This window comes from Stenotrophomonas sp. Iso1, from assembly GCF_027497995.1.
In the GTDB taxonomy this organism is placed as follows: domain Bacteria; phylum Pseudomonadota; class Gammaproteobacteria; order Xanthomonadales; family Xanthomonadaceae; genus Stenotrophomonas.
The window spans coordinates 229,592-287,262 of record NZ_JAODBT010000003.1 but is presented as its reverse complement, the minus strand read 5'-3'; the positions used below and the strand labels follow the sequence as shown (position 1 = coordinate 287,262).

The window sequence follows — 57,671 nt, the reverse complement described above, 5'->3', positions numbered from 1 at the left end:
TGGTCTGGGACAGAGGCCGATTCTACGCTGCGTGGCATCATGGGGCATGACTGTCACGCAAACTCTGCATCGCATTCCCGTCCGTCCGTGGCGTTGGGTGCCTTGGTTGATTGCCTCACAACTGCTGGTGGTACTGGCTTGGTGGCAGTTTGGCTGGGCCTGGGGGCTGGTTTTGCTGCTGGCCAGCCACGCGTTGTTCGTAGTGCCGGTATTTCTGCCCAACAGCCGCTTTTATGCGCCGGTACTCAGCCGTGTGCCCGGCCCGGCGGTGTGGCTGACCATCGATGACGGTCCGTCCGATGAAACCCCGGCGGTGCTGGATTTGCTCGACAAATATGGCGCCAAGGCCACCTTTTTCATGGTCGGCGAGCGTGCGGCCGCACGCCCCGAGCGGGTGCGAGAGGTGCTGCAACGTGGGCACGGGGTGGCCAATCACAGCCAATCGCACCCGCAGGCCCGTTTCTGGTCGCTGGGGCCGGGCGAAATGGCGCGTGAGATCGCCGCCTGCCAGCAGGTACTGGCTGATATCGCAGGAAAACCACCGAGCTGGTATCGCTCGGTGGTGGGCATGACCAATCCTTTTGTTGCCGCCGCACTCAAGCGCCATGGGCTGACCCGGGTGGGCTGGAGCGCGCGCGGCTTTGACGGTGTTGGCTGCGAGCCACAGGAGGTGGTGCAGCGTATTGCGCGGGATTTGGCGCCCGGCGCGATCGTGCTGCTGCATGAAGGTGCGGCCCACGGCCACAACCTGGCCATCATCGAGGCTGTCCTGCAGCAGCTGCAGGCCAAGGGGCTGCAGGCGCGCCTGCCACAGGGAACGGCGTAGACTCGCGTCCCGTTCCCGCTGTCCCCCGGATCTCCGCCCCATGCCTTTTTCTCGACTCGGTCTGTCCCCCCTTGTGCTGCCTGCGCTGCAGGAAGCGCTGCAGCAGGCCGGGTATGCGCAGCCGACGCCGATCCAGCAGCAGGCCATTCCGCTGATCGTGCAGGGCCGCGACCTGGTGGCTTTGGCGCCGACCGGCTCGGGCAAGACTGCCGCCTATGTGCTGCCGGCGTTGCAGCGTTTCGTGCTCACGCCACCGCGCAAGCCGCGAGTGTTGGCGCAGTTGGTGCTGGTGCCTACGCGCGAGCTGGCCCAGCAGGTGACGGATGTCTTCACCACGTTGGGCCGGCACCTGGAGCGTCAACCGCGCGTGGTGTGCGCCGTGGGCGGGGTGTCGATCAATCCGCAGATGATGTCGCTACGTGGCGGCGCTGATGTGGTGGTGGCCACACCGGGGCGTTTGCTGGACCTGCTGGCGCACAACGCGTTGTCATTGAATCAGGTGCAGCTGCTGGTGCTGGATGAAGCCGACCGTCTGCTGGACATGGGTTTTGGCGATGAACTGCGGCAAGTGTTGGCCGAATTGCCGGTGCGCCGGCAGACGCTGTTGTTCTCGGCAACCTTCCCGCCGGATATCGAAGCGCTGGCCGATGCAGGCCTGCAGCAACCGCACCGGGTGGAAGTCAGCGAGCAGGCACAGCCGGAAATCGAGCAACGGGCATTTCGCGTTGATGGCGATTGCCGCACCGAGTTGTTGCTGTCGCTGCTGGAAGATCCGAACTGGACGCAGGTGCTGGTGTTTGTTGGCAGCCGTCGTGACAGTGATCGCTTGGCCAGCCATCTGCGCACCGCTGACGTAAACGCGCAGGCGCTGCACGGTGATCTGGCCCAAGGGCGGCGCATGCGCATGCTGCAGGCATTCAAGGACGGCGAACTGCAGGTACTGGTGGCGACGGATCTGGCTGCGCGCGGTATCGACATTGCGCGTTTGCCGGTAGTACTCAACTACGAGCTGCCGCGTTCGTCAGACGACTACCTGCACCGTATCGGGCGCACCGGCCGTGCCGGCGAGAAAGGCCTGGCGGTGAGCTTTGTCGATGCGGCATCGTTTGCCCATTGGCGTTTGATCTGCAAACGCAATGCGCTGGATGTGACGGTCGAGCAAGTGGCTGGATTTGAGCCAAAACAGAACGCGCCGACTACGCCGCGAGTGGCTGAAGACAACGGCGGCATCAAGGGCCGCAGGCCGAGCAAGAAGGATCGTTTGCGCGCAGCCGCAGCGGCAAACCCAACCGACTGAGTGAGCTCATTTGCGGGCGGAGCGGAGCCATGCAGGTGCCATTTGCCAAGCGTGGCGCGGCGCCAACGTGGGTGTTCTGCGCCACTGAAGCCGAGGTAAGAACGGCGGGTAGTGGAAATTTTCAAGCAACAAAAAGCCCGCGATCTGCGGGCTTTTTAGTTTGGGCGGCGACAGGCACATGGCCGGTATTTCATCCCGGCGTCCCGTGTTGCCGCTCCAGATCAATCTTCGAAGTCGTTTTCCGATGCGGTCGCAGCTTCTGGTGCGTTGACCGGACGCGGGGTGCGCTTGCCGGGCTTGCGCAGCACTTCGACGAAGAACTGCTTGTTGCCGGCAGCGACCAGCGCATCCACGGCGCGGGTCAACTCGGCGAATACCACCGGCTGCGCGGTGGCTTCGTCCACGCCGACCTTGCTGTCGAAATCCCAGAAGTCCGCGCCAGCCGGCAGTGCCTTGCCGCGCTCGCGTTTGATGTACTTGCGGATGTCGTGCTTGCTGGCTTCCAGCAGGCGGTCGGGGTGTTTGCCTTCGAGGTCGAGGCGGTAGGTTTTTCTCACGGGAATCTCGTTGATGTGCCGACCGGGAGGTCGGCGGAAAGGGAATGGCGCAATTATCAGTGCAAACGGCTGAGTCGGGGCTCAATCGCGCTGCGCGACCAGCAGCCAGTTGTTGAATGGGGTGCTGCCGTACAGCGGGCTGACGCTGACTGAAAGCCCGGCCTGCTGCAGTTGCGTCCGCACCGTGGTCACATCCAGGTAGTCGCGGGGGCGTGAACGCATCCAGCCGATCAGATTGGCGGCGCGGTCGGTCACCCGGGAAATCACACCGCGCCGGCTGTGATCAGGCTCGGCCATGCGGATGACCAGCCGTCCATGGGCGCCCAGCATACCGGCCACGCGCTGCAGCAGAGCTGTCTGGGCGGCGGCCGGCAGGTACTGCAATACGTCGAGGAGGGCCACGCTGCCGTGGTGCTCCGGTACCGTGGCGAGCAGGTCGATGCGCTCGAAGCCGGTATCGGCCAACGCTGTGCGCTCGGCGGCGATCCGCCCGCACTGGATTTTGGAGCCATCGTTGTCCACGCCCCGATAAGGCATCAACTGGCCATCACGACGCAACGCATGCGCCAGCAGGCCCAGCCCGCAGCCCATATCGAGCAGGGGCGCGTTGCTGCCGCGCAGGGCCGTCAGCACGCCCGGGTAGAGCGGATCGCTGCGTAGTTTGAACAGGGCGTAGTAGTAATTGCCCCGGTGCCCCCAGGGCCGCTGGGGGGCAAAGGCACGGGCGATGGCACGCGCATCATCGGCCGCCATGGCCGGATGCCGAGGTTGGCCGTTCACCCGTCTGCAGGTGTCTGCAGCAGTTGCACTGCCACCGGCAGCGCCTGCTCCATCCAGCGCCGGTACATCAGCGCCGAGGGATGCAGGCCATCTTCGACCAGCATCTCCGGGTTGGCGCCATCCTCACGGCTGGTCGGGGTGATATCGACAAAGGCCACGTTGTAGTCGCCACAGCAGGCGCTGGCGGCGGCGTTGAAGTCGTCAATCTCACGGGCCACCTGCGCGGCATCGCGGTCATGCGCCTGGGCATAGGGTGTGAAGCCCCAATCCGGCGTGGACAGCACCAGCACATGGCCCGGGTGCTCGCCGGCCAGTGCGATCGCGCGCTGCAGCAGCTGCTCGAACTGTTGCCGGTATTCGGCCAGCGGGCGGCCACGGTATTGGTTGTTGACGCCGATCAGCAGGCTGACCAGGGCGAAGGGGCCCTGCGGTGCGGCTTCGTCGATGGCGGTGGCCAATTCGTCCGTGGTCCAGCCGGTGGTGGCGATGACCTGTGGATCGTCCAGATTGATGCCTTGCGCGCGCAGGGCAGCGGCCAGCTGGTAGGGCCAGGTGCCGGGCGCAGGTACGCCCTCACCGATGGTGTAGGAGTCACCCAGCGCCAGGTAGCGCGAGGAAGTGGCGATATCGCTCGGATCCATCGCGGGCTCAGGCACGACGTGACTTCAGCGGGACCACTTTGGTCACCGCCTCGGCTCGGCGGTCCAGCAGCTTGTCGATGCGGCTGAATACATCGCGCATCACGCTGGCTTCCGGCAGCAGGGTCACGCGGAAGTGGTTGCGGTAGGGCACGTTGAAGCTGGAGCCCGGCACCACCAATACGCCTTCTTCTTCCATCAACTGCAATGCGAAATCGTGGTCGTCAAATCCCTGCGCGGCTGGGCCGACCACGGCGGGGAAGGCGTACAGCGCGCCGGACGGCGCCACCAGCGACAGGTGCTCGCTGGCTTCGCAGGCTTCGATGACGGCGCGGCGGGTTTCATACAGACGGCCACCGGGCGAGCACAGCGGACTGATGGTGTCCGGGCCGCTGACGGCCGCTTCGATGGCGTACTGACCGGGCACGTTGGCACACAGGCGCAGGGCGCTGAGCAGGTCCAGCGCAGCACGGAAATCGCCAAGGCGCTCACTGGCGCCGGACAGCAGCATCCAGCCGACGCGCCAGCCGCAGGCGCGATGCACCTTGCTCAGGCCGCTGAAGGTCAGGCACGGGTGATCGCCGGCCAGCGGTGCGACCGGCTGGAACTGCGCGCCGTCGTAGAGGATCTGGTCGTAGATTTCGTCCACCAGCAGCAACAGGTTGTGCCTGCGGGCGACGGCGACGATTTTTTCCAGCAGTTCGCGCGGGTAGCTGGCGCCGGCCGGGTTGTTGGGGTTGATCAGCACGATGGCGCGTGTGCGCGAGGACACCAGCGTTTCCATTTCCACCGGGTCAGGCAGAAAGCCGTTTTCTGGACGGCAGCGGTAATAGACCGGGCGGCCGTCGTTGAGGATGGTGGCCGCCGACCACAACGGATAGTCGGGCGAGGGGACCAGCACTTCGTCACCGGGGTTGAGCAGCGCCCGCAGCGACAGGTCGATCAACTCGGACACGCCGTTGCCCAGGAACACACGGTCGGCAACGGCATCGGGCACATCACGGCGGGCATAGGCGGCGGCGATGGCTTCGCGCGCAACCGGCAGGCCTTGCTGATGGGTGTAGGGATCAGTGCGGCCCATGTCATCGGCAATGGCGCGCTGCAGATGTTCCGGTGCACGAAAACCAAAGGCGCCCGGATTGCCGATGTTGAGTTTGATCAGTTTGCGGCCCTGGGCCTCCAACTCACGCGCTCGTCGGGCAAGTTCACCACGGATTTCGTAGCGGACTTCGGACAGACGTTCACGGGTGACGAGCGGTTTGGAGGGGGTTGACATTTCGACAGGGCCGTCAAGGGCATGGAAGCCGCATGTTAGCTGAATTGTTGCGCTGCGGGGCGACGGTTCCAATGCCAACCAATGGTCTGGGTACCGGAGGGGAGAACAGCCCCGAACGCTCTGCTGTGTTGCGCGCGAGGGAGCGGCCTTTGCCGTTGCTCAGCCCAATCTCCAGGCCCATTCCGCCATCCCGGCGTTTCCACAAGCCCACCCCGGTAGAATTGCCGGATGACAGACCCCATCGATTTCGACGCGCTCCGCTACATCGGCTGGCCCTGGCCCGGTGCTCCCGAGGACCCTGCCTGGCAGGCGATGTTTGCCGCCCATCCGCAGACGCGGCCGGCACGGGTGATCGAACAGCATCGCTCCGGCTATGTGGTGGCCGATGCGCCCGAGGCCAGCATGAAGACCGAGTCGCCGCCGGAATGGCAGCGTCCGCGGTTTCCCAGCCATGAGCGGGCGGCCGTTGGCGATTGGGTGCTGCTCGATGGCATCCGCATCGTTGCGCTGCTGCCGCGGCGCACGTCGATCAAGCGCGGTGCGGCCGGTGAGCATTACCACCAGCAGGTGATCGCGGCGAACATCGACACGGTGTTCATCGTTTGCGGGCTGGACGCCGACTTCAATCCACGCCGCATCGAACGTTATTTGCTGCTGGTCGGTGGCGGTGGTGCCGCGCCGGTAGTGGTGCTGACCAAGGCCGACCAGACCGAGTACAGCGAAGACGCACTCGCGGTGCTGGAAGAGCTGGCGGCGCAGCAGATTCCGCTGCTGGCGATCAACGGCAAGGACCCGGCCAGCGTCGCTGCGCTGATGCCATGGCTGCAACCCGGGCACACCATCGTGCTGGTGGGGTCATCTGGCGCGGGCAAATCCACGCTCACCAATACGTTGCTGGGCCATGAGCGCATGAAGACCAACACGGTGCGCGAGAACGATTCGCGCGGCCGGCATACCACCACATATCGCGCGCTGATGTCGCTGCCGACCGGCGCCTGCCTGATCGACACGCCCGGCATGCGCGAGTTGAAGCCGACCGGCGAGGAAACCCTGGCCGAAGGCGGCTTTGCCGACATCGACGCGCTGACGCTGCAGTGCCGCTTCCGCAATTGTGCGCACCAGCAAGAGCCGGGCTGCGCCGTGCAGGAAGCCATCGAGCGCGGCGATATCGATGAAAGCCGCCTGCAGAACTACCTCAAGCTGCGCGAGGAGGTGGCAAACGCCGCCGCCAAACTCGCCCAGCGGCAGGCCGAGCAGGCCACCGAGCGCAAGAGCAGCGGGCGCGGTGCGCAATGGCGGCCGGTGGGGAAGGGCAAGCGCCGATGAGGCTTGCCTGAGTCACCAGGGCTTCTGCAGTGGTAGTGGCGCTCGACATGCAGCTCCTTTCCCTTCTCCCACACACGGGAGAAGGTGCCCGAAGGGACGGATGAGGGCAGCGCTTCGTTGTTGTCATTGAGGGTTGTTTGCTTCAGACCAGGTTGAACCGTCGGCCGCAATGCGGCGCCAGTTCGGCCCTCACAGCCCCTCTGCAGTGAGCACGCGAGGGCAAAGCGGAGACGGCATGGACCACCAAGATCCCGAGATTTCCCATCACGCCGCCCTCGATGCGCGCTTGGTGGCAGCGGTGCGTGGCATCCGTCTGCTCACGTTGACCAGCTGGCCGGCATTGCATCAGGCACCGTTCCTGCAGAGCGTGGCGCGCGGTAATCCGTTGTTGCCACAGGTGTCTTACCCGAAACAGGATTTCAGCCAAGCGCGGCGTGAGCTGGCGGCTATCGAAAAATCCGTTGATGAAACCCACCCGCTCGGCGCGTATCTACGCGATTCGGTGCGCAGTTGGGATCTGGCCGCAAGCTTGCTGGAAGTGCTGGGCACGCCGGCGGTGGATCATTATTCCAGCCAGTTATTCGGTGTGCCCGAGGAGCCAATGCCAGGCAATGGCCCGACCACCCGCGAGGCCGCGCGTCATTTCATCCAGATCGCGCAGGAGCTGGACCACGAACTGCTCGCACCGGAAGAAACCGTGCCGGTATCGGCTACCGCACTGCAACTGCAGCTGCAGTCGGATCTGGACGATTTTTTTGATGCCCGCATCATCACCGTGGAACTGGATCCGGAACTGATCGCCAAAGCTGCTGCTGGTGCCACCCGCATCCGCCTGCGCACCAGTGCGTGCTTCAGTGCCTACGACCGCGCACAGTTGTTCCACCACGAAGCGTTGGTGCATTCGCTCACTGCGCTCAATGGGCGTGACCAGGTGGTGCTGCCGAGCCTGGGGCTGTCGTCGCCGCGCATCACCGCCACCCAGGAAGGCTTGGCGACGTTTGCCGAACAGATCACCGGCAGCATCGACATCCAGCGGCTCAAGCGCATCAGCCTGCGCATCGAGGCGATTGCGATGGCGCGGGAAGGTGCGGACTTCATCCAGGTGTTCAGTTATTTCCGTGATGCAGGACAGACGGCAGAAGAAAGTTTTTCTTCGGCGCAACGTGTGTTCCGTGGTGTGCCGACCACGGGCGGTGCAGCTTTTACCAAAGACACGGTGTACCTGCGCGGCATGGTGTCAGTGCATACGTTCTTCCGGCAGATGCTGCGCGAGGACAAGCTGCGCACGTGCCGCTGGCTGTTTGCCGGAAAAATGACCCTGCACGATGCGCAAACGCTGGCGCCGCTGTTTGAAGCCGGCGTGCTGGCACCGCCGCGTTGGTTGCCGCATTGGCTCAATCGTGCCAACGGGCTGGCCGGCGCATTGGCGTTTTCGTTGTTTGCCAACCGCATCCGCATGGATCAGATCGGCGAGCTGTAACGGCCGCTCAGGGCGTGCCGAGCAATTGGGTGATGGCGCGTTCGCCGCTGCCCATCGCCAAGGTCCAGCCGAGCATGCCGTGGCCGATATTGCATCCCAATCCGTCGCCCAGGTTGCGGATGATCGGCGACGACCACGGCGTTACCGGGCGCAACCCGGCCCAGCTGCTTTGGATGTGGTCGTAATCCGCCGCATCGGGCAATGACGCGCGAGCCATGGCAATCAATTGCGCCAGGCGTGCGGGTTCGGGCGCGGGATTCCAGTCATTGAGGTCCGCCAGCCCGGCCACGCGGATGCTGTCGCCCAATCGGCAGAACACCAGCTTGCGTTTGGTGTCGGTGATGCTGACCTGTGGTGCGTTGGCGCCGAGCGGTGCGGTGAACGAATAGCCCTTGATCGCCATCACCGGCATGCGCAATGGGCGCAGCAACGCGGCGCTATCGATTCCAGCACACACCAGCACGCGTGGCGCCAGCACACGGCGGCCATCGCGTGCCTGCAGCAGCCATTGGCCGTTCGTGCGCTGCAGCGATTGCGTGTCGAAATCGAAATCGGCCTGCACGCTGTGCTGGTGTTGCAGGATTTCCAGCAAGCCTTGGCTGAAGCGGTAGGGATCACCGGCTTCTTCTTCGGGGGAATACACGCCGCCGGCCAGCCATGACGCACCAGCCAATGCCGGCTCGATGGCGCGGGCTTGCGCAGCATCCACCAAGCGTTGTTGCACGCCGTACGGGCGCTTGAGCGCGATCATCGCCTCGGCGCTTTGCACGCCTTCCGGTGTGGGATACAGGTGCAGCTTGCCGGAGACCAGGTGGTCGAAGTCGATGGGGTGCTGTTGCAGCAGAGCCTGCATCGCCTGGCGTGATTCCAGTGCCAGCTCCAGTGTTGCCAGAGTGTTTTGCCGCAGGCTGTTGGCGTTGGCCTGACGCAGGAAAGCCAGCCCCCAGCGCACGAAATCCAGGTCCACCGACCAGCGTGTGCGGAACGGCCCGTTGCGGCCGAACGCCATCTCCGGCAGCTGGCCCCAGGTTGCCGGGCCGGCCATGGCATCGGTGTAGGCATAGCTGAGCTGGGCGCCATTGGCGAAAGAGGTGCCCAGCGCCGGGCCGGTATTGCGATCAACCAGCAACACCGAACAACCGCGTCGCACGGCAGCATAGGCGCTGGCCAACCCAACCACCCCCGCACCGATGATGACCAGATCATGGCCGGTGGAAACGGGGGTTGCAGCGGAAGAGGTCATGGGGAGGCGGTACAGAGCGAGCGATATGACGCATTGTCGCGCTGCCCCGCGCACTTGGCGCGGGTGCAGCGCACGGAACCGGCCCTTAGTGCGGCCAGAAGTTCAGGAAGCCGGTGATGATCAGCGCGTTGATGAAGTCGATGAAGAACGCGCCCACCAGTGGTGCCACCAGGAATGCACGCGGTGCCGGCCCATAACGCTGGGCCAGACGGCGCATCACCGCCATCGCATTGGCCGTAGTGCCAAGCATGAAGCCAATGAAGCCACCGCCCATCACTGCGGCGTCGTAATCGCGGCCCATCAGCAGGTAGATCGGCACTGCGAACAGCGCCACCACCGACACCTGGATGATCAGGTTGACCAGCAACGGCACGCCCATGCCGGCCAGTTCCCAGAGCTTGAGATCCATCAACGCGATGGCCAGGAACAGTGCCAGACAGATGTTGCCGATCAGATCGGTGGTCGGCACCGAGAGCTTGATCCAGCCGGTGTAGTCGTCCACGTTGCGGATCATCGCGCCGACCAGCATGGCGCCGATATAGGTTGGCAGGGTCAGGCCGATGCCCTCGAAACCCTTGCCGACCCACACGCCCAGCCACATCGCCATCAGCAGCACGACGATGCTCTTGAGCGCGTCGAACTCGCGCGCCGATTCGCTGGGGTAGCTGACGACGACGGATTCGTCTTCCAGCCGCTGTGCATCGGTGACCTTCTTGCTCGGATGCTGCACCTTGAAGCGCTGCATCAGCACCGTGATCACCGGGCCGCCCACCAGGCCGCCGCAGATGATGCCGGCCATCGCCGCCGTGACCGCCAGGCTTTCTGCGCCAACCAGGCCGGCCTGCTCGAAGTGCGGTGCAAATGCCAAGCCGGTGGCTGGGCCGCCGGTGAGCGTGGCCGAGCCAGCGAGCACACCGAACATGGGATTCAGGCCGAACAGCTTGGCAACGCTGATGCCGATCAGGTTCTGCAGTACCGCGAACACACTGGCGATCAGCAGGAACAGCATCACCTGCTTGCCGCTGACACGCAGCAGCCGCACGCTGGCATTGATGCCCAAGGTGGTGAAGAACGCCACCATCAACGGTGTCTTGAGCGTGGTGTCCAGCTCGAACAGCGTCACCTGCTGGCTGTGCGCCCACCACACGGCCAGCGCCACCAGCAGGCCGCCGACGACAGGCTCGGGCAGGTTGTAGCGGCGGAAAACGGGAATGGCACGACACAGCGCGTAGCCAGCGAACAGGGTCAGGCCGGCGAAGGCCACCGTCTGCACGGCATCAAGTTGGATCATGGAACGGGTACCTCAACCAGCGGGACACGGACTTTGTCCGGCTCAGGGGACAATATCAATAGCGGGCGGTGGTGGTTGTGCGGTGGTGGCCGGGGTGGCCTCGGGGTTGAACGCATGGCCTGAGATAGCTGAATACGCTGTTTTTACGGTGCCGAAGGGGCTGGCCGCATGACCTTTGCCTGCACTTTGCGGATGCGGGTGCTTGCGTCGGGATTTTCCACCGCAATCGCTTCTTTGCCCGTTGATCGCGCCTGGAGGGGTTTGAAAGGGCAGCCGGGGCCGCTCGACCTCTTTTCAGTCATTCCATCGAAGGCAGGGCTGCGCGGCTGTCCGGTCCGCTGCTAAACACCCTGTTCTTGCCTGGCGGTTGCCTGCGGAAAAAAGGGAGGGGACGACTGCACAGGTGCCCAGACGGCACCGCACGCCGCGTTGCGCGTCTCTTTTGCGCTGGCGAAAGGAGAGGGGTGCAGGAACGCTGCCGCCGCCGGATAGGGCTGCCCAGGGAGTCGGGTGAGCCGTGAGGCTTGCAATGCAACCACCGACAACAGGCCTGCCACTGCAGGCATGTTCGGTATCAGAACGGACGCGCGCGCAGCGGCTTGTGCCGTTCCCGCCGCCCTGTGGTTGTTCAATCGCGCTGCGGGCGCTTGTAGGCGATGCAGTCCACTTCCACTTTGCAGTCCACCACCATGCGGCTTTCGACACAGGCGCGGGCAGGCGGGTTCTCGCCGAAGTAGTGCTTGAACACGCCATTGAAAGCGTAGAAATCGCGTGCGTCATCCAGCCATACACCGCAACGGACCACATGCTCAGGGCCGTAGCCGGCTTCTTCCAGAATCGCCAGTACATTGCCGATGACCACATGCGATTGCTCGGTGACGGTGCCGGCAACCAGCTCGCCATCGCGCATGGGTACCTGACCGGACACATACAGCCAGCCATCGGCTTCGACCGCGCGCGAGAACGGCATGTGCTGCTTGCCTTGGCCGACGCCACCTTCGGCGCCATAGCGCTTGATGTCACTCATGGATATTCCTTTGTGTTGTTGCCGGAGTGGCAGTTCAGGCCGCCGGCGAGGCTTGAGGTGTGATGAAACAGCCCGGTCGCGCGACCACGTTCTGGCCGTCATAGGCGAGCCGGCCGTTTACCCAGACGGCTTCAATGCCCTCAGCAGCGCGGATCGGATCGTGGAAGCTGGCGGTATCGCGCACGCGCGCTGGATCGAACAGCACCAGATCCGCGCACCAGCCTTCGCGGATATGGCCGCGTGCGCCCATCGAAAAGCGTGAGGCGGGCAGGCCGGTCATCTTGTGTACGGCGGTATGCAGCGGGAACAACTGTTCATCGCGCGCATAGTGGCCGAGCACGCGCGGGAAGGTGCCCCACAGCCGTGGATGCGGGCGCGGATCGCGCGGCAGTCCGTCGGAGCCGATCATGGTCAGCGGGTGACTGAGGATGCGGCGCACGTCGGCCTCGTCCATGCAGTGATAAACCGCCCCCGCCGGTTGCAGACGAATGGCGGCGTCCATCAACGGCAGCTTCCAGTCGGCGGCGATGTCAGCCAGCAGGCGGCCACCCTGTGCAGGCTCGGATTCTGACCAGGTGATCAGGATGTCGTAGGCATCGGTGACCTGCTTCAGGTCCAGGGTCGAGGCGCTGGCGGCATAGGGATAGCAATCGCAGGCCACGTCCTGATGCGAGGAGGTGGACTGCAAATAGTCGAGCACTTCGCGGCTGCGTCCCCAGTTGTCGATGCCGGCACACTTCAGGTGCGACACGCGCACGCTGGCCTGCGGCGTGCGTGCGGCATCGAACGCTTCTTCCATCGCATCAAGGATGCCGGCAAATTCATCGCGCAGATGCGTGGCATACAGACCACCGCGGGGCAGTTCCAGTGCAAGGTCGGTCACTTCGGAAGACGTCGCGTTGTAGGCCGACGCATAGGCCAGCCCGCTGCTGAGGCCCAGCGCACCTTGCGCGAGGCTGTCGCGCAGCTGCTTGCGCATGGCGGTGATTTCGTCCGCCGTGGCGGTGCGATCCAGCCGGTCCATGTGGTTCTGCCGCAAGGCCGTATGGCCCACCAGTGCGGCGACATTTACCGCCGGTTGCGCGCGCTGTACGGCATCGCGATAGCTGGTGAAGTCCGGGTAGCAGAAATCATGGGCGTCGCCGAGCAGGTTCATCGGGTCCGGCACGTCATTGCGGATACGTACCGGGCTGGCGCTGATGCCGCAGTTGCCGACCACCACGGTGGTCACGCCCTGCGACAACTTGCTGACCATGTCCGGGTTGCGGATCACTTCCAGGTCGTCGTGCGTATGCACGTCGATGAAGCCCGGTGCCAGCGCCAGGCGGCGTGCGTCGATGACCTGCGCGGCCTCGCCATTGCATTGGCCGACGGCGACGATGCGACCATCGCGGATGGCAACATTGCCGTGCACGCCGGGTTGGTCGCTGCCGTCAAGAATCAAGGTGTCGCGGATCAGAACGTCATACATGAATCAATCACCCAGCGGCAGTCGCGAATCGCCACCACGGTGGCGGTCCAACGCCAGTTTGATGCGGCGTAGGTGCTCGTGGTTGGCAGTGGCGCCGTTGAGCGCGGTGGTGGTAGCCAATACGTCGATGGCGAGCATCATCGCGTAGCGCGATGCCGAGGGTTTGAACACGAAATCGGTTTCCTCGATCTGGATCGGCAGCAGCCAATCGCTGCGCTCGGCCAGATCCGTATGGGCTTGGGTAATGGCGCCAACACGCGCGCCGTAGGTGCGGGCAATGTCCACCGCCGAGACGATCTCTGGTGTGATGCCGCTGACTGACAACGCCAGTACCAGATCATCCGGGCCCAGCGTGGCGGCGATGATCTTCATCATCAGTGCGTCGCTGCAGGCCGCTACCGGGCGACCGAAACGCACCAGCCGGCTCTGCATTTCCTGTGCGAACACCGTGGAGCAACCGCCCAGGCCGAAGATGTGGATCATCCGCGCACTGCACAGTGCATCGGCCAGGCCCTGCACGACGTCTTCTTTCAGGTTGGCAATGTTGTGGCGCAGGCTTTCCTGGATGTCATCGCAGATCTGCGCATACAGCGCAGAGATCGGCGGGGCGTTCTGTTGCTCCAGGAAGCGCTTGCCGACCGCGCTGGCAGAGGCCAGACGTGCACGCAGTTCGCGCACATGTTCGCAGCCCAGTGCCTTGGCAAATCGCGAAATGGCGGCAGCGCTGACTTCGGCGCGTTCGGCCAGTTCACTGACGCCGTACTGTGCGGCGGCATCCACGTCGGCAAGGATGGCTGCGGCAATGCGAGCTTCCACCGGGCTGAATTCGTGCTGGCGTTGCCGCAGTTCGTAGACGATATCGAACGTGTTCTGGGACATGGTTCAAATCACCGTCGAGAGGGCCATCACCAACGATAGGGCGATGACGGAGATGAGGGTTTCAAGCACGGTCCAGGTTTTGAAAGTCTGGGCCACGCTCATGTTGAAGTACTCCTTGACCAGCCAGAAGCCGCCATCGTTGACGTGCGACAGCACCACCGAACCGGCGCCGGTGGCCAGCACCAGCAGTTCCGGGTGGGCATAGCCCATGGCCGCGGCGATGGGGGCGACGATGCCTGAGGCGGTGGTCATGGCAACGGTGGCCGAGCCGGTGGCCACGCGCATCAGCGCGGCCATGGTCCATCCCATCAGTAACGGGGACAGCTCAAAGCGTTGTGACAAGCCGATGATTTCGCTGGCTACGCCGGTGTGCACCAGGATGCCGTTGAGCCCGCCACCGGCACCGACCAGCAGGGTGATTGCAGCGGTGGGTGCCAGGCATTCCTGCGAGAACTTGAGGATGTGCTCACGAGTGAAACCACGCATCAGGCCCAGGGTGATGAAGCTCATCAAGGTGGCCAGTAACAGCGCCACCACCGAGTGGCCGATGAAGCGCAGGCCATGGTTCAACGGTGAGCCGGGCGTGGCGATCTGGTCGGCCCAGCCGCCCAGCAGCATCAACACCACCGGTAGCAACAGCGTGGCCAGCGTGATGCTGAAGCTGGGCAGTTGGTCGTCGGGAATGCGGCTGTGGCCGTCGTCCAGCAACGCCGCTTCCATCGGGTTGTGGGCCGGCAACGTCACTCGCGGCGCGACGAACTTGGCGAACACCGGGCCGGCCAGTGCGGCGGTAGGCAGGCCGACAATCAGCGCATAGAACACGGTGCGGCCGACGTCGGCGCCATACGCGCTCACCGCCAGCATCGCGGCCGGGTGCGGCGGCACCAGCCCGTGGACCACCGATAGCCCGGCCACCATCGGCAGGCCCACCAGCAGCAACGGCACGCCGGTGCGACGGGCGACGTTGAGTGCGATGGGAATCAGCAGCACGAAGCCGACTTCAAAGAAGATCGGCAGGCCGATACAGAAGGCGATCAGCATCATCGCCCAATGCACGTTCTTCGGCCCGAAGCGCGCAATCATGGTGCGCGCGATGCGCTCGGCACCGCCGGATTCGGCCATCATTTTGCCGAGCATGGTGCCCAGTGCGACGATCAGCGCAATGTGTCCCAGCGTCTTGCCCACGCCTTGCTCGTAGGCCGGCAGGATCTCAGGCGCGGGCATGCCGGCCAGCAGTGCAAGGCCGACTGAAACCAGCGTGACGCTGATGAAAGGGTTGAGGCGGAAGCGGGCAATCAACACGATCAACGCCAGGATCGACAACGCGGCGTAGATCAACAGCAGGTTTCCGTCGGTCATGCGTACAGGCCCCGGGTGTCGGCGGTCAGAACTGCGTGGAAACGGCACCGATGACGCGGTGTGCGTCATCGACCACCAACAGGTGGCGCCACTTGTCGAAGGTCAAGCAAGGGTGGGAGATGTCGAAGCACAGCAGGTCGCCCACGCGCAGGTCGTCGCCATCACGTACATCAAGGAAGGCGTGCTGGTCCATCATCGCGCTGATCTGCCAATGCGCCGGAGCATCCACTGGTGCGGTATTGCCGGGGCGGTGATGCAGCGCCGGTACCGGGAAACCGGCATCGAACGCAGCATCGCGCTTGCCCAGCGCGATGATGGCCTTGCCGGATTCCGGCAGCGACTGCACATACGCCCACAGCCGCAACGCCGGACGCAGGCTGCTGCCCATCTCGCGCGCGACTGGGTTGCTTGCATGAATGCGACGGGCAGCCTGCCGATAGATGCCGACGTCATGGGTGAGGTAGCAGCCTGGGCGCAGCACCACTTGGGCATCCGTGTTGCCGACCAATGCCGAGAACTCTTCGGCCACGACATCAAACCAGGCAGAGCCGGCGCCGGTGAGGATGGCCGGCAACTGCGCGAAACCGCCTGCTGCATGGATGGCCTGCCATTGCGCCAGACTGCGCTGCAGCACGGCGCGTACACCGGCTTCGTCCTTGGCCACGCCTTCGTAAACTTCCACGCCGACCAGTGCAACGGCATCGGGCCAACGGGTGATTTCGTCCAGCACGGCACGCGCCTGCGCGTCATCGCGGATGCCGGTACGACCGCCGTCGGCGCCGATTTCCAGCAACACCTTGATCTGCTGGCCGCGTGCACGGAAGTGGCGGCCCAGTGCGGCGACGTTGTCGGCGCTGTCCACGACGCAGGCGAACCAGAAATCGGCATCGCGTGCCTGCAGGTCGGCGATCAGCTCGAAATTGCCCTTGCCGACCAACTGGTTGGCCAGCAACACGCGGCGAACGCCGTGCGCGTAAGCAGCAACTGTCTGCGGCGCGGTGGCCAGGGTGATGCCCCAGGCACCGGCATCAAGCTGCATCTGGAACAGCGCCGGGCTCATGGTGGTCTTGCCGTGTGGCGCCAGCTGGCAGCCGTAGGCTTCGGTGAAGTGGCGCATCCACGCCAGGTTGTGGCGTAGCGCGGGCTCGCTCAGAACGGCAACGGGCAGGCTGACCTGCTCGTCCAGGACGGATGCACCCCGTGCGGCGATGCTTGCCGGCGTCCAAGGGCCTCCGCTTGGCAGGCCTTTACCGTCCAGGAGTGTTTTGGATTGAAAGTAATTTTCCTGCACGAATCACTTCCTGTTGTTGGGCCGTCAGAAGCTTCAGGGGCCTATTGTGTAGCACAGGATGGCTTGTGTGAAAATTATTTTCTCTCCACGCCAGCTGGCCCAGTGTGGAATCGGGCAGGGCAATGGTCAGAAAACGAAGTGAATCCGGCGGCGAGCGCGCGGGTGAGGTGCAGCGTGCGCCCGGCCGGTGTGTCGCAGCTGGCAGCTGGCCGTTTGAGATGACGGAGCTTACTCGCCTCGTTGATCGACAGGCGAAGCAGTCGCTGTCAGAAATCCAGTTGAACGCGGCCCGCGAGTACGCCAGTGCGGTCCAGCGTCTGGCTCGCGGCATCATCACGGCGCTTGGTGTCGGTCCAATCCAGCATCACCCGTGCGTATTTGCGGGCGTACCAGTTCACACCCAACGTCCATGCATCGGCTGACATGTCGCGCGGCCACTGCGTGCCTTCGATGTGGTCGAGACGGGCTACCAGTTCCCAGGCACCACTGTCGTGTGCCGGCTTGAGCTGGGTAAAGCGGCCGGCCTTGGCGTCATACGGGCGGGTTTCGCCGGTGAGCAGCCAGGTGGCCTGCAGATAGCCTGACGTGACCCGCGCACGCTGCTGACCATCGTCATAAAGCGCGCCGCCGTATTCGCCCTGCAGTGACAAGGCGCCGTGTACGACGGCCGCTTCCAGCCCGTACTTGTCCACCGACACGTCACGGCCGCTGCGGAATTCCACCAGGTTCAGGCGGCTGTTGTCGCCGAAGTAGCCGGCCACGCGCGGTTGCACGCGCAGCGGCGATGCACCACCGGCGCCCGGATTGTCGTAGTGCTCGTGCGCAAGGGCGGCGCCGAGGTGCAGCACGTGGCCAGTCTCGTGCCATGGCGCGTAACCGGCACGGGCGCCGGCCGCGCGGCCTTTGGTTTTCCAGGTGTCGATGCTCTCCAGGCTGTAGACGCTGCCGCTCCAGAACATGTCCTGCTGGTATCCATTCACCCCCACGCCGAGGCGGTAGGTCGGGGCCAGCGTCTGTGCCAGCCAGCTGCGCTCCACCGCCGGGATGTGGTTGGAGCTGCCGCGGTCATCCAACGTGAAGAACTGTTTGAACTGCCCAGCCGTCACGGTGGTGGTGCCGAAGCTGCGGGCGATGTAGACATCGCGTGCCACCGGGCGGTGGCCGGCCACATCGGTTTCCAGTTTGTAATCGAAGCCGTAGAACTTGCCTGAGACCGCCAGCCATGCCGCACGCAGGTCGTCGTTGGCGCGTTCATCTGTACCCCGGTCATCGTTGTCGAAGCGGGCAACGTCGTAATGCAGGCGCCCGCTGAACTTGGCGGTCACGTTGTCGTCGGCGTGCGCAACCGGCGCTGCGGCCAACAGCAGCAGGGTGGCCAGCGTGTTGCGTTGGCTGAAGGGGGGCATCCGTTCTCTCTCCGGTACCGGGTTGTTTAAGTGGCCGGACGATATCAGCCTGCCGTCAGCCACCAATAGCGATTTGGTACTAGGGTGCCGATCCCTGCTGCATGCCACACTGGCGCCATGAGCCTAGCCAAGCTCCTTGTAGCAGATGACCACCCCCTGTTCCGTGCAGCGGTGTTGCACGCGTTGCGTGAAGGTATCTGCCTGGGACAGACCCTGGAAGTGGACAGTGTTTCTGCACTTACCCAGGCGCTGGACGAACACCCGGACGTGGATCTGGTGCTGCTGGATCTGGCTATGCCTGGTGCACGCGGCTTCTCTTCACTGGTGTGGTTGCGCGGTGAGCGGCCTGATATTCCGGTGATCGTGATTTCCTCCAACGATCATCCCCGCGTCATCCGACGCGCGCAGCAGTTTGGCGCAGCCGGTTTCATTCCCAAGTCGGCACCGGTGGAAACCATTCGCACTGCGGTCGGTGCCGTGATGGCCGGCGACACCTGTTTCCCGCCACAGGCCGCCGCACGTTCCGAACGCGACGCGCTGTTGGCTGCACGGTTGGCGCGGCTAACGCCACAACAGTTCCGGGTGTTGATGAGTGTGGCCGATGGCTTGCTCAACAAGCAGATTGCCTACGAATTGGGGTTGGCTGAAAACACCGTCAAGGTGCACGTCACCGCCATCCTGAAGAAGCTGGAGTGCAACAGCCGCACCCAGGCAGCACTGCTGGTGAAAGCGCTGGAACCGGAAGGCGATAACGGTTTGCCAGGGGAGTATTGAGCTGTGCCTGTGGCAGCTCTCGCTTCAATCGTTGCTTTTACTCCAACAGCCGCCCTCACCCCAACCCCTCTCCCGCGCGCGGGAGAGGGGCTCAGGTCTGCTTTGACCAGTTGCTTTCAAGCTCGTCCCCGATTCGCAGGTGAGGGGGTGCGGTCTGCTTGAGCTGTTGCTTCAAAGCCCCTCTCCCGCGCGCGGGAGAGGGGCTCAGGTCTGCTTTGAGCGGTTGCTTTCAAGCTCGTCCCCGATGTGCAGGTGGGGGGTTCCGGTCTGCTTGAGCTGTTGCTTCAGAGCCCCTCTCCCGCGTGCGGGAGAGGGGCGCAGGTCTGCTTTGAGCGGTTGCTTTCAAGCTCGTCCCCGATGTGCAGGTGAGGGGTTCTGGTCTGCTTGAGCTGTTGCTTCAAAGCCCCTCTCCCGCGTGCGGGAGAGGGGTTGGGGTGAGGGCCGCCCTTCGCCTCTATCAACGCGACCGCTGATAAAGATGCGTCATCAACGAGCGCAGCGCCGAAGTGCGTGCCTGCTTGGATAGGAATCCCCAGCCGCGCTCGCGCGCCAGTACGCGCAGCGCTTCATCCTGCTCGGCAGTGAACAGGATCACCACCGGTTCCAGGCCCCAGCGGTGTGTCAGCAGCGGGAACAGTTCCGGGCCGGTGGTGCTGCCCAGACGCACGTCCAGCAACAGTACGTCCGGTGCATTGCCATCGTCTGCCGCCGCCAGTGCCTGTTCGGCATTGCCGGAAAACTCCACGCGGCAAGCCCAGCGCTCCAGCAGCAGGCGCGTCGCCTGACTGACCCGGGTGTCATCATCGATGCACCAGACTCGACAATCGGCCAGCAATGACTCTATCTGCGGCTCTTCCGCCGCCACGCCGGGTTTGCCTACGGCCTGCGGGGCGAGGGGATTGCCGTGTGGGACGCTGACCGAAAACACGCTGCCATGCTCCGGCCGCGAACGCAGGCCGATGCGATGGTCGAGCAAACGGGCAATACGCTCGACGATTGCCAGACCCAGCCCGGTGCCGGGCGCTTGGCCACTGCCGCCATCCAGGCGGCGGAATTCTTCGAAGATTTCCTTTTGCCGCGCACGCGGAATGCCCGGGCCGGTGTCGTGGATTTCAATGCGGATGCACGCGCCGTCGCGACGGCAGCCCAGCAGGATGCGACCGCGTCGCGTGTAGCAAATGGCGTTGGACAGGAAGTTCTGCAGAATGCGTCGCAACAGTGCTTCGTCGCTGCGGACCACGGCTGACGTGGGTATCCGTTCCAATTTCAAGCCGTGCGCATTGGCCAAAATGCCGAACTCACGTGCGAGTGCTTCGAGCAGCGGGTCGAGCGCGAAATCGTGGATGCGGGTTTCCAGTGCGCCCGATTCCAATCGTGAAATATCCAGCAAGCTGTTGAGAATGCCATCCTGCGCGGCCAGGGCGCCGTCGATGTTGTCGGCGATATCGCGTGTACTGGCATCGGCGTCAGGCAAGCGCCCGCGCAACACGGACAGGAACATGCGGGCCGCATTCAACGGCTGCAGCAGGTCATGCACGGCAGCGGCGACAAAGCGGGTCTTGGAGCGGTTGGCATCCTCGGCTTCTCGCTTGGCTTCGGCCAGGTCGCGGGTACGCTCATCAATGCGGCTGCTGAGCGTGTCCGCCAGCGAACGCAGGTCACGCGCCGCATTCTTGTAGGCGGTGATGTCGGCATAGCTGGTGACGAAGCCGCCATCGGGCAAGGGGTTGCCACGGATTTCGATGACGGTGCCATCACCGCGTTCGCGCTCGTGCATATGTGGCTTGCCAGAGCGCAGGTGATTGAGCCGCCGTTCGATAGCCTCCTCGATGGGGCCAGGCCCGAGCAGACCGCGTTTGGCGTTGTAGCGGAACACGTCGGCAATGGGCCGGCCCACCTGGATGAAGCCGGGAGGGAAGCGGAACAGCTCGATATAGCGGCGGTTCCAGGCCATCAGATTCAGTTGTGCGTCCACTACGCAGACACCTTGCGGCAGGTGCTGCAGGCTGTTGCTTTCGCCGTAATCGGCCATGTGCGCGGCATGCACCAGGCCGTCCTGCGCGGTGCGCAGCTCCTGTGCGTGATGCGTGACCAACCGCTCCAGCTCCCGGCGGCTACGCTCGCGCAACTGTGCCAATCGTCGACGCTGCCACACCACGAAACCCAGCAGTGCAAGCACCAGCAGGCCGGCGGTGATGGCACCGGCCATGGTGCGGGCCGCGACGATGCTGTCGCGGGTGGGGCGCAACAGGTTCAGTGTCCAGCCCTCCGGTGACAATGGGCGCGACACCCAGATGACGTCGCCCACGTCCGGCATGCGTACACGGCGTACGCCATCGTCGAGGTTCTCGATCAGCCGGTACTCCAGTATCTGGCGCGGCACCAGACCGTATTGGCGGGTATTGGACAGGCGGCGGCGAGTGACGTCGTCCAATGCGTGCAACACGTGATAACGCCACGGGGTTTGGCTGGACAGGAAGATCACGCCGCTGTCGTCACTGGCAAACACATTGCCCGACGCTTCGGCCCAGGTGGTTTCCAGCGGCCGCAGCACGACCTTCACCACCACCACACCGATGGCGTTTCCGGCGTCGTCGCGTACCGCCTGCGACAGGAAATAACCGGGCACGGCGGTGGTGACGCCTTCGGCATAGAAGGTGGCACTGCCGTCGCGCATGGCGCGCTGGAAGTAAGGGCGAAAGTTGTAGGAGTTGCCCACATTGCTGGAGCCGGCCACCTGCCAGTTGCTGGCCGCCAGTGCCAACCCTTTGCGGTCGAGCACGGTGAGCGTGGACGTGGCCACCGCGCCGTTGACGCGTTCCAGCTTGCGGCTGATGCGTTCGGCATCCGATGGGCGAATGTCAGCTTGGGCGAGGACTGCGCGGATTTCTGGATCCAGTGCCAACACCGCCGGCAGCACGCGGTGGCGTTCGATCAGTGCCTGCAACGCATCGCCATGCAGGCGCAATTGTTCGCGCGCCTGCGCGGCATCGGCGAGCAGGCTGCGCCGCTCAAGGTGGCGCATCACCACCAGGCTCAGCAGCGCAATGATCACCGCCGCAAAGCACAGCAGCATCAGGCCGGAGCGACGGCGGGAGGTGTGGGGAAAGGGCATGGCGGCGATGGTCACGCAGTTCCGGTGGATTCTCCACTGCGGGCAACGAGTGGCCGCGGCATGCCGCGTGCTGCGGGATCGGGCCGGGAGCCAATGGCGACGCGGCTTGCTGGTGCGTGCGTCCGTGAAAACGACGGAGACGGCCTAATACCAATGGATTAGCTAGTACCAATGCGTTATCGGCGGCACGGCGGCGGGCGCGTAAAACACGGCCGAAGCGAACCGCGTCGAGGTATCCCATGCACATCTCCACCGATGCCATTGCGGCATCTCCCGTCCGCCTGCCGTTCTACCGGCAGCTGTACTTCCAGGTGTTGCTGGCCATCACCCTGGGCGTGCTGCTCGGCCACTTCCAGCCTGCCTTCGCCGAGACACTCAAGCCGCTGGGTGATGCCTTCATCAAGTTGGTCAAGATGATCATCGCGCCGGTGATCTTCCTGACCATTGTCACTGGCATCGCGGGCATGACCCACTTGCGCACCGTGGGCCGCGTCTTCACCAAGGCGATGGTCTACTTCATCTTCTTCTCCACGCTGGCACTGGTGGTGGGCCTGGTGGTGGCGAACGTGGTACAGCCCGGCGCCGGCATGAACATCGATCCGGCCAGCCTGGACCAGACAGCGGTCAATGGCTATGTGCAGAAGTCGCACGAGCTGACCTTGGTCGGTTTTGCCATGGACATCATCCCCAAGACGCTGTTGAGCCCATTTGTGGGCGACAACATCCTGCAGGTGCTGTTTGTGGCCGTGCTGTTTGGCATCGCACTGGCATCGGTGGGCGAGAAGGGCAGGCCCATCCTCGCTTTCCTGGAAAGCCTGACCGCGCCGGTGTTCAAACTGGTGCACATGTTGATGAAGGCCGCTCCGATCGGAGCGTTCGGTGCCATCGCTTTCACCATCGGCAAGTACGGGCTGGGTTCGCTGGTCAACCTGGCGTGGCTGGTAGGCGCGTTCTATCTGACCTCGTTGCTGTTCGTGGTGGTGATCCTGGGCACGGTGGCGCGCCTGTGTGGCTTCTCGGTGTTCAAACTGGCGCGGTACCTCAAGGCCGAACTGCTGCTGGTGCTGGGCACATCCTCGTCCGAGTCGGCGCTGCCTTCGCTGATGGAAAAGATGGAAAAAGCCGGCTGCAGCAAATCGGTGGTCGGGTTGGTGGTCCCAACCGGTTACTCGTTCAACCTGGACGGCACCAACATCTACATGACCCTGGCCGCGCTGTTCATCGCGCAGGCCACCAACACGGACCTCTCGCTGGGCCACCAGATCGCGCTGCTGTTGGTGGCGATGCTTAGCTCAAAGGGCGCTGCAGGCGTTACAGGTGCGGGCTTCATCACTCTGGCCGCCACATTGGCGGTGGTGCCGGAAGTGCCGGTTGCCGGCATGGCGCTAATCCTGGGCGTGGACCGCTTCATGAGCGAATGCCGCTCGCTGACCAACTTCATCGGCAATGCGGTGGCCACAGTGGTGGTGTCGCGTTGGGAAGGTGCCCTGGATGAGGAGAAGCTGGCCCAGGCCCTCGGGCGCGAAGGTGACGCGCTGCCGTCGGTGGTCGTCGAAAGTTGACCGCGTGCGGGTTTCCGTGGGGCCCGTCATGGCAATGGCGAGGCCCTGCGGATTTTCTGGCGATCCCCTGACGGTCATGCACACGCCAGATACTGCAAAACCCCTTGCGACATACACCACAGAATTGTGCGGTTGCAGCATCGCTGCGATAGCGTAGCGACAGGTTCAGCCTGTCCATCGGCGTTATCATCCTCCGTTCCTCTTGCCCATTCAGCCCTTAAAAAACGCGATGTCCAACGAAGATTTCAAGCAGGCCGCCCTCGATTACCACCGGATTTCGCCGCCGGGAAAGATCAAGGTCACCGCGACCAAGCCGATGTTGACCCAACGCGATCTGTCGTTGGCCTACTCGCCGGGCGTGGCATATGCCTGTGAAGCCATCGTGGCCGACCCGGCCCAGGCCAGTGAGCTGACCGCGCGTGGCAACCTGGTGGCCGTGATCACCAACGGCACCGCCGTGCTTGGCTTGGGCAATATTGGCCCGCTGGCCAGCAAGCCGGTGATGGAAGGCAAAGGTGTGCTGTTCCAGAAGTTCGCCGGCATCGATGTGTTCGACATCGAAATCAATGAGAACGACCCGGACAAACTGGTCGACATCATTGCCTCGCTGGAGCCGACCTTCGGCGGCATCAACCTGGAAGACATCAAGGCGCCGGAATGCTTCATCGTTGAGCGCAAGCTGCGCGAGCGCATGAACATCCCGGTGTTCCATGACGATCAGCACGGCACCGCGATCATCGTCGGTGCGGCTGTGCTCAACGCCATGACCATCACTGGCAAGAAGATCGAAGAGGTCAAGCTGGCCACTACCGGCATGGGCGCTGCGGGTATCTCCTGCGTCAACATGCTGGTGCAGCTGGGCCTGAAGCCGGAGAACATCCTGGCCTATGACCGCGATGGCGTGATCCACACCGGCCGCACCGATCTGGACCCGGAAAAGGCGCGTTACGCGCGTGATACCGACAAGCGCACGCTGGCCGAGATCGTTGACGGCGCCGATATCTTCCTGGGCCTGTCGGCTGGCGGCATCCTGAAGCCGGAAATGGTCGCCACCATGGCGGCGAACCCGGTGATTTTTGCACTGGCCAACCCGTACCCGGAAATCCTGCCGGAGGACGCAAAGGCGGTTCGCCCGGACGTGATCATGGGCACCGGCCGTTCGGATTACCCGAATCAGGTCAACAACGCGCTGTGCTTCCCGTACCTGTTCCGTGGCGCGCTGGACGTGGGCGCCACTGGTATCAACGAGGCCATGAAGATCGCCTGCGTGCGCGCCATTGCCGCGCTGGCCCGCAAGGAGGCTTCGGATCTGGGCACGGCTTATGGCGGTGATACGCCGAGCTTCGGCCGGGACTATCTGATTCCGCGTCCGTTCGACCGGCGTTTGCTGGTCGAACTGTCGGCCGCCGTGGCCCAGGCCGCGATGGATTCGGGCGTGGCAACGCACCCGATCACCGATATGCCTGCCTACCGCGAGAAGCTGGCGCAGTTCGTCTACCGCACCAGTTTGTTCATGAAGCCGGTCTATGACCGCGCCCGCTCGGACAAGCAGCGTGTGGTCTACGCCGAGGGTGAGGAAGAAGTGGTGTTGCAGGCCGTGCAGAACGTGATCGACGAAGGCGTGGCCTTCCCGATCCTGATCGGCCGCCCCGATGTGATCGAAGCACGCGTGGAGCGCCTGTGTCTGCGCATGAAGGCCGGCGTGGACTTCGAAATCACCAATATCAATGACGACCCGCGTTTCAACGAGTATTGGCAGTATTACCACGAGATGACCGGCCGCAAGGGCGTCACCGTGTCCGCTGCCAAGAACCTGATGCGCTCGCGCCCGACGCTGATCGCTGCAGTGATGGTGGCCCGTGGCGAAGCCGACGCGATGTTGTCGGGCCTGGTGGGGCGCTTCCATAAGAAGCTGGGCTACGTGCGCAGCGTCATTCCGCTGGAGTCCAAGGTCAGCTCGACCTCGGCGATGACCGGTGTGATCAACAACCAGGGCGTGTTCTTCTTCGTGGACACGCATGTGCAGGAAGACCCCAGCGTCGAGCAGATCGTTGAATCCACGCTGCAGGCGGCTTACCGCATGAAGCTGTTCGGCATCGAACCAAAGATTGCGCTGCTTTCGCACTCCAACTTCGGCAGCCACGATTCCAAGGACGCGCTGAAGATGCGTCAGGTGCGCGAAGCTTTGCTCAAGCGCAACCCGCGCTTGAATGTGGACGGCGAAATGCAGGGCGACACTGCATGGGACGAAGCGCTGCGGGCCAAGCTGTTGCCCAACAGCACGCTCAAGGGCCGTGCCAACCTGTTCGTGCTGCCCAACCTGGAAGCGGCCAACATCGCCTACAACCTGGTACGCGTGTTCACCGACGGCGTGGCCATCGGCCCGATCCTGATGGGCATGACCAAGCCGGTGCACATCCTCACCAGCAGTGCCAGCGCACGCCGGGTCTTGAACATGACCGCGATCGCGGCCGTGGACGCACAGATCCGCAAGCAGATGGAAGTCGAACGCACGAGCTGATCGGCTTCCCAGCGTGTTGAAACAGCAAAAGCCGGCTTATCGCCGGCTTTTGTTTTGGTCACCGCTGCGGGTTGGTCGATGCAGGTCGCGGAGGCGCAGGTCAGATCAAATCAAAGACCCAAGACAAGATGTCGAGTGAGGCCCTGCATTGCAAAGCTGCATCGACGTAAATGCATTGTTGTCCGCGTTGCCGGGCTGTCGGGGCAGGAAGGCCGCCTCGGACGCTCAGTCCAGCATCCCTGAGAGGAGGGTAGTGACATGCTGGATGTCTTCCACAACGATTGCAGCGATCTTGAGTGAACCGAATTTCATTCAACGGTCCCCATGTTTCGTGATGGCAAGCAGCGCAGGCGGTCTTCCACTAACCAGCAACCATCGAGCGCGCAACGCATGCTGCGCTTTGGCTTGACCGGTAGAGTCTTTGCCGAGCGTGGCTCGGCACTACATGGCCGCCGTTGTGGTGGAGCGAAGCGCTGTTTCGCTCCACCACCATGACCTGCTTCCGCTAGATCAGCTTCAGCGTTCGCAACAATCCGGGAAGAGGACTGCCCGTTCCGACGAAGCCAAACCTGCGTGCTTAGACCTGCGCCAGTCGCTGGCCTTCCACGATCTGCAGCACCAGTTTGCGGGTCGCCGCACGGCAGGTGCGGTAGGCCATCAGCAGGCGGCGTTCATGCGGGTCGTCCACCATCTCCACGTTGCTCTGCGGCGGGGCTGGAATGACTTCCAGGCCGTTGCGGCCAGTGGCCAGCCATTCAAACGAAACGTCGGTGACCATCGCGATCGTGATCATGCGGGTGGTGCAGGGCATGATCCCGGTGGGGCTTTCCCAGTTGCCAACGGCGCTGCGGCTCACCTTGAGCTGGCTGGCCAGTTCGGCTTGTGTCATTCCCTTCTTGCGACGGGCCCGGCGAATACGGTTGGCGAGATGATTGGGCATCGTGTCTCCTCCCTGAGTTGTTGCGATGAGTGAATGAACTGAGCTCTCTCGAAATGCGAGGAAGTGAGAGCTAGGGAGATTGTGTCATGTAAAGCGCGATTTGTGTCACCGAAACTGACCTTTTTGGTCAGGAATGCTGGCGCAGACGCATGAGAACCGTTCTCGCTTGATCGAGTGGCCGCGTGCCAGCAGAAGTGGCATGTCGTGGGCATTGAGCCAACGCGAGGCATCGGCCACATTCCGCGGCATACGCTGAGTTTTGGGGGCAGGGGTGCCGCAATCGTTGTTTCGAGAAGAGCCGCTGCAAGCGAAGCGCAGTCGGTGGTTGGGGCCCGTTTCGCTGGTGCAACCGATGGGCTGGAAGCTGCTTACCCTTGCGGCCGTTGCTGCAGCCAGCAGCGCCGTGTTGTTCATTACCTTGACGAGTTATACGCGCCGTTCCACGGTCGGTGGGCAACTGGTGCCCGTACAGGGATTGATTACAGTGCTGGCGCCCGCCACCGGGTTGCTGACTTGGCTGGACGTGCAAGAGGGTGAGCAGGTGACGGCCGGAAGCGATCTGGCGTTGGTGAGCATGCCGCGCGCGACGCTGCGGGAAGACAGCATGAGTGGGGCAATCGAGCGCCGTCTGCAGCAGCGACAGGACGCGCTGTTTGCGTCGCGGGAAGCCGTGCAGGGTCGGTTGCAGGCGCAGTCGGATGGACTCGCAGGGCAATTGGCAACGGCGCGCAGCGAATTGCTGCTGATCGAATCAGAAGTCGAGACACGGCAGCAGCAGAGCCGAATCGCCGGCGAGACCCTGCAGCGCCTTCGCCGGCTGGAGCATGGTCAATACGTCAGCGTGCTGCAGATCAAACAGCAGGAAGCGGCAGCGCTGGACTACACCGGCCAGATACAGGCGCTGCTGCGGCAGGCGACCGCAACGCGTCGACTTGTTGCGCAGCTGAAGCAGGCGCGAAGCGAGCTGCCAAGCCAGCATCAGGCGGGTGAAGCGGGTTACCGGCAGGAGCTGGCGCAACTGGAACAGGAGCAGGTGCAGGCTCGGGCGGATGGCGCATTGTTGGTCAAGGCGCCGGTCACGGGTGTGGTGACGTCACAGGCGGTCAAGCCCGGACAGGCGGTACAGCAGGGGCAGGGATTGCTGAGTCTGTTGCCGGGCGACGGTCGATTGGAGGCGGAGCTGCTCGTGCCCAGTAGCGCCATCGGTTTCATCGAACCGGGAGACAGAGTGAAGCTGCGTTACCAGGCATTTCCGTATCAGAAATTCGGCCATCAGGAAGGGCGGGTTTCGCAGATCAGTCGCAGCGCCTTGAGTGCAGCCGAACTGGTGGGAAAGGGGCGGCAGGAGGGGGAAGCCTTGTACCGCATCACGGTAGTGCTGGCGCGGCAAACGGTGACGGCCTATGGCAAGCCAGAGCCCCTTAAGCCCGGAATGGTGCTGGAAGCTGATGTCATGGGGGAGCAGCGGCAGTTGATCGAGTGGATATTCGAACCGCTGTATTCGCTGAAGGGAAGGCTGAAAAACACGCGATGAATCATCGTCGATAGCATCTTGCGTAGCTCAGAAATGGCGGTCACGTGCCGCTTGTACGTTCCATGAAAATTTATGATGGCCGGGGATTTCAAACAGGAACGCTTTGGGGAAGGTGGCATTCACGCGCTCGGCGGGAGTTTTCTCGGCCGGTAATGCGGACGAGCTTGTTCCGAAGGCCTCGTGTTGCTGCAGTGATGTGAAAGTAGCGGCCGGTAGTTGTGCATCGGCTCGGTCTCGGATGAAGTGCCATCTCGCTGACACCTGCTTCAATGCGGCGGATTCATTGGTCCAACAACAAGGAAGAAGGAATACGGATGCTCAAAATGTCGATTGGTGCGTTGGCAATAGCTCTCTCGTTTGCGGTTGCTTCGGCAGCGCATGCCAAGCAGGAGCACGTTGTACTACCGGGCACGATGGTGGCGGGGCCGTGCGTGGAGGGTATCTGCGAGTACCGGTTGCAGAATGGAATGCGGGTGTTGTTGTTCCCGGACGCAAGCAAGCCAACGGTGACAGTCAACCTCGTCTACGGCGTGGGCTCGCTGCACGAGAATTACGGTGAGACCGGCATGGCGCATCTGCTGGAGCACTTGTTGTTCAAAGGTACGCCGAAGCACCCGGATATCCCGGGCGAGATGCAGAAGCGCGGTGTAAGCAAGAATGCGACCACGTCGCTGGATCGCACCAATTACTTTGGCTCTTTTCCGGCCAACGACGAAACCCTGGATTGGCTGCTGGCGCTGGAAGCGGACCGCATGGTCAATTCCAGAATCGCCAAGACGGACCTGGACAGCGAAATGACCGTCGTCCGCAACGAAATGGAAGCCAACGACAATAATCCCGGCAGCGTATTGATGAAGCGCATGCGTTCGGTGGCATTTGATTGGCACAACTACGCCAACATGCCGATCGGCGCACGCTCCGATGTCGAGAACGTGCCGATCAGCAATCTGCAGGCGTTCTACCGCACCTGGTACCAGCCCGACAACGCGGTGTTGATCGTGGCCGGTCGTATCGACAGCGCAGCCGCGCTGCAACGCATCGCCACCCACTTTGGCCCGTTGAAGAAGCCTCAGCGCATGCTGCCGGCCCTGCACACGGTGGAACCAACGCAAGATGGTGAGCGCGAGGTGACGGTACGCCGAGACAGCGACCTGGCAATGGTTGCGGCCAGTTATCACGTGCCTGCATTGGCGCAGGCCGACAGTGCCGCGTTGGCGGTGCTTGCCGACGTATTGGGCGACAACCCGAACGGCCGCTTGTACAAGGCACTGATGGAGCCCAAGTTGGCTGCATTCTCGATGGCCGCCAAAGAAAGCTACCGCGACCCGGGCTTGTTCACCGTGCTCGGCGTCTTGCCCAAGGACGGCGATGCGGGCAAGGCCGAAGCCGAGCTCCTGAAACAGGCTGAATCCATTGCTGCGCGGCCCGTCACCGAAGAGGAAGTGGCGGCATCCAAGCAGCGTATCGGCAACGGCCTGGAAAAGCTGACCAGCGACGTCAACGCGGTGGCGATGGCGTTGTCCGAGTACCAGTCTGCTGGCGATTGGCGCTTGCTGTTCGTGCAGCGCGATGCCATCGCCGAGGTGAGTGCTGCCGACGTCAATCGCGTCGCTGCGGCGTACCTGAAATCGAGCAATCGCACCTTGGGGCGCTTCGTTCCAACAGCCGCGCCGGATCGCGCGGTGATCCCAGCTGCACCACCTGTCGCGAGTCTGGTGGATACCTATGTCGGCAGAGCAGTGGCTGATTCGGGCGAAGCGTTCGAGGCCACGCTGGAAAACATCGCTGCTCGTACCGAGACGTTCACTCTGGGCGACGGATTGAAGGTGTCGCTGCTGCCGAAGAAGAACCGCGGGCAGACGGTACTGCTGTCGGCGACCTTCCGTTTCGGTGACGAGAGGGCAATTACGGGCCGGAGTACAGCGGCTGCATCGGTCGGGCCGATGCTGATGATGGGCAGCACGACAATGAGTCGCGCGCAGATCGCAGCCCGCCTCGATGCGCTGGGCACCCAGGCGATGGTCAGTGGGGGCCCGCAAAGCGCGGTGATTCGGCTGGATGGCAAGCGCGATACGCTGGCTGACGCCTTGGCATTGGCGACCGATGTCCTGCGCAATCCCGCCTTCCCGCAGGACCAGTTTGAACAGCTGCGCCTGCAGGCGGCGACCGGTGTGGACTTTCAACGCAAGGAGCCGAACGCGTTAGCGTCGATGGCCATGGCGCAATACTTCGATCCCTGGCCGAAGGGGCATCCGTTGCATGTGGATTCGTTCGACGAATCGCTGGCGAAGATGCAGGCGCTGAGCATCGAGGATCTTCGCACCTTCCATCGTGATTTCTACGGGACCGCAGATGGCGAGATCGTGGTTGTCGGTGACTTCGACCCGGTTGCACTCAAGACGCAGTTGCAGACCTTGTTCGTGGATTGGAAATCACCGGCCGCTTACGCACCGATCGCCACCCAGTACCGCGAACGTGCGGCACATCGGGAAAGCTTCGCGACGCCTGACAAGCCCAACGCGGTGGTGCTGGCACGACAGAATCTGTCGCTCAATGTGGCCGATGCTGATTTCCCGGCACTGAGTATTGCAGTAGGGATACTGGGCGGTGATCCGCTCAAAGCGCGTCTGGCGAGCAGGATTCGACAGAAGGATGGTTTGAGCTACAGCGTTGGCGCTGGCCTGCAAGCCGATGAAAGCCGTACCGGCCGTGATGACAGCGGCAGCCTGAGCATCCAGGCGATTGCAGCACCAGAGAATGCGGGCAAAGTCGAAACCGCAGTGCGTGAAGAACTGACGCGTCTGCTGGCCGATGGTGTTACCGAGCAGGAGCTGCGCGATACGGTTTCAGCGCGGCTGGTCGCACGTGAGCAGTCACGGGCCAATGACAGTGCGGTGGCGGGGCTGCTCGGGAACCAGTTGTACTACGGTCGCAACATGCAGTTCGAAAGCGCGCGGGATGCCGCTTATCGCGCGCTGACGGTGGAGCAGGTCAACGCGGCCATCCGCAAGCACCTCAAGCCCGAACAGCTGAGCGTGTTCGTGGCCGGTGACTTCAAGTAAGGGAGAAACAGGGGCGGCCTTTGGTCGCCTCTTGTCATGAAGACGATTATTCAATCCGAGGCGGCCGAATGCGGCCTGGCTTCACTGGCGATGGTGGCCGACGCACATGGGCTGCACATTGGTTTGCCAGAGCTGCGGCGGCGCTTTTCGCTGTCACTGAAGGGCGCAAAGCTCAGTCATTTGATTGGCATCGCGCAGGAGCTTGGGTTCTCAACGCGGCCGTTGCGGCTGGACATGGAGGATCTGGGGAAACTGAAACTGCCGTGCGTTCTGCATTGGGATCTAAACCACTTTGTTGTGTTGAAGAAAGTCAGCAAGTCGAAGGCGGTGGTGCTGGATCCGGCCGTTGGTGAGCGGAAGCTGTCGCTGACCGAGGTGTCCGATCACTTCACTGGCGTGGCGCTGGAGCTGTCGCCAACGGCGGATTTCACGCCGCGCAAGACCAGCCCCTCGGTGACCGTTCGGCAGCTGACTGGGCCGGTTCGCGGCTTATGGCAGGCGCTTGGGCAGATTGTCGCGTTGTCGCTGGCGTTGCAGGTGTTTGTGGTGCTGGCGCCGTTCCTGATGCAGTGGGTGGTCGATCAGGTGCTGGTATCAGCTGACCGCGATCTGCTGACCGTGCTCGGGCTGGGGTTTGGCTTGGCGCTGTTGCTCCAGGTCGGCATCGGTGTGCTGCGTGGCATTGCCGTGGTGCATCTGTCTTCGCGGTTGGGTTTGCAGTGGACGGGCAACGTGTTCGCGCACCTGCTCAGGTTGCCGCTGGACTTCTTCGAAAAGCGCAACCTCGGCGACATCACTTCGCGTCTATCGTCGGTGCAGGCCATCCAACGGACCTTGACCACCAGCTTTGTCGAAGCGTTGATCGACGGCTTGATGGCGGTGGTGACGCTGACGTTGATGCTGGTCTACAGCTGGAAACTGGCATTGGTGACAGTGCTGGCCGTGCTGCTGTACACCGGCATCCGTGCGTTGGCGTGGCGCCCCTTGCGTGATGGCACCGAGCAGCAGTTGGTGACGGCGGCGAAGCAACAGACGCATCTGCTGGAATCGCTGCGCGGCATGCAGAGCCTGAAAGTAGCGGGTGAGGAATCACGCCGCCGCAGTACCTATGACAACTTGATGGTGGACACGGTCAATCGCGACGTGCGGTTGGCGCATTTGGGCCTGGGTTTCAATGGGGCAAGTCAATTGCTGTTCGGCATGGAGCGCGTTGCGGTGATCTGGATCGGCGCGTTGTTGGCATTGGACAACGTGTTTTCGGTGGGCATGTTGATTGCCTACCTAGCCTACAAGGATCAGTTCGCCGGGCGCATGAGCGCATTGATCGACAAATGGCTGGAGTTCCGCATGCTTCGGCTGCATGGCGAGCGACTTGCCGACATCGTGCTGACGGCGCCGGAGGATGCGGCTGGCAGTATCGAAGGCCTGCCACCGGAGGATGCTCGTATTGAGGTTGAGAACCTTTGCTTCCGTTACGCGGATGGTGAGCCGTGGGTGCTGAAGGATTGCAGTTTCAGCATCACACCCGGTGAATCGGTGGCGGTTGTCGGTGCTTCGGGTTGCGGCAAGACCACGCTGGTCAAACTGCTGCTGGGCCTGTTGCGGCCGACCACCGGCAGTATTCGCATCGGCGGCCATGAGCTGCACCGATTGGGTGCGCGTAATGTGCGGGCCATCGTTGGTGCGGTGATGCAGGACGACCAGCTGTTCGCCGGCAGCATTGCCGACAACATCGGCTTCTTCGATCCGGACTTCGACCTGGCCCGGGTTGAGGTTGCCGCGCGCTTGTCGGCGGTGCACGAGGACATCATGGCGATGCCGATGGGCTACCACGGTTTGATCGGTGACATGGGCAGTTCGCTTTCGGGCGGGCAGAAGCAGCGGGTCATCCTGGCGCGCGCTTTGTACCGGCAGCCAAAGCTGTTGTTCCTGGATGAGGCAACCAGCCATCTGGACGTGATGAGCGAGCGGCTGGTCAACGATGCCGTGCGTAGCCTGCGGCTGACCCGGGTGATCATCGCCCATCGCCCGGAGACCATTGCCAGCGCTGACCGGGTGCTGGTGATGGAACAGGGCCGGATCGTGGAAGAACTGCGCCCTCAGGCCGAATCCATCGATGCGGCGGCCGAGGCTGAACCGGTGGGGGCACCGCTGCCGGCGTGAAACAGGCAACTGTGACGGCGGGCGTCGGCTTGAGTGCCCGGCGCCAGGTCCGCCAAACGGTCCGCACCCGCTCGCCACTGCTAGAATTGCGCGTCCTGGTTTTTCCGTGAATGACGCCATGAGCCATACCGCCACCGCACCGGCCAACGCCGAGAAGCGCTACAACGTCCACCGCGCCGACCTGCCGTTGAGCTGCCCGACGCCGGAAATGGCGCTGTGGAACTCGCACCCGCGCGTTTATCTGCCTATCGAGAACGAGCCCAATGGCGAGGCTGCGTGCCCATATTGCGGCTCCGTGTTCGTGCTGGTTGACTGACACGGATCGATGCGCCGTCTGACTGTGGTGCAGTTGCTGCCGGCGCTGCACTCCGGCGGTGTCGAACGCTCAACCTTGGAGGTTGCCCGTGCGCTGGTGGCTGCAGGCCATCGCGCCATCGTGGTCTCCGCAGGCGGGCGTTTGGTACAGCCATTGCTGGACAGTGGCGCAGAGCACCTCACGCTTGATATTGGCCGCAAATCGCTACTGACGTTGCGGCATGTGGCGTCGCTGCGGCGCTTATTTACCGAAATCGACGCGGACATCGTGCATGCGCGCTCGCGTTTGCCCGCCTGGCTGGGTTGGTATGCGCTCAGGGGTATGCCTGCGGCCAGCCGGCCGCGTTGGCTGACAACCATGCATGGCCTGAATTCACCGGGCCGTTACAGCGGCATCATGGTCAGTGGCGAGCGGGTGATCTGCGTATCGCAGACCGTGCGTGGTTATCTGCTCGCCAACTACCCGGCGACCGATCCAGACAAACTGCGGGTGATACCGCGCGGCGTCGATGTGGCCCAGTTTCCGCGTGTGGCGCGCACTGATCGTCGCCCGCGTCTGGAAGTGGCCAAGCACCACCGGCAACTGGCCGGCGATGGCCCTTTGCTGCTGCTGCCCGGGCGCGGCACGCGCCTGAAGGGGCACGCACACGCCATTCAGCTGCTGGCTTCATTGCATCAACACGGTGAGAGCAACGCAGTGCTGTGGATGCCGGGTGCCCGTGAGCCGGGGCGTGAAGCCTACATACGCGAACTGGAACAATTGGCGCAGCGCCTCGGCGTCGGCGACCACGTGGCATTGACCGAGCCGACCAGTCGAATCGCCCAGGCCTACGCCGCCAGCGATCTGGTGCTGCAGGTTTCAGATAAGCCAGAGGCGTTCGGTCGCACAGTGGTCGAAGCCCTTTCCGTGGGGCGCCCCGTGCTGGGCTGGAACCACGGCGGTGTCGGCGAGTTGCTGACGCAGTTGCAACCTACCGGGGCAGTGGCGGTAGGGGATGAGGTCGCTCTGGCCCAAACGGCATTGACGCTGCTGCGGCATCCGCCAGCATTGCCGGCACGCATTCCCTTCACTTTGCAGGCAATGCAACGCGCCACACTGGATGTCTATGGCGAACTCATCGGTTGAGCTGACGGAAAGCATGGCGGTGCAACGTCTTCCGGGGCGTTGGGCGGCAGCGTGGGTAATCGCCTTTGTCGCGCTATGGCCGGCGCCGGGCATTGCCGAGGCGGTGTTGACGTCGGGCGCACTATTCACCGTGGTGCGTCTGCTGCAGTTGCATGTCAAAGGGGGCATCCGGCCATTGCTGAGCATCCCGGCGTGGGCGTTGACCGGCGTGCTGTTCATGGCCTACTGGCTACCGCAGGCGGTGTCGGCCGTGGATGCGGCCGACCCTGGCAAAAGTTGGACAAAGGTAGCAGCCGCGCTGCGCTACCTGCCTTTCATGTGGCTGGTGGCCATTGCCGTAGCGACCCCGCAGCGGCGGCGCACCACTTTCACTGGATTGGCCGTGATCACCGGCGTATGGACGCTGGATGCATTGGCACAGGTGCTGCTCGGTAGCAGCCCGTTGTTCTGGTCGATGGACCAGCTCAAATGGCTGGTCAATGGACATGGCCTCTGCAGCGCGGAAGAGATTGCGGCAGCAGATCGGCTATCTGGCGTGTTCGGGCCATGCAACCTCAAGTTCGGCCAGGTGCTGGCGACGATGTCGCCGTTCCTGCTGTTCTTCGCGGGCGCCCGTTGGGGGCGATGGGGCTGGCTGTTGGCGGCAGTGCTGGTTGGCGTGGTCCTGGTGCTTGCTGGCTCGCGCGCGTCGTGGATCACCTATGCGTTGATCGTGTTGTTCTCGGGCTGGCGACTGCTGGGGGCGAAGTGGATGACGCTGGTGCTGTTGGCTGGCGTGGTCGGTTTAGCGGCACTGGGCATGGGCTCGTCGCAGGTGCGCGAGCGCTTCTCACGCACGGCGATGGCGCTCAGCGGCGATGCCAAGGGTGTCAACGAAGCCCTGTCCGGGCGCAGCCAGATATGGGGCGCAGCGTTGTGCATGGTGCGCGAGCATCCAATCAACGGCGTGGGCGTGCGTGATTTCCGCCGGGCGTATTCCGGCTGCGATCCGATGCCGGAGCGCACCGCTGTGTGGGGCGCAACTCCGGCCTTGCACGCGCATCAGATTGTGCTGGAAATCCTCGCCGAAACCGGACTGCTGGGCTTGTTGCTGTGGTTGGCCGGTGCCGCGATGGCGATGCGCGCTTGGCGCTATGCGTGTGCCGAGGCACGCGACCGCGCCCGTCCGGCAGCATTGGCGCTGGCTGCCACCGTGTTTCCGTTGAACACGCATCTGGCGTTTTATTCAACGTTCTGGGGTGGAGTAACGGTGTTGTTGGCTGCGCTGTTTGCTGGCGCGCTGCTGGCGCAAGAGCAGAGGCGGACAAGCCAAGCGTGAGGAGCGCGGACTGCTGCCTCTCAGCTCATTTTCGCTGTGAGTAGAAGTCGCTGAGGCCTTCAGGTTGGCGTTTGAAGCGACGGTGGATCCACAGATACTGAGCGGGAGCTTCACGCACCATCTCTTCGATGGCGGCATTCACCTGCGCGGTGTCGGCCACAACATCGTCGGAAGGGAAGTCCGGAAGCGGTGGTGCGATCTTCAGCACGTAGCTGCTGCCGACACGGCGATGGAAAAAGGGCACCACGGCGCAGCCGGTCATGCGTGCGAACTGGTGGGTGGCGGTGATGGTCGATGCCGGCATGCCGAAGAACGGTACGAATACCGAGTCCTTGCCGCGCATGTCCTGGTCCGGCGCATACCAGAGCAGGCCGCCTTTCTTCAGGTGACGCACCGTCGCGCGGATGTCTTCATTGGCATACATCGCACTGGCATAGCGTAGACGGCCACTCTTCACCGCCCACTCCATCACCGGGTTGCGGTATTTGCGGTACATGCCGGCAAGCGGTACGTGGTCGCACAGCAGGCGGCCACACATTTCCAGCGTCATGAAATGGCCGGAGATCAGCAGCACGCCACGGCCTTCGGCCTGCAATGCCTTGAGTTGTTCCAGCCCTTCGATCTGAACCTGCGGGCGGATGGCATCGATGCTGCCCCACCAGGCACGGGCGAATTCGAAGATCCCCACGCCCAACGCATCAAAGCTGTCCCGCAATAGACGCTGACGCCATGCCTCGTCCTTTTCGGGGAAGCACAGTTTGAGATTCACTTCGGTCGCATGACGCCGGCTGCTCGCCAGATGCAACGCCAACCAGCCGACGCCCCGACCGAGCGCGCGCTGCAAGGTCCAAGGCAGGCGTGCGGCCAGCATGGCAACGCCCAGCAAGGCGAAGGTCGGCCAATGCCGTGGCTGCAGGAGGGAAGGGCGGGTGGCGGTAGAGGGTGAATCGGACATGTGTCGATTCTAAGCCACGGGGACGGGAGGCAGGCGTAAGTTGAGAGGCGTGAGTAAGGGCCAAAACTACGTTGCCCGTACTCCTGTGGCGCGCAAAGGGGGAGGGCTCAGCTGCGGCCAGGCTTCGGCGGTTGCGGTTGTCTTTACGCATTACGCACCGCGCTTCACTCACTACCCTGCCTGCTTTCACTCACTTCCGGCGTTCTCCCGTATCCTTCGCCGATGCGTAAGGATCCCGTCGAACTTCTGCTGCGTGGCCTCTATTCGGCCGTGCTGTATCTGTTGTTGCCGATCACCGTTTACCACTTGGTGTGGCGCGGTTTTCGTGTGCGCGAGTACTTCAAGCGCTGGGATGAGCGCTATGCGTCTTACCCTGAGAGCGGCGGGCAGCCGCGGGTCTGGCTGCATGCGGTATCAGTGGGCGAGGTGAATGCTGCCGCGCCAGTGGTCAATGCACTGCGTGAGCTGCGACCGGATATCCGCTGGATCATCACCACCATCACTCCTACCGGCTCGCAGCGTGTGCGCACGCTGTGGGGCGATGCGGTGGATCACGTCTATCTGCCGTATGACGTGCCGGGTAGCGTTACCCGGTTTCTGTGTCACTTCCGGCCCAGTCTTGCGCTGATTCTGGAAACGGAGTTGTGGCCGAACATGCTGTTTGGTTGCCGTGACCGCGACATCCCGGTCTACATCCTCAACGCACGGCTATCGGCGCGTTCGCTGAAGGGCTATCGCTTGCTGAAGGCGCTGGTCGGGCGGGCGCTGCGCACAGTGACCTGCGTGGCCGCGCAGTCGCAGGACGACGCCCAGCGTTTCATTGAACTGGGTGCCCGGCCGGAGCAGGTGCGTGCGCTGGGTAACTTGAAATTCGATATTCGCCCGCCGGATCCGACGGCGATGCTGGACGCCTTTCGTCAGCATGTACCGGTGGGTCGCCCGGTCTGGATCGCCGCCAGCACCCACGAAGGCGAGGAGCAGGCGGTGGTAGATATCCACGCGCAGCTGCTGAAACACCATCCCGATGCATTGCTGTTGTGGGCGCCGCGTCATCCGGAGCGCTTCGGCCGGGTGGAGGCGCTGGTGCGCGATCGGGGTTGGCGGGTCGCCACGCGCCGCGCGCAGCAATGGCCCGATGCCGACAGCCAGGTGTTTGTCGTGGATACCCTGGGCGAGCTGATGGCGTTCTTTGCCTGTGCACAGGTTGCCTTCGTTGGCGGCAGCCTGCAGGCCATTGGCGGGCACAATCTTCTGGAACCGGCAGCCATGGGGACCGCGACAGTGACCGGCCCGCATCTGCACAACTTCGCAGAGATCTCGCGGCGGATGGATGAGGCCGGCGCATTGCGCATCTGTGCCGACGCAGCCGCTGTCGGGGCAGCGGTGACGGAACTGCTTGAGGACGTGGCTGAGCGCGAGCGCATGGTGCAGGCCGGGCGCGCGTTGGTGGCCAATGGACGTGGCGCATTGCATCGCACGTTGGAGCTGATCGCACCGAAGTTGCCGCCGCCTGTGTAAACGCATAGCCGCGCAGCGCGCAGGCTTAGGCGGAGGCCAGTGCCGAGCGTTGCTCGGTACTTATGTTTTTACTGCGGTTTGCCGGGCCCATTCCGGTGCTATGTCCGGAAACAAAAAAAGAGCGGGCCGAAGCCCGCTCTTTTCGTTTGTTGCAGCAACTGCTTACTGTGCGCTGGACGACTGCAGCTTGGCGCTGGCGTCCTGGGTCAGCAGGCGGTTGATGTCCTGCACCTCGGCGATTTCCAGATCGCCGATGGCCTGGCTCAACTGCAGACGGGCCAGCAGGAAGTTGTAGCGCGACTGAGCGTAATCCAGTTGTGCCTGGAACAAGGTGCGCTGGTTCTGCACCACGTCCAGCACGGTACGGGTACCGACTTCCAGGCCCACCTGCGACGCGTCGTACGCGCTCTGTGCCGAGACCACCGCCAGACGACGCGCTTCCACTTCGCTGATGCCGGCTACCAGGGCCTGGTAGGCATTGCGGGTGTTGCGGTCCAGGGCGCGCTTCTGCTGCTCGAAGGTGTCCTGCTGGATATCACGCTGGGCCAGTGCCTGACGCACGCGCGACTGGGTGGCGCCGCCCGCGAAGATCGGCACGTTCAAGGTCAGGCCGATCGAATTGCTGGTGGTGTCCGGTGTCAGCGAACTGCCGCCGACGCTGTCGCCCCACTTGGCGTTCTTGCCCCAGCTACCGCCCAGTGACAGGGTCGGATAGTGCGCGCCACGGGCCGCGGAAACGTTGGATTCAGCGGCGCTGACCTGCAGTTCCTGCGACTTCAGCGACGGATTGCGCGAGATCGCGTCGGTGACCAGCTGGTCAACGTTGCCACGGTTGGCGGGCAGTTCCGGGCGGAAATCGGTGGGCAGGCCGCGCACGTCGCGCACCGGCTGGCCGGTCAGTTCGGTCAGTGCCTGATAGGCATCTTCCAGCGCGTTGCGGGCCAGGATGGTGTTGGCGCGCGCCTGGTCGTACTGGGCGCGGGCTTCGTGCACGTCGGTGATCGGGGCCAGGCCCACTTCCAAGCGCTTGTCGGCGTAGTCGAACTGCTTCTTGGCCGCCGCTTCGTTGGTCTCGGCAGCGGTCAGCGATTCGATCGACACCAGCACGTTGAAGTAGGTGGTGGCGGTGCGCACAACCAGATCATCGTTGGCCGAATCCAGCGTGAAGTCGGCGGCCTGGCTGATGTCGCGCTGCGCACGCAAGGTGGCGAACTGGCCCCAGTTGAACAGGGTCTGGCTGCCGTTGATGCCGTAATTGCGGGTCTTGCTGGTAGTGCTGCCACTGACGCCGTCAGCCTTTACGCGGGAGCGATCCAGCGATGCCTCACCATTGACCTGCGGGAGCAGCGCTGCACGCGCCTGCACCTGGCCTTCTTTGGTGTAGAGCCGGTTGGACTCGGCTGCGGACAGCTGCGGGTCACCATTGCGGGCCATTTCGTAGACCTGCAGCAGGTCGGCGGCGTGAGTCGTCAGCGGGGCCAGTGCGATTGCCAGCGCAAGGGTGAGGGATCGGCGGATCATTGCGGCTTCCTTGGACGTTTTTAGAGTTGGAATTGCGGTGCGGGGGCGGCGCCCTGCAGGTAGTCGATATCGGTTTCAAACAACGACGTGCTGCTGCCGTCGGCGCTGACCAGCAACCCTTCCATCACCGGGGACTTGCCCTGGATGACGAACAGGCGACCGCCCGGACGCAGCAGCTTCAGGAACTGGCTTGGTACGGTTTCTACCGCACCGGTGATGCAGATGGCGTCGAATTGACGCTGAGTCTGCCAGTTCAGCGCATCAGCCACCTCAATGCGGACGTTGCTGCCCAGCTTGGCGGCGTCCAGGTTCTGGCGCGCGCGCTCGGCAAGCTCCGGATGGATTTCAAGGCTGAGCACTTCGCGGGCCAACTGGCCCAGGCAGGCGCTGATGTAGCCGCTGCCCGTGCCGATTTCCAGCACTTCATCACCGGGCTGCAGGTCCAGCGCCTGCAGGGTGCGGCCTTCAACGACCGGCTTCATCATTTTTTGACCATGCCCCAGCGGCAGCTCGACATCGGTGTAAGCCAGCGCACGGTGGGACTCGGCGACAAAGGCTTCACGCGGCAGTCGGGCCAGCACGTCCAGCACGCGGATATCCAGCACCTCCCAGGGACGGATCTGCTGTTCAACCATCATTTCGCGGACGTGGGAGTAATTGATCGTCATGGGAAGCTCATCATTCCAGCGCAGTGGGCTGGCCATTTTAGCGGTTAGTACGCGGCAGGTGCGGGCAAGCATCGCTGTGCGGTGTCGGGGGCCGCAGTGCCGGAAGTCATCGGGACCACCAGTCCATTCAGTTTGGTGGGCCGGGCCTCAGCGGGGTTCATAGGCCCGCAGGAAGAAATCGACGCTGGCGGTGATGTGAGCGGCCGCATCGAGTTGTCCCGGCGCGGCACACAGCCCGCACATCATGTGCGTGTGCACTTCGCCCTTTATCAGGCAGAAGAACTGGCGCGCAGCCAGATGGGGGTCGTCAATGACCAGCTCACCGCGGGCCACGCGGGCGCCGAGGAAGTCGGACAGGGCAGTCTCGGTACGCGCCGGGCCGGCCTGCCAGAACATCTGGCGGATGCGGTCGTCGGTGTCCGGGGTCATCATCATGCGCTGGGTGGCAATGGCAGCGTCGCTGCTGATCAGTGCGAAGAACGCATGGCCGATGCCCAGCAACTGGTCACGCAGCGGGCCTTCGCTGTCGGTGACGAACAACTCGTCGGGCATCATCTCCACGCATTTGGCTTGGATCGCCTCGGTAAAGAGAGCTTCCTTGTCGCCAAAGTGGCTGTAGACGGTAAGTTTGGACACACCGGCACTGGCAGCGATACCGTCCATGCTCACGCCATTGAAACCCTGTTCGACGAACATCTCCTTGGCCGCGTCCAAGATGGCCGCGCGCTTGCTCAGGTCTTTCGGGCGGCCCGGACCAGAACTGCGTACCGCCGGTTTCACGGCGTCATGGGAGGGTGTTTTCGAAGACATCGTTCAATACTAGACCAGCTGGTTCGATATTTATACTATACCGCGTCGTTCAGTAATGGCGCCGACAGCTCGACGCCTCCTTCCCCTTGCGTTCGCGACCCTACTCATGAACAACCTTCGATGGATTGGCAGTGGCCTCTTGTTGGCTTTGCTTGCCGCTTGTGGCAAACCCGAAACCGCGCCGGCACCGGCGCTCCCCGTGTTTGTGGTTCACCCCGATGGCAGTGGTGGCATGGCGGTGGCGGCATATCCGGGTGAAGTGCGCGCACGCGAGGAGGCGGCTCTGTCGTTCCGCGTCGGCGGCAATTTGTTGCGCCGTGAAGTGGACGCCGGGCAACGGGTGAGCAAGGGCCAGCTGCTGGCTGTGCTGGACGTCGCTGATTACGCGTTGCAGGCGCGCGCGGCGCAGGCGCAATACGCAGCGGCCGAGGCTGATCTGGTGCGGGCCCGCGACGAACACAAGCGTTATGCGGCACTGGCTGAGCAGCAACTGGTCAGTCGTTCGGCATTGGATGCGCAGACGGCGGCATTGAAAGCAGCGCAGGGCCAGGCAGATGCCGCGCGCGCCAATCTGGATGTCAGCCGCAACCAGGCCGGTTACGCGCAGTTGCACGCGCCGGAGGCCGGCATGATCGCCAGTCGGGAGGCCGAAGCCGGGCAGGTAGTCGCTGCCGGCCAGACTATCTATACGTTGGCCGCTGATGGCGCACGCGAAGTCGCCATCGCCCTGCCGGAAAGCGCGATCCGCGATTTCAGCGTAGGCCAGGCGGTCCAGGTGGAATTGTGGAACCAACCGGGCAAGTACTTGCCGGGCAGCATCCGTGAAATCGCCGCTGCGGCCGATCCGCAGACCCGCACCTACGCGGCGCGGGTGAGTCTGGGAGCGGAAGCGCTGAATGAAGTAGAGCTGGGCCAGAGTGCGCGCGTTTTCATCAGCCACGGCAAGGACGGTGCGCTGCGGGTGCCGCTGGCGGCGGTACAGCCGGGCAAGTCGGGGCAACAGGCCAGCGTCTGGGTGGTGAACCCCGCCAATGGCACCTTGCAGGCACGGGCGGTGACGCTGGGTACGTATGGCCCCGAGCAAGTGCCGGTGCTGCAGGGTCTGAAGGGGGATGAGTGGGTCGTCGCGGCCGGTGGTCATCTGCTGCGCGAAGGCCAGCCGGTGACTGCGGTGGATCGCAACAACCGCCCGGTACTGACGTCGGCTCCGGCCGCCAAAAAAGGGGAGTGAGGCGTGCGCCGCTTCAATCTCTCCGAATGGGCGTTGAGCAATCGCCCCCTAGTGTTGTTCATGATGATCGCGATGGCGGTCATTGGTGCGTGGTCGTACAAGCACCTGGGGCAGTCGGAAGATCCGCCGTTCACCTTCAAGGCGATGGTGGTGCAGACGATGTGGCCCGGTGCGACCGCCGAGCAGGTGTCCAAGCAGGTTACCGAGCCGATTGAAAAGGCGCTGATGAACACCGGCGAGTTCGAGTTCATCCAGTCGTACTCGCGGCCGGGCGAATCGCAGGTGATCTTCATGGCGCGCGATTCGATGCGCTCCAAGGACGTGCCGGAGCTGTTCTACCAGGTGCGCAAGAAGGTAGGCGATATCCACTCGCAACTGCCGGCCGAGGTGATCGGCCCATTCTTCAATGACGAGTTCGGCGATACGTTCGGCAACATCTACGCGCTGACCGGTAAGGGATTCGACTATGCGCTGATGCGCGATTACGCCGACCGTATCCAGCTGGAACTGCAGCGGGTGGACGACGTGGGCAAGGTGGACCTGCTCGGCCTGCAGGACGAGAAGGTCTGGATTGAGTTGTCCAACACCAAGCTGGCCACGCTGGGTGTATCGATGCAGCAGGTGCAGCAGGCGTTGTCGCAGCAGAATGCGATGGCCCCAGCCAGCTGGTTCGAGACGCCCACGGATCGTGTGCAACTGCGCATCACAGGCCAGTTCAAATCGGTGCAGGAGATCCGCGATTTCCCGATCCGCGCGGGTGACCGCACCGTGCGCCTGGGCGACATCGCCGAGGTCAAGCGCGGCTTTGCCGACCCGGCTTCGGCCAAAATGCGTTTCATGGGCGAGGACGCCATCGGCATCGCGGTGGCGATGAAGAACGGCGGCGACATCCTCAAGCTGGGCAAGACCCTGGATGAGCGGTTCGCCCAGCTGCAGAAGACGCTGCCGATCGGCATGGAACTACGCAAGGTGTCCGACCAGCCGCATGCGGTGAAGGATTCGGTGGGCGAGTTCATCAAGGTGCTCACCGAGGCGGTGGTGATCGTACTGCTGGTGAGCTTCTTCTCGCTGGGCCTGCGCACTGGTCTGGTGGTGGCGGTGTCTATCCCGCTGGTGCTGGCGATGACGTTCTTCGTCATGCACCTGTTCGACATCGGCCTGCACAAGATTTCACTCGGTGCGCTGGTGTTGGCGCTGGGCCTGCTGGTGGATGACGCGATCATCGCGGTCGAAATGATGGCCACCAAGATGGAGCAGGGTTACGACCGATTGCGAGCGGCCAGCTTTGCCTGGGAGTCAACCGCGTTTCCGATGCTGACCGGCACGCTGATCACCGCGGCCGGTTTCCTGCCGATTGCCACTGCGGCATCGAGCACCGGCGAGTACACCCGCTCGCTGTTCCAGGTGGTGACGATTGCATTGGTGGTGTCGTGGATTGCGGCAGTGCTGTTCATTCCCTACCTGGGCGACAAGATGCTGCCGGACCTGCACAACCCGCAGCCACCCAAGCCCGGCAGTCTTGCCGCGCGCTGGTATGCCTTGCGCGTGCGTTGGGCTGACCGCAACCCGGCGCTGGCGAACATGGTCCGGCCCAAAGAGCTGTCGCACGACCACGACCCGTACAAGAGTGCGTTCTACCAGCGCTTCCGGCGCTTCCTTGACGCCTGTCTGCGGCGCCGCTGGCTGGTGATTTTCGCCACCATCGGCTTGTTCGTGTTCTCGCTGGTGATGTTCCGTTTCGTGCCGCAGCAGTTCTTCCCGGATTCGACCCGCCCCGAGCTGATGGTGGATATCGAACTGGCCGAAGGCGCGTCCTTGACCGCCACCCAGGCGCAGGCGCTGAAGTTCGAGTCGCTGCTCAAACAGCGCAAGGGCGTCGCCAACTATGTCGGTTATGTGGGCAATGGCTCGCCGCGTTTCTATCTGCCGCTGGATCAGCAGCTGCCGGCCACCAATTTCGCCCAGTACGTGGTGCTGGCCGACGACATCCATTCGCGCGAGGAAGTGCGGGAGTGGTTGTTGAAAGAAGTAGTGCCGAAGTTCAACGATGTGCAGCTGCGTGTGACGCGTCTTGAGAACGGCCCACCGGTTGGCTATCCGGTGCAGTTCCGGGTGTCCGGTGAACATATCGAACGCGTACAGGCGCTTGCCCAGCAGGTGGCGGACAAGGTGCGCGAGAACCCGCACACCACCAACGTCAACCTCAACTGGAACGAGCCGAGCAAGGTGGTGCGTCTGGTCGTCGACCAGGACCGCGCACGGGCACTGGGGGTGAGCAGCGCGCAGTTGGCACAGTTCCTGAGCAGCTCGCTGTCGGGCACCAGCGTCAGCACCTACCGCGAAGGCAACCGCCAGATCGGCATGCTGCTGCGTGGCCCGGATGATGAGCGCGCGCGTTTGGACATGCTGGGCAGCCTGGCCATTCCGACCGAAAGCGGCAAGCCGGTGTCGTTGTCGCAGGTGGCTCGCCTGGAGCATGTGTTCGAGGACGGCATCATCTGGCACCGCGACCGCTTGCCGACCGTCACCGTGCGTGCCGATATCGGTGACAGCATGCTGCCAGTGGGTGTGGTCGAGCAGATTCTGCCGACGCTGGAAGACATCCGCGCGCAGCTGCCGGACGGTTACCTGTTGGAAACCGGTGGCACGGTCGAGGATTCGGCACGTGGCCAGAACTCGATCAAGGCCGGCATGCCGTTGTTCCTGGTGGTAGTGGCGACCTTGCTGATGTTGCAGTTGCGCAGCTTCTCCCGGGCGGCGATGGTGTTTGTCACTGCACCGCTGGGCATCATTGGCGCCACCTTGTTCCTGCTGATCTTCCGCGTGCCATTCGGTTTCGTGGCGATGCTGGGCACCATCGCGCTGGCGGGCATGATCATGCGTAACTCGGTGATCCTGATCGACCAGATCCAGCAGGACATCGACGCCGGGCACGACCGCTGGCACGCCATCATCGACGCAACCGTGCGCCGCTTCCGGCCGATTGTGCTGACGGCATTGGCGGCGGTGCTGGCGATGATTCCGCTGTCGCGCAGTGCGTTTTACGGCTCGATGGCGATCTCGATCATGGGTGGCTTGATCGTGGGCACCGTATTGACCCTGGTGTTTCTGCCGGCGCTGTACGCGGCGTGGTTCCGGGTGCGCCCGGACGAAGCCACCCACTGAGGCCGGTGCTGGCCTGATTCACCCCTGGGGAGGGGTGAATCTCACGGCTGGATGCTAAATTGGGACAGCCGGCCGGCTGAGGCCGGCCACGCCTGGGGAGGCAGGTTTGTCCCGTAGTCCATCCGATGACTGTGCTCGTCGTTCCCGTGCCGCCTGGTTGGCGCGGACGCTGCGCTATTGCCTCCTGTTGCTGCTGATCGTCGGCGCTGGGTCGACTGTGGCTGCAACCCGCCACACCGTGGTTGGCTGGGGTATGGAACAGGGTCTGCCGCACAACCTGGTGCAGTCGGTGGCGCAGGGCAGTGACGGCTTCATCTGGCTGGGCACCTGGGAAGGCGCGGTGCGTTTCAACGGCCGCAGCTTCACCGTGTTTGACCGCCAGAACACACCCGGCGTCGAGTTGTCCGGGGTGCAAAGCATCCTGGCCGAGGCCGATGGCGCCATGCTGTTTGGCACCATGTCCGACGGTATCTACCGCTATCACCGCGGCCGCTGGGAAGCCGTGGGTGGGGAGGCCACCCGCCACCTGCCGGTCAGCGCGATGCTGCGTGATTCCTCCGGCGCGCTGTGGATAGCCTCGGCGGAGCGGTTGTTGCGGCTGATGACATCCGGCCAGCTGCTCGATGCCGGTGCTGAAATGGGGCTGCCGAGGGTGCCGATCACCGCGCTGAGCAGCGATCGCGACGGCGCTTTGCTGGTGGCAACCGAGCACGGAGTCCATCGCGTCTGGAAAGGCCAGCTGGCGCCTTGGAAGGCGACGGCCGGCTGGGTGGTGCGTGATCTGGTTGACGACAGCCGCGGTGGCTGGATCGTGGCAGCAGACGATGGCATCCATTGGCTGCACGGCGACGGCCGGCAGGAGCATCTGCTGGCGGGCGAGCGCGTGGACTCCGTGCGCCGTGATGCCAACGGCGCGCTGTGGATGAGTCTTTCAGCGGGGCGCCTGGAACGGTATGTCGACGGCCGCAGCGAGCGCATCGCCATTCCCGGCCAGGTCAGCCCGGCGTTGATGATCGACCGCGAAGGTCTGGTTTGGGCCGGCAGTACCGATGGGCTGTTCCGGGTTGACGAGGGCGCGGCACGTGGCCTGACCCATGCAGACGGCCTGGGCTCGGATTACGTACGTGCGGTGATCCAGTCCGATGATGGCGTGGTGTGGCTGGGGCACTCCGAAGGCTTGAATCGGCTCCAGGGCGAACACGCTACGCCTGTACGGCTGGTGCCCGGCAACGGCCGTGACGCTTCGGTGCTGGCGCTGGCCGCGCGAGGTAATGACGTGTGGGCCGGCACTTACAACCAGGGCGTCTACCGGTTGGATGGCGCTGGCCGTGTGCGTCAGCAGATCGTCCTGCCCGGTGCCTTGCAGCCCTTGGTGCGCGCGCTGCGGGTGGATGACGATGGCACCTTGTGGATTGGCAGTAGCGACGGCCTGTATCGCTACCGCGACGGCGAACTGCGTCATTACGGTGAAAAGGAAGGGTTGCCCGGACTAGCCGTGCTGTCGCTTTATCGGGACCCGGCCGGGGTGCTGTGGATTGGCTGCAACGGTGGCATGGCTGCTATGGCCACCGATGGCCGCCTGCAGGCGTGGTCGGCGGACAGTGATTTCCCGGCGCGCTACGTTTTCGATTTCCTTGGTGATGCCAATGGCGATGTGTGGATAGCCACCGACCACGGCCTGCTGCGTAAGCGCGGGTTGGACTTCACTGTGTTCGACCACCGCAACGGCCTGCCGCGTGACAAGTTGTTCCGCATCATTGATGACGGCAACGGGTACCTGTGGTTGTCCAGCAACCAGGGCGTGTTCCGGCTGGAGCGCAGTGATCTGGTGGCGGTGGCCGCCAACGCGCGCAGTCATCTGGCCGTGCATGTGGTCGACCACAACGATGGCATGCCCAGCAGCCAGGGCAATGGTGCCTCGTCGCCAGCGGGCTGGATGACGCGCGAAGGCCTGCTGTTGTTTCCCACGGCTGGCGGCCTGGCGCTGATTGATCCGGCGCGTGCCGATGGCTATGTGCGTCAACGCAAAGCGCCCATGGCGATTGAAAGCGTTGAGGTCGATGGCAATCCGCAACCGGTGCGGGTGGCTTATGACTTGCCTGCGGAGGTGGAGCGCATTTCCGTGGCCTATGCCGGTCTGGGCTTCCGCGCGCCCGACAAGATGCGTTACCGCTACCGGATGGAGGGTTTCGATGCCGATTGGGTAGACGCCGGCAGCCGCACCGAGGCGGTGTACACCAACCTGCAGCCCGGAAAGTACCGGCTGCGGATTCAGTCCATTGCATTGCCGTTGGATTGGGACAACCGCGAGCGGGTGGGCGAAACCAGCATCGCGTTCGACATCGCCGCACCGTATTGGCAGCGGCCCTGGGTGCTGCTGCTGGCTGCCGCGACGATGGTGGGCCTGCTGCTGCTGTTGATCAGTTGGCGCACTGCCAGCTACCGCCGCCGCCAGCGTTTGCTCAATACCGAGATCGGTGCACGCACGCAGGAACTGCGCGAGAAGAACCATGCACTGGAACAAGCTGGCATGGAGCGCGACAACCTGATGCAGCGCCTGGAATACATGGCCATGCATGACGCGCTGACCGGGCTGCCCAACCGGCGCGCAGGCGATGCCCACCTGCAGCAGATGCTGAGTGAAGCCGTGCGGACGGGTGCGTCATTGAATGTGGCGTTGCTGGATATCGACCACTTCAAACATGTCAACGATCGCTTTGGTCACGAAGCCGGCGACCGTGTGCTGCGCGAAGTGGCTGGTCTGCTGCAACTGCAGGTAGGCGCCGGGCAATATGTATCGCGTTACGGCGGCGAAGAATTCCTGATCGTGTTGTGCGGTATGTCATTGGACCAGGCGGTAACGCTGCTGCAGGAACTGCGCATGCGTCTGGCGCGCCTGCGGGTCGAGGAAGTGGACCCGGATATCGCAATTTCCGGCAGCATCGGCGTGGCGGCACTGGGGCCGGATCAGGACACGATACGTACCCTGTTGGCCGCCGCCGATCGGCATTTGTACCGCGCCAAGCGCGAGGGCCGTAACCGGGTGCTGTCATGACACGCGCTTCGGCCGCATGAAGACGCAGGCCGGAATGGTTCCGGCCCGCGTGCATACATCGATCAGTACAAGCCCTGCGCCAACATTGCGTCTGCCACCTTGACGAAGCCGGCGATGTTGGCGCCATCCACGTAGTTGACGCTGCCATCGGCGCGCACGCCATGGTGTACGCAGTTGGCATGGATCTCTTTCATGATCACGTGCAGGCGTTCGTCCACATCGGCGTGACGCCAGGAAAGGCGCAGGGCGTTCTGGCTCATCTCCAGGCCTGATGTCGCTACGCCGCCGGCATTGCTGGCCTTGCCCGGCGCATACAGCGTGCCGGCCTGCAGGAACACATCCACCGCATCCAGTGTGGACGGCATGTTGGCGCCTTCGGCGACGCACTGTACGCCGTTGTGCACCAGGGTGCGGGCGTCGGATTCATCCAGCTCGTTCTGGGTGGCGCAAGGTAGAGCGATGTCGGCGGGAATGTGCCAGGGGCGACGGTCGACCAAGAATTCGAAACGCGGATCATCGGCCAGCTCCGAAAGACGGCCGCGGCGCTCGTTTTTCAACACCATTACGTCCTGAATGCCCTGCTCGTCGAAGCCGTCGCGCGCATACAGCGTGCCGCCCGAATCAGAGAAGGTGAGCACGCGCGCGCCGAGTTCAGCGGCCTTGATCGCCGCGTACTGCGCCACGTTGCCGGAGCCGGATACCAACACCTTGGCGCCATGGGTCTGGCGGCGTGCGTGGTGCAGCATCTGCTCGACGAAATAGACCGTGCCGTAGCCAGTAGCTTCCGGGCGCATGAGGCTGCCACCAAACGCCAGGCCCTTGCCGGTGAACACGCTGGAGGCATTGTTGCTGAGCTTTTTCATCATGCCGGCCATGAAGCCGACTTCGCGCGCACCTACACCGATATCGCCGGCCGGTACATCGGTGTCCGGGCCAAGGTGGCGGTACAGCTCCAACATCAATGCCTGACAGAAGCGCATCACTTCGCCGTCGCTCTTGCCCTTGGGATCGAAATCCGAGCCGCCCTTGCCGCCGCCCATGGGCAGCGTGGTCAGCGCGTTCTTGAAGGTCTGTTCGAAGGCCAGGAATTTAAGGATCGACAGGTTTACCGACGGGTGGAAACGCATGCCGCCCTTGAATGGGCCAATGGCCGAGCTGTGCTGCACGCGCCAGGCACGGTTGACGTGAGTCTGGCCCTTGTCGTCCGCCCACGCCACGCGGAACTGAATCACCCGCTCCGGTTCGACCAACCGCTCCAACAACCCATGTTGCGTGTACTTCGGGTTGTGCTGCAGGAATGGCCACAGGCTGTGGGTCACTTCCTTCACTGCCTGCAGGAACTCGGATTGATGGGGGTCGCGCTTGGCCACGTGGGCCAGAAAGTCGTCGGGGCTACGGTAGTTCAAGAGCATTCCTCTCAGGAGGGGGATCTGAAGCGACAGATCCAAGAATGAAAAGTAAAACGGTTTGTCCACCCGGCGGAAACGTGCCGCCCATCAAATGTAAGCGGCGCGGTTGCGTTGCGCCGCCACAAACAAAAACGCGGCCAAAGGCCGCGTTCGGTTGCAATCAGCTGAGTTGCGCAAGTACTGCCTGCGCGGCTTGCTGTGTAGAAAGTGCCTGCCCCTGCGCAGCAAGATCGGCAGTGAACTGGCCGGCATCGAGCGCGGCACTGACCGCCGCTTCGATGGTGGCTGCTTCGGCCTCCAGTCCCAGTGAATGGCGCAGCAACATCGCGGCGCTGAGGATGGTGGCATACGGATTGGCGATACCCTTGCCGGCGATGTCCGGCGCCGAACCGTGGATGGGCTCGAAGATACCGACCTTGCCTTGTTCACCCAGCGAGGCTGATGGCAGCAGGCCCAGCGAGCCGGCCAGCATCGAGGCTTCGTCGGTGAGGATGTCGCCGAACATGTTCTCGGTGACGATCACATCGTAGGCGCGCGGCTTGGAGATCAGGTGCATGGCCATTGAATCGACCAGCTGGTGCTCCAGTTCGACGTCTGGAAATTCGTCGCGGCCAATGCGCGTGGCGATATCACGCCACAGGCGCGAGGTTTCCAGCACGTTGGCCTTGTCCACAGAGGTGAGCTTGCCACGGCGCTGTTGGGCAAGACGGAACGCGCTGCGCAGCACGCGCTCAATTTCGACGGTGGTGTAACGGCACAGGTCGCTGGCACTGTCGGCGTCGCGGGTTTTGTCGCCGAAGTAGATGCCGCCGGTCAGCTCGCGCACAACCACGAAGTCCACGTCCGTGAGCAGCTCCGGTTTGATAGGCGAAGCGTGCAGCGCCGCCGGATGCGTGCGCACCGGGCGCAGGTTGGCGAACAGGCCCAGCGCCTTGCGGATGGCCAGCAGACCTTGCTCCGGGCGCACCTTGGCATTTGGATCAGACCACTTCGGACCACCGACTGCACCGAGCAGCACCGCATCAGCCTTGCTGCAGGCTTCCAGCGTGGCCGCGGGCAGTGGCTCGCCATGGTTGTCGATGGCGATGCCGCCGATGTCGTGTTCGCTGAAAGTGAAGCTGTGGCCGAAGCGGCTGGCGACGGCTTTGAGTACGTCCACGGCGACGGCGGTGATTTCAGGGCCGATGCCGTCACCCGGCAGTACGACGATGTTGGCTTGCATGTAGTGGTTCCGGTTGTTCTGTCTTGTTTGAAACCCTTCTCCCTGCGGGAGAAGGGTTGGGGTGAGGGTGGGGCGAAACGCTGCGTAGTCAGTTGATGGAGCAATGAACTGTGCTCACTACCGCAGCTTCCGCTGATGCACCCTCATCCGACCTTTTGGGGGCACGTTATCTCAACGGGAGACGGGAAGGCTCATGCCGCGCGGTCAGCCTCGTAGCCTGCGATCTCATCGGCACGGCCCAGCAGCCAGCCGAGCTGATCCACGCCCTCCAGCAGACAGGTCTGCGAGAAGCCATCCAGCGGGAATGCATACGCTTTGCCGCCGGAAGTGCGCAGTTCGCAGGCCGCGACATCGACGGTCAGTTCGTCGTCTGGGTTCTGCATCAGCTCCTGAACATCGGCTTCGTCCAGCACGATCGGCAGCAGGCCGTTCTTCAGCGAATTGTTGCGAAAGATATCGGCGATTTCGCTGCTCACGATGGCGCGCAGGCCCAGGTCGGTCAGCGCCCATGGCGCGTGCTCGCGGGAGGAACCGCAGCCGAAATTACGACCGGCGAGCAGGATTGCGCGGCCTTCGTTCTCCGGTTGATTGAAGGCGAAATCCGGGGTAGGCGAACCATCTGCCTGCCAGCGCCAATCATTGAACGCATTCTTGCCCAGGCCCGCGCGTTCGGTCGTGGACAGAAACCGCGCCGGAATGATCTGGTCGGTGTCGATATTGGTCTGGCGCAGCACCACGCTGCGCGAAGTCAGAGCACGGAAACCGGCCATCACGCCACCTCCTTGGCAAACAGTTCACGTGGATCGGCGACATGGCCGTTCACCGCCGCCCATGCCGCACTCATCGGCGAGGCCAGCAGCGTGCGGGAGCCCGGCCCTTGGCGACCTTCAAAATTACGGTTGCTGGTGCTCACCGCCAGTTGGCCCGGTGCGACCAGATCGCCATTCATGGCGATGCACATTGAACACCCCGGCTCGCGCCATTCCGCACCCGCCGCACGCACGATCTCGTGGATGCCTTCGGCTTCGGCATCGCGCTTGACGATCTCCGAACCCGGCACCACCAGCATGCGCACGTGATCAGCGACACGACGGCCGCGCAGCACCTGGGCCACTTCGCGCATGTCGCTCAGGCGGCCATTGGTGCAGGAGCCGACGAACACCACGTCCACCGGCGTGCCGGCCAGTGCATGGCCAGCCTCGAACTTCATGTAGTCCAGGCCCTTCTGCGCGGCAGCATCGTTGGCGGCGGGGATCGGTACATCCACCGCAATCGCGGTGCCCGGGTGCGTGCCCCAGGTCAGGGTGGGGCGGATGTCGGCGGCGTTGATACGCACGTCCACATCGAAATGCGCGCCTTCTTCGCTGACCAGCGTTTTCCAGTAGGCGACGGCCTTGTCGAAATCAGTACCCTTCGGCCCGCGTGGCGTCTTGGCGACCCAATCAAACGTGGCCTGATCCGGCGCAACCATGCCCGCGCGTGCACCGGCTTCGATGGACATGTTGCACAGGGTCATGCGTTGTTCCATGTCCATCGCGCGGATGGTGGAGCCGCGATATTCGATGACATGGCCGGTGCCACCATTGACGCCGATCACGCCGATGATGTGCAGCACCACGTCCTTGGCGCCGACGCCGGGCGTCAGTTCACCTTCAACGGTGATGGACATGGTTTTGGCCTTGCGCTGCAGCAGGCACTGCGTGGCCAGCACATGGCCGACTTCACTGGTGCCGATGCCGAATGCCAGCGAGCCGAACGCACCATGCGTGGAGGTGTGGCTGTCGCCGCAGACGATGGTCATGCCCGGCTGGGTGAAGCCTTGTTCCGGTGCGATGACATGGACGATGCCGCGACTGGCCGAGGCCATGTCGAACAATTCGATGCCGTACTCGGCACAGTTCTTCGCCAGCATGTCCACCTGTGCTTCGGAGGCTTTGCTGGCATAGGTGAACCTGCCATCGGCGCCTGCCGGAGTCGTTGGTGTGGAGTGATCCATCGTCGCCTTGGTGCGTTCCGGGCGGCGCGGCGTGATGCCGCGCTCGCGCAGTTCGGTGAAGGCCTGCGGCGAGGTGACTTCGTGGATCAGGTGCAGGTCGATGTACAGCACCGCCGGGGCGCTGTCGGATTCAGGGACGACGACGTGTGCGTCCCACAGTTTGTCGTACAGGGTTTTGGGTGCGGAGCTCATTGTCTATTCCGTTGCCTATGTGCCGCCGCGCTCAAGCGCTGACGGCTTCCTGGGTCTGTACGCTTTCGCGCTGGCGCAACAGGCGGTTGGTGACGTCCAACCATGCCAATGCGCTGGCTTCGATGATGTCACGGCTGGTGCCGGTGCCTTCCAGGATCTCGCCTGCGTGGCGCACGCTCAGGTTGGCTTCGCCGCGTGCATCGGCGCCGATGCCGACGCTGTGCACGTGGTAGCTGTCCAAGGTCAGCTGCACGCCGGTCGCGGCCGACAATGCAGAGAACAATGCATCGACCGGGCCATCGCCCTGTGCGGTTTCGGCAACGCGGTTGCCTTCCGGGTCAGACAGTTCAACCAGCGCGTTGGCGCGGCTGCCAACATCACTGATGGTCATCGAAGCCAAGCGGTAGCCATCGCTGCTGGAGGTGCCCTGCATCAGCGTCTGCAGATCGGCGTCGGTGACCACACGCTGCTGCTCGCACAGCGCCTTGAACTGCTCGAATACCAGCTTCAGCTCTTCCTCTTCCAGCCAGTAACCCAACGCACGCAGGCGTGCCTCGACCGCAGCGCGGCCACTGTGGCGGCCCAGCACCATCTGCGAAGACTCCCAGCCCACATCTTCCGGACGCATGATTTCGTAAGTGTTGCGGTTGCGCAGCATGCCGTGCTGGTGGATGCCTGATTCATGCGCGAATGCATTGGCGCCGACGATGGCCTTGTTGCGCTGTACCGGCATGCCGACCAGACGCGACAGCAGCTGCGAGGTGGGGACGATGCGCTGGGTGTCGAAGCCGGTGTCGAAGTTGTAGAAGGCATTGCGTACCTTCAACACCATCGCGATTTCTTCCAGGGCGCAGTTGCCAGCGCGTTCACCGATACCGTTGATCGAACCTTCCACCTGACGCGCGCCGCCTTCGATGGCGGCCAGCGAATTGGCGACGGCCAGGCCCAGGTCGTTATGGCAATGCGTGCTGAAGATCACCTTGTCCGCGCCAGCGGCATTGCCGATGACGTGCTGGAACATCGCGCGGATTTCATCCGGTGTGGTGAAGCCGACGGTATCGGGCAGATTGATGGTGCGCGCGCCGGCAGCGATAGCGACCTGCGCCACTTCGGTCAGGAAGTCCAGTTCGGTGCGGGTGGCATCTTCGGCAGAGAACTCGACGTCGTCCAGATAACCGCGCGCCAGCGTCACGTGCTTGTGCACGGACTCCAGTACCTGCTCCTTGCTCATGCGCAGCTTGTGCTCACGGTGCAGCGGGCTGGTGGACAGGAACAGGTGCAGGCGCGGCTTGGCAGCAGCCTCCAGCGCCTTGACCGAGGTTTCGATGTCAGCGGCCAGGCAGCGTGACAGCACCGCCAAGACCGGCTCGCGGATATCGCGGCCGATCATCGCCATCGCATCACGATCGGATTGGGAACTCGCCGGGAAACCGGTTTCGATCACGTCTACGCCCAGCTCGGCCAGGGCGCGCGCCATCACCAGCTTTTGCGGTGGGGTCATGCTGCAGCCCGGGGATTGTTCGCCGTCACGCAGAGTCGTGTCGAAGATGGTAATTCGCGGGGTGGGGTTGGTTGGAGTATTCACCAGAGGGTCTCCTCGACTGCGGTAACGGAAATGGGGGGTAATTCGGATTTGAGTGTGCGTAACGGGGGCGAAGTGGCGCGGCTTCTAAGTCGTTCGCCGTTGCGCCGTCGAGGTTTACGCGGTGGGCGTGGCCGCACTTCGGACAATAGCGTGGCCAGCACGGTGGCATCGATATTGCCGCCAGACACCACTGCACATTTGCGCTTGCCTGCCACACGACGGCCGGCCGCCAGGGCCAGTGCGCCCGCGCCTTCAGCAATGACGTGTTCTTCCAGTGCCAGCCGCACCAGCGTTTCGCGCAGCTCGGCTTCACGCACGATGACGATATCGTCCAGCAGGCTGGCGCACAGGCGGCGAGTGATGAAGCCGGGGATCTTGACCTTGACGCCATCGGCCAGGGTTGGCACCGGATCGATTTCGCTGATGTCGCCGCGGATGGCGCGGGCCATCGAATCGACGCCCTCCACCTGCGCGCCGATGATGCGCACGCCTTGGGATTTCAATGCCAGCGCCACACCGGAAGCCAGACCACCGCCGCCAATCGGCACGATCACCACGTCCGGAGCATGCGGTGCCAGTTCAATACCCAACGTGCCCTGGCCAGCAATCACGTCGGGATCATCGAACGCGGACAGAAAGCGGTAGCCATTTTGATCGGCCAATTCGCGTGCGAACGCGTAGGCCTCGTCGTAGCTGTTGCCGTGCTGGCGCACGGTGGCGCCCCAATGCTGCACACCGGCGATCTTGGTCGCCGGCGCGCCATGCGGCATCACCGTGATGGCCTGCAGGCCCAGGCGGTGCGAGGCCCAGGCCACGCCTTGTGCATGGTTGCCGGCGGAAGCGCAGATCACTGTGCGCTCATCACCGCGTTCCAGCGCGGCCAGCATCGCATTCAATGCACCGCGCACCTTGTACGAACCAGTGCGCTGCAGGTTTTCCAGCTTCAGCCAAGTGCCAAAACGTTCGGCGTAATGCAGCGGGGTAGGCGGCAGGAAGCGGCGCAGGCGAGCCTGCGCGGCCAATACATCGGCGACGCTGACGTTGACGTCTCCAACGCTGTCGGTGAATACGATGGGGCGGCCATGCTCAGACACGGGAGTGCCGGCGGAGCAACGAACAGGAAACAGGGCGCAGGGAATGGAGGAAGACGGCAGGACGTTGAAGAAGACGCCTCCGTCGCGCAGGGAACGGCGACGGTTGCAGGGAATCTGCATTCCCCGCTTCCAGTGCGTGCTTCCCAGCGCGACAAAGAAGATGCCTCCGTTGCAGGGAGAACGGCGACAGGCGCGAAGAGCGTCCCTTCGCGGTTACCTGCTTGCCGTTCCCCCGTCGTACACCTACGTCACTGTTCATACGTCGGCACCTACGACGACCGGTACCACGCGTACGGATTCGCAGTCGTAAACCTTTTCCAACTGGTGACGCAGGGTTTCCGGCGGACGCGTGCCGTTGATGTCCATCTGCACATGCCAGCGCCCGGCATCGTCGGCATTGCGATTTCCGGCGATGTTGCTGGGTGAAAAACCACGGCGTTCAACCATGCCGATCACGCGCACCAATGCGCCTTCGGCAGGCTTCAACACCAGGTCAAGCCGGTACTGCATTGGAACTCTCCTGCGAAGCGGTAGTGTGGGCGGGGTTACTGTCCAGCATGGTGCTATTGGCGTAGTTCGGCGGTACCAGTGGCCACACGTTGGCGCGGGCGTCGATGGCCACGTGCAGGAACGCAGGGCCCGGTGTATCCAGCAGCGCAGCCAGTGCGTCTTC

At 63.5% G+C, this 57,671-nt stretch carries 43 protein-coding genes (1 of these 43 cut by a window edge); 17 read left to right on the top strand and 26 right to left on the bottom strand.

The window, feature by feature from the left end:
• The first annotated feature begins 46 nt into the window (after window positions 1–46).
• Window positions 47–826: a polysaccharide deacetylase family protein gene (locus PAN08_RS14150; protein ID WP_269792150.1), complete on the top strand. Its 780-nt coding sequence runs from the start codon at window positions 47–49 to the stop codon at window positions 824–826.
• A 40-nt stretch (window positions 827–866) separates the two neighbouring features.
• Window positions 867–2,123 carry a DEAD/DEAH box helicase gene (locus PAN08_RS14145; protein ID WP_269792149.1) on the top strand — a complete coding sequence of 419 codons (1,257 nt, stop codon included), beginning with the start codon at window positions 867–869 and terminating at the stop codon, window positions 2,121–2,123.
• Between the two features lie 221 nt (window positions 2,124–2,344).
• On the opposite strand, the gene PAN08_RS14140 is transcribed toward PAN08_RS14145, so the two are convergent.
• The 4 genes from PAN08_RS14140 to PAN08_RS14125 form a co-directional block, all read right to left on the bottom strand.
• On the bottom strand, window positions 2,345–2,680 hold the full coding sequence (locus PAN08_RS14140; protein WP_269792148.1) for a DUF6172 family protein: 336 nt from the start codon (window positions 2,678–2,680) through the stop codon (window positions 2,345–2,347).
• 81 nt (window positions 2,681–2,761) lie between these two features.
• Window positions 2,762–3,433 carry a class I SAM-dependent methyltransferase gene (locus PAN08_RS14135; RefSeq protein ID WP_269792147.1) on the bottom strand — a complete coding sequence of 224 codons (672 nt, stop codon included), beginning with the start codon at window positions 3,431–3,433 and terminating at the stop codon, window positions 2,762–2,764.
• A 23-nt stretch (window positions 3,434–3,456) separates the two neighbouring features.
• Window positions 3,457–4,101, bottom strand: a complete 645-nt coding sequence (locus PAN08_RS14130; RefSeq protein WP_269792146.1) for an SGNH/GDSL hydrolase family protein — start codon at window positions 4,099–4,101, stop codon at window positions 3,457–3,459.
• A 7-nt stretch (window positions 4,102–4,108) separates the two neighbouring features.
• Complete coding sequence (locus tag PAN08_RS14125) at window positions 4,109–5,374, bottom strand: pyridoxal phosphate-dependent aminotransferase (protein WP_269792145.1); 1,266 nt, start codon at window positions 5,372–5,374, stop codon at window positions 4,109–4,111.
• A 228-nt stretch (window positions 5,375–5,602) separates the two neighbouring features.
• Between PAN08_RS14125 and rsgA the strand changes: the two genes are divergently transcribed.
• Together rsgA and PAN08_RS14115 are read left to right on the top strand one after the other, a co-directional pair.
• Window positions 5,603–6,700 (top strand): ribosome small subunit-dependent GTPase A, encoded by a 1,098-nt coding sequence (gene rsgA, locus PAN08_RS14120; RefSeq protein WP_269792144.1) that lies wholly within the window; start codon window positions 5,603–5,605, stop codon window positions 6,698–6,700.
• Window positions 6,701–6,935: 235 nt separating this feature from the next.
• The gene (locus tag PAN08_RS14115; protein ID WP_269792143.1) at window positions 6,936–8,180 is read left to right on the top strand and encodes a flavohemoglobin expression-modulating QEGLA motif protein; all 1,245 of its coding nucleotides are present in this window, start codon (window positions 6,936–6,938) and stop codon (window positions 8,178–8,180) included.
• A gap of 7 nt (window positions 8,181–8,187) precedes the next feature.
• On the opposite strand, the gene PAN08_RS14110 is transcribed toward PAN08_RS14115, so the two are convergent.
• The 8 genes from PAN08_RS14110 to PAN08_RS14075 form a co-directional block, all read right to left on the bottom strand.
• Window positions 8,188–9,423 (bottom strand): FAD-dependent oxidoreductase, encoded by a 1,236-nt coding sequence (locus PAN08_RS14110; RefSeq protein WP_269792142.1) that lies wholly within the window; start codon window positions 9,421–9,423, stop codon window positions 8,188–8,190.
• An 85-nt stretch (window positions 9,424–9,508) separates the two neighbouring features.
• The gene (gene gltS, locus PAN08_RS14105; protein WP_269792141.1) at window positions 9,509–10,714 is read right to left on the bottom strand and encodes a sodium/glutamate symporter; all 1,206 of its coding nucleotides are present in this window, start codon (window positions 10,712–10,714) and stop codon (window positions 9,509–9,511) included.
• A 628-nt stretch (window positions 10,715–11,342) separates the two neighbouring features.
• Window positions 11,343–11,741, bottom strand: coding sequence for a RidA family protein (locus PAN08_RS14100; protein ID WP_269792140.1), 399 nt, complete (start codon window positions 11,739–11,741; stop codon window positions 11,343–11,345).
• Window positions 11,742–11,775: 34 nt separating this feature from the next.
• Window positions 11,776–13,212, bottom strand: coding sequence for a D-aminoacylase (locus PAN08_RS14095; protein ID WP_269792139.1), 1,437 nt, complete (start codon window positions 13,210–13,212; stop codon window positions 11,776–11,778).
• A 3-nt stretch (window positions 13,213–13,215) separates the two neighbouring features.
• Complete coding sequence (locus PAN08_RS14090; RefSeq protein WP_269792138.1) at window positions 13,216–14,091, bottom strand: MurR/RpiR family transcriptional regulator; 876 nt, start codon at window positions 14,089–14,091, stop codon at window positions 13,216–13,218.
• 3 nt (window positions 14,092–14,094) lie between these two features.
• Complete coding sequence (locus PAN08_RS14085; protein ID WP_269792137.1) at window positions 14,095–15,450, bottom strand: gluconate:H+ symporter; 1,356 nt, start codon at window positions 15,448–15,450, stop codon at window positions 14,095–14,097.
• Window positions 15,451–15,475: 25 nt separating this feature from the next.
• Complete coding sequence (locus tag PAN08_RS14080) at window positions 15,476–16,741, bottom strand: amino acid deaminase (RefSeq protein ID WP_269792136.1); 1,266 nt, start codon at window positions 16,739–16,741, stop codon at window positions 15,476–15,478.
• Between the two features lie 266 nt (window positions 16,742–17,007).
• Window positions 17,008–18,147, bottom strand: a complete 1,140-nt coding sequence (locus PAN08_RS14075) for a porin (RefSeq protein WP_269792135.1) — start codon at window positions 18,145–18,147, stop codon at window positions 17,008–17,010.
• 117 nt (window positions 18,148–18,264) lie between these two features.
• Between PAN08_RS14075 and PAN08_RS14070 the strand changes: the two genes are divergently transcribed.
• The gene (locus PAN08_RS14070; protein ID WP_269792134.1) at window positions 18,265–18,921 is read left to right on the top strand and encodes a response regulator transcription factor; all 657 of its coding nucleotides are present in this window, start codon (window positions 18,265–18,267) and stop codon (window positions 18,919–18,921) included.
• 457 nt (window positions 18,922–19,378) lie between these two features.
• Here PAN08_RS14070 and PAN08_RS14065 read toward each other — a convergent pair whose 3' ends face one another.
• The gene (locus PAN08_RS14065; RefSeq protein ID WP_269792330.1) at window positions 19,379–21,997 is read right to left on the bottom strand and encodes a PAS-domain containing protein; all 2,619 of its coding nucleotides are present in this window, start codon (window positions 21,995–21,997) and stop codon (window positions 19,379–19,381) included.
• 278 nt (window positions 21,998–22,275) lie between these two features.
• Between PAN08_RS14065 and PAN08_RS14060 the strand changes: the two genes are divergently transcribed.
• Both PAN08_RS14060 and PAN08_RS14055 read left to right on the top strand, forming a co-directional pair.
• Window positions 22,276–23,598 (top strand): dicarboxylate/amino acid:cation symporter, encoded by a 1,323-nt coding sequence (locus PAN08_RS14060; RefSeq protein ID WP_269792133.1) that lies wholly within the window; start codon window positions 22,276–22,278, stop codon window positions 23,596–23,598.
• A 229-nt stretch (window positions 23,599–23,827) separates the two neighbouring features.
• On the top strand, window positions 23,828–26,119 hold the full coding sequence (locus tag PAN08_RS14055; RefSeq protein ID WP_269792132.1) for an NADP-dependent malic enzyme: 2,292 nt from the start codon (window positions 23,828–23,830) through the stop codon (window positions 26,117–26,119).
• 577 nt (window positions 26,120–26,696) lie between these two features.
• Here PAN08_RS14055 and PAN08_RS14050 read toward each other — a convergent pair.
• The gene (locus tag PAN08_RS14050) at window positions 26,697–27,059 is read right to left on the bottom strand and encodes a helix-turn-helix domain-containing protein (RefSeq protein WP_269792131.1); all 363 of its coding nucleotides are present in this window, start codon (window positions 27,057–27,059) and stop codon (window positions 26,697–26,699) included.
• A 352-nt stretch (window positions 27,060–27,411) separates the two neighbouring features.
• Here PAN08_RS14050 and PAN08_RS14045 point away from each other — a divergent pair, with 352 nt between their 5' ends.
• From PAN08_RS14045 to PAN08_RS14020, 6 genes are all read left to right on the top strand, one after another.
• Window positions 27,412–28,593, top strand: coding sequence for an HlyD family efflux transporter periplasmic adaptor subunit (locus PAN08_RS14045; RefSeq protein ID WP_269792130.1), 1,182 nt, complete (start codon window positions 27,412–27,414; stop codon window positions 28,591–28,593).
• Window positions 28,594–28,907: 314 nt separating this feature from the next.
• Window positions 28,908–31,655: a pitrilysin family protein gene (locus tag PAN08_RS14040; RefSeq protein ID WP_269792129.1), complete on the top strand. Its 2,748-nt coding sequence runs from the start codon at window positions 28,908–28,910 to the stop codon at window positions 31,653–31,655.
• A 36-nt stretch (window positions 31,656–31,691) separates the two neighbouring features.
• Window positions 31,692–33,818 (top strand): peptidase domain-containing ABC transporter, encoded by a 2,127-nt coding sequence (locus PAN08_RS14035; protein ID WP_269792128.1) that lies wholly within the window; start codon window positions 31,692–31,694, stop codon window positions 33,816–33,818.
• A 118-nt stretch (window positions 33,819–33,936) separates the two neighbouring features.
• A complete protein-coding gene (locus PAN08_RS14030; protein WP_269792127.1) occupies window positions 33,937–34,134 on the top strand; it encodes a zinc-finger domain-containing protein in 198 nt (65 codons plus the stop codon).
• Window positions 34,135–34,143: 9 nt separating this feature from the next.
• Window positions 34,144–35,259, top strand: coding sequence for a glycosyltransferase (locus tag PAN08_RS14025; RefSeq protein ID WP_269792126.1), 1,116 nt, complete (start codon window positions 34,144–34,146; stop codon window positions 35,257–35,259).
• Window positions 35,240–36,577, top strand: a complete 1,338-nt coding sequence (locus tag PAN08_RS14020; RefSeq protein ID WP_269792125.1) for an O-antigen ligase family protein — start codon at window positions 35,240–35,242, stop codon at window positions 36,575–36,577. Before PAN08_RS14025 ends, PAN08_RS14020 begins: the two co-directional genes overlap by 20 nt.
• Window positions 36,578–36,602: 25 nt before the next feature.
• On the opposite strand, the gene PAN08_RS14015 is transcribed toward PAN08_RS14020, so the two are convergent.
• A complete protein-coding gene (locus tag PAN08_RS14015) occupies window positions 36,603–37,532 on the bottom strand; it encodes an LpxL/LpxP family Kdo(2)-lipid IV(A) lauroyl/palmitoleoyl acyltransferase (protein ID WP_269792124.1) in 930 nt (309 codons plus the stop codon).
• Window positions 37,533–37,754: 222 nt separating this feature from the next.
• Here PAN08_RS14015 and waaA point away from each other — a divergent pair, with 222 nt between their 5' ends.
• Window positions 37,755–39,050, top strand: a complete 1,296-nt coding sequence (waaA, locus tag PAN08_RS14010) for a lipid IV(A) 3-deoxy-D-manno-octulosonic acid transferase (RefSeq protein WP_269792123.1) — start codon at window positions 37,755–37,757, stop codon at window positions 39,048–39,050.
• A 162-nt stretch (window positions 39,051–39,212) separates the two neighbouring features.
• Here waaA and PAN08_RS14005 read toward each other — a convergent pair whose 3' ends face one another.
• The 3 genes from PAN08_RS14005 to PAN08_RS13995 form a co-directional block, all read right to left on the bottom strand.
• A complete protein-coding gene (locus PAN08_RS14005) occupies window positions 39,213–40,571 on the bottom strand; it encodes a TolC family outer membrane protein (protein ID WP_269792122.1) in 1,359 nt (452 codons plus the stop codon).
• Window positions 40,572–40,591: 20 nt separating this feature from the next.
• Window positions 40,592–41,239, bottom strand: a complete 648-nt coding sequence (locus tag PAN08_RS14000; protein WP_269792121.1) for a protein-L-isoaspartate O-methyltransferase — start codon at window positions 41,237–41,239, stop codon at window positions 40,592–40,594.
• A 147-nt stretch (window positions 41,240–41,386) separates the two neighbouring features.
• The gene (locus PAN08_RS13995) at window positions 41,387–42,049 is read right to left on the bottom strand and encodes a TetR/AcrR family transcriptional regulator (RefSeq protein ID WP_269792120.1); all 663 of its coding nucleotides are present in this window, start codon (window positions 42,047–42,049) and stop codon (window positions 41,387–41,389) included.
• Between the two features lie 106 nt (window positions 42,050–42,155).
• Here PAN08_RS13995 and PAN08_RS13990 point away from each other — a divergent pair, with 106 nt between their 5' ends.
• The 3 genes from PAN08_RS13990 to PAN08_RS13980 all read left to right on the top strand — a co-directional run bounded on the left by PAN08_RS13990 (window position 42,156) and on the right by PAN08_RS13980 (window position 49,500).
• Window positions 42,156–43,280 (top strand): efflux RND transporter periplasmic adaptor subunit, encoded by a 1,125-nt coding sequence (locus PAN08_RS13990; protein ID WP_269792119.1) that lies wholly within the window; start codon window positions 42,156–42,158, stop codon window positions 43,278–43,280.
• A 3-nt stretch (window positions 43,281–43,283) separates the two neighbouring features.
• Window positions 43,284–46,445: an efflux RND transporter permease subunit gene (locus tag PAN08_RS13985; RefSeq protein WP_269792118.1), complete on the top strand. Its 3,162-nt coding sequence runs from the start codon at window positions 43,284–43,286 to the stop codon at window positions 46,443–46,445.
• Window positions 46,446–46,551: 106 nt separating this feature from the next.
• Window positions 46,552–49,500, top strand: coding sequence for a ligand-binding sensor domain-containing diguanylate cyclase (locus PAN08_RS13980; RefSeq protein WP_269792117.1), 2,949 nt, complete (start codon window positions 46,552–46,554; stop codon window positions 49,498–49,500).
• Between the two features lie 62 nt (window positions 49,501–49,562).
• Here the strand turns inward: PAN08_RS13980 and gdhA are convergent, their stop codons facing one another.
• The 8 genes from gdhA to ilvG all read right to left on the bottom strand — a co-directional run.
• Window positions 49,563–50,912, bottom strand: a complete 1,350-nt coding sequence (gene gdhA / locus PAN08_RS13975) for an NADP-specific glutamate dehydrogenase (RefSeq protein WP_269792116.1) — start codon at window positions 50,910–50,912, stop codon at window positions 49,563–49,565.
• A 157-nt stretch (window positions 50,913–51,069) separates the two neighbouring features.
• Window positions 51,070–52,131, bottom strand: coding sequence for a 3-isopropylmalate dehydrogenase (gene leuB, locus PAN08_RS13970; protein WP_269792115.1), 1,062 nt, complete (start codon window positions 52,129–52,131; stop codon window positions 51,070–51,072).
• Between the two features lie 191 nt (window positions 52,132–52,322).
• Complete coding sequence (gene leuD / locus PAN08_RS13965) at window positions 52,323–52,901, bottom strand: 3-isopropylmalate dehydratase small subunit (RefSeq protein WP_269792114.1); 579 nt, start codon at window positions 52,899–52,901, stop codon at window positions 52,323–52,325.
• Complete coding sequence (gene leuC / locus PAN08_RS13960; protein ID WP_269792113.1) at window positions 52,901–54,319, bottom strand: 3-isopropylmalate dehydratase large subunit; 1,419 nt, start codon at window positions 54,317–54,319, stop codon at window positions 52,901–52,903. Before leuC ends, leuD begins: the two co-directional genes overlap by 1 nt.
• A gap of 31 nt (window positions 54,320–54,350) precedes the next feature.
• Window positions 54,351–55,907: a 2-isopropylmalate synthase gene (locus PAN08_RS13955; RefSeq protein WP_269792329.1), complete on the bottom strand. Its 1,557-nt coding sequence runs from the start codon at window positions 55,905–55,907 to the stop codon at window positions 54,351–54,353.
• Window positions 55,901–56,998, bottom strand: coding sequence for a threonine dehydratase (locus PAN08_RS13950; RefSeq protein ID WP_269792112.1), 1,098 nt, complete (start codon window positions 56,996–56,998; stop codon window positions 55,901–55,903). The genes PAN08_RS13955 and PAN08_RS13950 overlap by 7 nt, the downstream gene beginning before the upstream one ends.
• Window positions 56,999–57,253: 255 nt before the next feature.
• Window positions 57,254–57,508 (bottom strand): ACT domain-containing protein, encoded by a 255-nt coding sequence (locus tag PAN08_RS13945; protein WP_269792111.1) that lies wholly within the window; start codon window positions 57,506–57,508, stop codon window positions 57,254–57,256.
• Window positions 57,492–57,671: the end of an acetolactate synthase 2 catalytic subunit gene (gene ilvG, locus PAN08_RS13940; protein ID WP_269792110.1), read on the bottom strand. Its footprint extends 1,548 nt past the window's final position; the window shows 180 of its 1,728 coding nt (coding positions 1,549–1,728); its start codon lies beyond the right edge, outside the window — the gene reads right to left on this strand; it ends in the stop codon at window positions 57,492–57,494. The genes PAN08_RS13945 and ilvG overlap by 17 nt, the downstream gene beginning before the upstream one ends.

Excerpts from the sequence above, each read along its gene's own strand:
- PAN08_RS14150 (WP_269792150.1), top strand. The coding sequence starts at position 47 with ATGACTGTCACGCAAACTCTGCATCGCATTCCCGTCCGTCCGTGGCGT.
- PAN08_RS14145 (WP_269792149.1), top strand. The coding sequence starts at position 867 with ATGCCTTTTTCTCGACTCGGTCTGTCCCCCCTTGTGCTGCCTGCGCTG.
- PAN08_RS14135 (WP_269792147.1), bottom strand. The coding sequence starts at position 3,433 with ATGGCGGCCGATGATGCGCGTGCCATCGCCCGTGCCTTTGCCCCCCAG.
- PAN08_RS14130 (WP_269792146.1), bottom strand. The coding sequence starts at position 4,101 with ATGGATCCGAGCGATATCGCCACTTCCTCGCGCTACCTGGCGCTGGGT.
- PAN08_RS14125 (WP_269792145.1), bottom strand. The coding sequence starts at position 5,374 with ATGTCAACCCCCTCCAAACCGCTCGTCACCCGTGAACGTCTGTCCGAA.
- rsgA (WP_269792144.1), top strand. The coding sequence starts at position 5,603 with ATGACAGACCCCATCGATTTCGACGCGCTCCGCTACATCGGCTGGCCC.
- PAN08_RS14115 (WP_269792143.1), top strand. The coding sequence starts at position 6,936 with ATGGACCACCAAGATCCCGAGATTTCCCATCACGCCGCCCTCGATGCG.
- PAN08_RS14110 (WP_269792142.1), bottom strand. The coding sequence starts at position 9,423 with ATGACCTCTTCCGCTGCAACCCCCGTTTCCACCGGCCATGATCTGGTC.
- gltS (WP_269792141.1), bottom strand. The coding sequence starts at position 10,714 with ATGATCCAACTTGATGCCGTGCAGACGGTGGCCTTCGCCGGCCTGACC.
- PAN08_RS14100 (WP_269792140.1), bottom strand. The coding sequence starts at position 11,741 with ATGAGTGACATCAAGCGCTATGGCGCCGAAGGTGGCGTCGGCCAAGGC.
- PAN08_RS14095 (WP_269792139.1), bottom strand. The coding sequence starts at position 13,212 with ATGTATGACGTTCTGATCCGCGACACCTTGATTCTTGACGGCAGCGAC.
- PAN08_RS14090 (WP_269792138.1), bottom strand. The coding sequence starts at position 14,091 with ATGTCCCAGAACACGTTCGATATCGTCTACGAACTGCGGCAACGCCAG.
- PAN08_RS14085 (WP_269792137.1), bottom strand. The coding sequence starts at position 15,450 with ATGACCGACGGAAACCTGCTGTTGATCTACGCCGCGTTGTCGATCCTG.
- PAN08_RS14075 (WP_269792135.1), bottom strand. The coding sequence starts at position 18,147 with ATGCCCCCCTTCAGCCAACGCAACACGCTGGCCACCCTGCTGCTGTTG.
- PAN08_RS14070 (WP_269792134.1), top strand. The coding sequence starts at position 18,265 with ATGAGCCTAGCCAAGCTCCTTGTAGCAGATGACCACCCCCTGTTCCGT.
- PAN08_RS14065 (WP_269792330.1), bottom strand. The coding sequence starts at position 21,997 with ATGCTGCTGTGCTTTGCGGCGGTGATCATTGCGCTGCTGAGCCTGGTG.
- PAN08_RS14060 (WP_269792133.1), top strand. The coding sequence starts at position 22,276 with ATGCACATCTCCACCGATGCCATTGCGGCATCTCCCGTCCGCCTGCCG.
- PAN08_RS14055 (WP_269792132.1), top strand. The coding sequence starts at position 23,828 with ATGTCCAACGAAGATTTCAAGCAGGCCGCCCTCGATTACCACCGGATT.
- PAN08_RS14050 (WP_269792131.1), bottom strand. The coding sequence starts at position 27,059 with ATGCCCAATCATCTCGCCAACCGTATTCGCCGGGCCCGTCGCAAGAAG.
- PAN08_RS14045 (WP_269792130.1), top strand. The coding sequence starts at position 27,412 with ATGGGCTGGAAGCTGCTTACCCTTGCGGCCGTTGCTGCAGCCAGCAGC.
- PAN08_RS14040 (WP_269792129.1), top strand. The coding sequence starts at position 28,908 with ATGCTCAAAATGTCGATTGGTGCGTTGGCAATAGCTCTCTCGTTTGCG.
- PAN08_RS14035 (WP_269792128.1), top strand. The coding sequence starts at position 31,692 with ATGAAGACGATTATTCAATCCGAGGCGGCCGAATGCGGCCTGGCTTCA.
- PAN08_RS14030 (WP_269792127.1), top strand. The coding sequence starts at position 33,937 with ATGAGCCATACCGCCACCGCACCGGCCAACGCCGAGAAGCGCTACAAC.
- PAN08_RS14025 (WP_269792126.1), top strand. The coding sequence starts at position 34,144 with ATGCGCCGTCTGACTGTGGTGCAGTTGCTGCCGGCGCTGCACTCCGGC.
- PAN08_RS14020 (WP_269792125.1), top strand. The coding sequence starts at position 35,240 with ATGGCGAACTCATCGGTTGAGCTGACGGAAAGCATGGCGGTGCAACGT.
- PAN08_RS14015 (WP_269792124.1), bottom strand. The coding sequence starts at position 37,532 with ATGTCCGATTCACCCTCTACCGCCACCCGCCCTTCCCTCCTGCAGCCA.
- waaA (WP_269792123.1), top strand. The coding sequence starts at position 37,755 with ATGCGTAAGGATCCCGTCGAACTTCTGCTGCGTGGCCTCTATTCGGCC.
- PAN08_RS14005 (WP_269792122.1), bottom strand. The coding sequence starts at position 40,571 with ATGATCCGCCGATCCCTCACCCTTGCGCTGGCAATCGCACTGGCCCCG.
- PAN08_RS14000 (WP_269792121.1), bottom strand. The coding sequence starts at position 41,239 with ATGACGATCAATTACTCCCACGTCCGCGAAATGATGGTTGAACAGCAG.
- PAN08_RS13995 (WP_269792120.1), bottom strand. The coding sequence starts at position 42,049 with ATGTCTTCGAAAACACCCTCCCATGACGCCGTGAAACCGGCGGTACGC.
- PAN08_RS13990 (WP_269792119.1), top strand. The coding sequence starts at position 42,156 with ATGAACAACCTTCGATGGATTGGCAGTGGCCTCTTGTTGGCTTTGCTT.
- gdhA (WP_269792116.1), bottom strand. The coding sequence starts at position 50,912 with ATGCTCTTGAACTACCGTAGCCCCGACGACTTTCTGGCCCACGTGGCC.
- leuB (WP_269792115.1), bottom strand. The coding sequence starts at position 52,131 with ATGCAAGCCAACATCGTCGTACTGCCGGGTGACGGCATCGGCCCTGAA.
- leuD (WP_269792114.1), bottom strand. The coding sequence starts at position 52,901 with ATGGCCGGTTTCCGTGCTCTGACTTCGCGCAGCGTGGTGCTGCGCCAG.
- leuC (WP_269792113.1), bottom strand. The coding sequence starts at position 54,319 with ATGAGCTCCGCACCCAAAACCCTGTACGACAAACTGTGGGACGCACAC.
- PAN08_RS13945 (WP_269792111.1), bottom strand. The coding sequence starts at position 57,508 with ATGCAGTACCGGCTTGACCTGGTGTTGAAGCCTGCCGAAGGCGCATTG.